The organism is Occallatibacter sp. (assembly GCF_036502485.1).
Taxonomy (GTDB): Bacteria; Acidobacteriota; Terriglobia; order Terriglobales; family Acidobacteriaceae; genus Telmatobacter.
The window spans coordinates 1-42,107 of sequence record NZ_DASXYM010000024.1 but is presented as its reverse complement, the minus strand read 5'-3'; the positions used below and the strand labels follow the sequence as shown (position 1 = coordinate 42,107).

Here is a 42,107-nt window from a genome sequence, read left to right as displayed (position 1 = left end):
CCCCTCGGCTCACCTCTGTGCCGCAGGAAGTGATGCCGCGTCGTCCGCAGGCTTCCCCTTCTCCTGGGCTGACTTGAGCTTGCTGAAGATGGTGGCGTTCTCGGCCTTGTGCAGGTTGTTGGTCTTGTCGAACTCGGCCTTGGCCTCCTGCCTTCTGCCCATCGACTGATAGAGTCGCGCCAGCCGCCAGTGCACGTTCGGATCCTCCGGGGCGAGCCTCTCCGCAATCTCGAACTCCTTCAGCGCTTCGTCACGTCGGCCGCCGTCGGAGTAGAGAATCCCCAGATCAAGGTGGGCGCGTTCCAGCCGGGGATCGATGCGAATAGACTTCTCGATCAACGCAAGCGCCTGATCGGATTTGCCGATCTGCATGTCCGCATCGGCCAGGAATGCGAGCGCCTGGGGATGTTCTGGCACGTTGTCGAGCTCGGCCTGGAATTCCTTCGCGGCCTCGTCAAATTGGTTCTGCGTCCAAAGCAGATACCCTAGTCCGAAGTGCACATCCGGAAACTTGGGATCGGCTTTGACGGCAGCTCGAAACTGCTCAATGGCGCCGCTATGATCGCGCATCTCATCCAGAGCCTCGCCGGCCAGCATGTCGGCTTCAGCCGATTCTGCATTGAGACTGAGGATCTCGTGATACACATCGAGCACGCAGGTAAACTGGCGCGCGGAGAGGCAGCTATGCGCGAGCGCCAGGCGGAAAGGTAGATTCTGCTGATCCGCGGCGGTGGCTTGCTTGAGATAGGGAATGGCCGCGGAATATTCGCCCAGCCCATAGTGCGCAAGGCCCAGCAGAGTGGTGTAACGGAGGGCCTCGGAAGAGTTCTTCGGCGCAGCCTTTAATAACTCCTCGAAGCTCTGAATCGCCCCCTTCAGGTCTCCGCCCTTGAACTCCGCCAGCCCGAGGTTCAGCCGAAGCCCAGGCATATGAGGATTCCGCGCCACGGCCTTGCGATAGAAGATGATCGCCTCTTTGTAGTGCTCCTGGCGCGCTTCCAGAAGTCCCAGATGAGCGAATGCTTCCGGGTCCGCCGGATGGGTTTCCAGCACCGCGTGCCACGCGGTCTCAGCGTCGGCCACGCGGCCCTGCTGCTCCAGCAAGACTGCCGCCTGCCGCGGGTCAGACTGCGCGTCTACCCAAAGACCACAGCACGCCGCCAGTACCGCAAAAAGGATGGCCCTGAGACAATGCCCTGCTGACACCAGCTTCACTCCCACTCCTGACCTGAATTCTCGCTTGGCGCAGACACGCCAAGCAAGCTCAGACAATCCTGCGGAAGCAAGGGCGCGGCAGCATGGCTGCCGCGCCGGTATGCAGACCGTGCGCTCCTAGAAGGTGAATTTGCCACCGAGTTCAAGGATGCGCGGACCGTAGTCAGCCGTAACCTGGCCAAAGTTGCCGTCATGATTATTGACGTCGACGCTCGTCCAGTTGACGTGGTTGAAGGTGTTGAACGAGTCAAAGCGAAGCTGAATTGCCGTGCGTTCGTTCGCGCTCAGCGGGATATTCTTGAGCAGAGAAAGGTTGAAGTTGAGGAGCCCGGGGCCGAGAACCGAATCCTTGCGCGCGTTGCCAAAACCCTGGTTGGGGCCGCCGTCCCACGGAGCCGCCGGATCCGCAAACGAATTGGTGCTGAACCACGCAGTCTGCTTTTTGGGATAAGTGATTTTAGCCATGATGTCAGGCCGGTTGGCGCCCGCCGTGAGGCCAAGGTGATCTGCGCCGGTGTAGCGCACGTTCAGAGGAATGCCGGTCTCCGCCACGGTGATGCCGGAGATAGACCAGCCTCCCAGCACCACATGCGCAAACCCATTGGAGCCGCGCTTGAACCACGGCAGGGCGTAGATGTAACTGACGTTCAGGTCGTGACGCCGGTCGAAGCTGGTGTCCGAACCGTAGTCGTATTTGGCGTCGAACGGATTGGAAAGGCCGCCCAGGTCATTGGAAATCTCGTCCAGCAGATGCGACCAGGTATAGGCCACCTGCGTGGTGAGCCCGTGGCGACTCTCGACACGGATCCCCGCCTGCAAGGAGTTGTAGTTGAAGTTGGTTTCGTTTTCTTCCTGGTTGATGGAGCCGTAGCCGGGGAAGATACGATACGGGTTCGGGTTCAGTGCGCCGCTGGCCACTCCCTTGCGCTTATCGTAAGGCCCAGGTGAATTCGGATCTCCCGCAATGTAACCCGGATCGATCAGCGGCAGGGTGTTGATCTGCCGATCGTTGTCCTGGTCCCAGCCCCTGGAGCCAACGTACTGCACCACGGCGATCACTGAAGGCGCAAGCTGATGCTGCACGCCGAGACTAAAGTTAGCCGTGCCAGGAGCCGGGAAGTCGTACTTGATCGTGGTCAGGCTCGACGGGAAGTGATTCAGCGTCGTTGCTCCCGTGAGCGCGCTGGTATTCGGGTTCGAGAAGTAAACGTTGTTAGCCGATGGAATGTAAGCGTAGGGCGGATTGAGAGCGGCGTTGTACACGTCGTTGCCCTGAACACGCTCAAAGAACATGCCGTAACCGCCGCGCAACACCGTCTTGCCGTTGCCGAAAACATCCAGGGCAAAACCAACGCGAGGCTGGAAGGTGTTGTAGTGATCATGAACGGCGCCCCGCGGAAATCCGTTCACGCCGGCTTCGCGAATGCCGTTGAGATAGAACTGCTCGGTGCCGGTCTGACTGAAGGTGGACAGCGCCGAAGGGATCAACGTGCCGTCCGACTGAACCGGATTGCCCAGCGAGTAGTCGTAGTAGGCGGGCACGAAATTCGAGAACTTGTTATAGCGCTCGAACGCGTGCGGCAGACCGTCGTAGCGCAGGCCGAGATTCAGCACCAGTCGCGGTGAGACGTGCCAGTTATCGTTGGCGTAGAAGCTGTAATTGTTGTTTACCCAGTGCTTGCCGGCCAGGTACTCGAGCTGCGAGTAACTTGAAGCCATGCCCAGCATGAAGTTGACATAGGAGTCGCCGGAGAAGTTGCTGGAGTTGAACGCCACCACGCCGTTGGTGTTGTACTGCAGTTCCTGGTTCTTGTAGTCATGCAGCATGGCCGCGCCAAACTTCATCTGGTGGTTGCCCTTGGTCCACGAGATGTCGTCGCGATAATCAAAGCCCTCGTAGCCGTTCTTCCAGGGGAAGTAGCTGGGGCTCCAGGTTACATTGAGCGGCGAGCCCTGCAGTTGCACCTCGGGCATGCGATGCATGCGGTTATTGTCTACCGGGAAAAAGCTGTTTGCATTCCAGCCATCGGGCATCGCAAACTGCCCCCCGTCCGGCCCGGGCAGCGGAGTAAGCGTGATCTTGTTGCCGCTGTAGTAAAAGCCGGTCTCGTTGAGAAGATTCGGCGAGTAGGTCTGGGTGAGCTTGATAACTGCCGAGTAAGACGGATTGTTCATCGCCGTACCCACAGTGGGATAGGTGCTGTCGCCCCACAGCGGCGGAAAGTAATTCTGCGCCAGCGTGTCATGCAGGTAATGGCCCATCAGCTGATATTTGCTGCTGATAGAGTGATCGATGCGGACAATGTCCTCACGCACGTTGGTGGGCTGCGGAATGGACGCAATGTACTGCGTGCCATTGTTGTAGTTGGGCTTTGGAAACGTGCCGGCATTCACCTCCAGCACAGAGTTCTGATCGATCAGGTTGGCGGGGATCAGGTAGGTCCCATCGCCGTTCTGATGGAAAGGCTGCCCCGCCGTCAGCCCGTTCGACCCGTACAGCGCCAGTTTTGCCGGATCCTGCGTGGTGGGCACAATCGGAGCAACGCCCTTGGGTGCGGTGTAATTCAAATCCTGGCCGGCGCTGGGGAAGTTGCTCGCCAGAATGGCGTTCGAAATAGACGGCGAGCTGCCCTGAATGAGGCGGCGCCATTCTTCATTGACAAAGAAGAAGGTGCGGTTCCGGGCGTTGTTGTAGACGTGCGGGATGAATAGCGGTCCCCCAATGTTGCCGCCCGGAATGTTGAGCTGGAACTTGGGCCGGGCTTTGCCCGCCGCGTTCAGAAAGTAGTCGTTGGCGTTGTAGTCGGTGTTGCGATTCGCCTCGTACACGCTGCCGTGAAAATCGTGCGTGCCGGACTTGAGAACCATGAGAATGGTTCCGCCCGAGCCGCGGCCGTAGTCGGGGCTGTAGTTGCTGTCGAGATGCTGGAATTCGGCAATCGAGTCCTGCGATGGCAGATTCATGAAGCATCCGCCACAGCCACGATCGTTCTGCTCGCCGCCGTCGATCATGTAAATGTTGTGGCTGGTGCGGGTGCCGTTGAAGCTGATGCCGTTTGCCGAGGTGAGAGCATTCACGCCGCTGAACGCCGGCAAATTGTTGGATACTCCCATCCCCAGCGCTGCAAGCGATGTGACGTTGCGGCCATTGGTGGCAAGCTCCTCCACCTGCTGCCCGCTGATCAGCGTGCTCACCTCACTGGTTTGCGACTGCACCTGCAGTGCATCGGCCGCAACCGTTACAGTTTCAGCCTCGCTGCCAACCGTAAGGTTTACGTCGGCCTCAATGGTCTGCGCTACGTTTACAACAATGCCCGTCTTGCTGAACTTCTGAAAGCCCTTGGCAACCGCCGTCAGCGAGTACCGGCCGACACCGAGGTTGGCGAACCGGTATGCGCCCGTGGTGTTGGAAACGGTCTCGCGCTTTTGGCCGGTGGCCTCATTGGCAATCGTGATCGTGGCGTTGGGGACCACGGCTCCGCTGGTGTCCGCGACAGTGCCGTTGATCGTCGCGTTGTCCTGCGCTCTCAGACCTGGTGCTGCGAAAAGCAGTATCGCGAGTACTCCCAGGACCAGAAACCATGCGCGGCTCTGCCTGCATGCGCCTTTTCTCCGGAATATAGCTGTGTGCGTCATGAGTTTGCCTCCAAGCAAACGATTACTTGGTTCAGACAAGTTCTTTGTCATGGGTCGGGACATAGATTCTTGCCCGACCTGTCGAACCCGGAACGCGAACGTGGGAGTGTTCGAAGTCCCGGCGGGTTTGCGCTGAGCAAGGGGAAGTCATGCAAACTCCGGTCGGCCCGAAGTAAAGAGGGTCCAGGCGCCTCAAGGCGCCGCGGACTGAAATAAGGATCGCTGAGGATCTTTTCAATGGGGGAAGCGTTTTCTCAGCGCAACAAAAATTAGAAGATCGCGGTAACGGTTGTCAACCCCTGCCCGGATCCAAAACGCAACTCGTAATAATGACAGTAAATCGCTCCATGAAGGCGAAGCCGAGGGAGGGCCCCCACCCTTTCGACAGCGTGGTAATCGCTTTCCTCCGCCCTGTTCGGAATCAGCCAGCCGGGAGCACGCCGCAGCCGGGAGCACGCCCGCAGCCAGGCACACCCCGGCAGAGCGGCTTCGCCCGCAACCCCCGCGTTCAATGCAATGTGCTCCGCCGCCTGCGACCTCTCAGCGCGGGAGTTCCTGCGTGCCTTCGATCGTGAACTCCTGCGTGATGACTCCGGCAGACGTATCTCCGCTCGGCTGACTACCACCAATCGAGATGCGGTACTTCCCTGCCCTGACAGCGCGCGCGCCCCCTTCGTCCACCTGAGACAGCCCGCGCGGATCAACGGTGAACGACACGTGTTGCGTTTCGCCGGGACCGGCGTGAACACGCTCGAAACCAGCCAGGGCCAGCCGGGGAGACACCGCGCTGTGTGGAGGCGTGAGATAAACCTCCACCACCTCATCGCCGGCTACACCGCCCGCATTCGTCACATCCGCCTCAACCTTCAGCGTATCGCCGGCGTGAACCTCGTGAGAGGACAACTCAAATGCGCATAGGTGAATCGCGAGTAGCTGAGGCCGTCCCCAAAGGCGAACAGCGGCGTGCCGTTGAAGTACCGATAAGTGCGATTCGCCATCGAGTAGTCGTCAAATGCGGGCAGATCGTTCACGCCCGCATACAACGTAATCGGAAGGCGGCCCGCTGGATTGTTCTTGCCGCTGAGCGTTTCAGCGATCGCCTGCCCACCAGACTGCCCCGGATACCATGCCTCAACCAGCGCGCGCGCATTCTCTTTTGCCCAGTTCACCGCAAGAGCGCTGCCATTGAGCAACACGGCCACAACCGGCTTGCCGGCAGTAGCCACAGTTCGAAGCATCTCCTCCTGCACGTCCGGCAGGTCTATGCTGGTGCGGTCGCCGCCGGAGAAACCCTTGGCATTCACGCGCATTTCTTCGCCTTCAAGGCGCGGCGTGAGTCCAACAAAAGCAATCACAACATCCGCCTTCTTTGCCGCGGCCAGGGCTTCGTCACGCAGCATCTGCTCGGAGGGCGTCCATTCAAAAGCCACGGTGCTCGATGGGATGCGGCCCGATTGAATGTACTCGATGCGCACCTCGTGCGGTTTCGTGTCGAGCGGAATGCTGAAGTGCTGAATCGCTCCGTAGTTACGGCCGGAAGGGGGCAGTTTGTCCGTCGTGGGCGCGGGCGGCACAGCAGGCTCCAACTTTTTTCCATCCACATATAACGTGAATTGCACCTTGCCCCCGCACGGCGTGCACATGGGCAGGCGGAACTGCACGTTGTAAGTGTCAGGTGCGGGCGCAACCAGCGCACCGCTCCAGCGCACCGCAAACGCCTCATTGGTACTATCCGCGGATAAGCTCGGCACCGGATTGGCAAAGGCCCAGTCGAACTGAATCTCCTTATCCACTCGCGTGATCTCAGCCTTGCCGTCCAAGGCCGGCTTAACAAAGTACTCGGCCTTCAATCCCTGCTCAGACGAGCCAACCGCCGTGCGCAACATCGTGCGCGGTACCGGCACTTCGCCTCCCGCTACATAGGGCGAACCCTGCGCATACACCACATGCTCCGCTCCAAACTCGCTGACGATGCCATCAACCGGAAGAATCGCATGCAGCGGGATCGCGTTGTAATTGCCTTCCAGCGCGACCAGCGACGCAGCCAGTGGGCCAACCACCGCGATGGTCTTCGTGCCCGCTTTGAGCGGCAGAACCCCGCCATCATTTTTGAGCAGCACCATCGACTCGCGCGCCGCGCGCAACGCAAGCTCGCCGTGCTCGGGTGAATTCACCTCACTAAACGGAATCGAATGGAACGGCACCTTCTCTGGCGGGTCGAACATCCCCAGCCGCATGCGCGCGGTAAACAGGCGCTTCACAGCCGTGTCGAGCTCAGCTTCCGTCACCAGGTTCTCGTGCACCGCATCCACAAGGCCCTTGTATGCGGTGCCGCAATCCAAGTCCGTGCCTGCCTTGATACCGGCCGCGGAACCGGCCGCGTGATCGGGCGAGAAGTGGTGCCCGTGCGGCTGCGAAAAATCGTCGATCGCATCGCAGTCGGAGACCACAAAGCCATGGAACTGCCACGCGCCGCGAAGGATGTCCCCAAGGAGCATCTTGCTTGCGCAAGCCGGGTCCTTCTCAACCGCGTTGTAGGCACACATGATCGAGTCGGCATGGCCTTCGGTGATGGCCGCGCGGAACGCGGGAAGATAGGTATCCCACAGATCGTGCGGCGTGGGATCGACGTTGGCTTCATGCCGCGTGCTCTCCGGCCCGCTGTGCACCGCATAGTGTTTGGGAGTTGCTACGGCGCGCAAGTACTGCGGATCGTCGCCCTGAATGCCTTTCACAAACGCCGTCCCCAGTCGGGCAGTGAGAAACGGGTCTTCGCCGTAGGTCTCCTGCCCCCGTCCCCAGCGCGGATCGCGAAAGATGTTGATGTTAGGCGACCAGATGGTCAGGCCGTAGTAGCGATCATGATTATCGTGACGGAGAGCATCGTTGTACTTGGCGCGCGCCTCCACTGAAACAACCTCGCCGATCCGGTTCACCAGCGGCGCATCCCACGTAGCCGCATTGCCGATGGCCTGCGGAAACATGGTCGCAAATCCCGAGCGCGCAATTCCGTGAAGCCCCTCATTCCACCAGTTGTATGCAGGAATGTCCAGGCGCGGAATGGCCGCAGCACGATCGAGCGTCTGCGCCACCTTCTCTTCCAGCGTCAGCCGCGATACCAGATCGTCCACGCGCTGCTCGATGCGAAGCGCCGGGTTGCGGAACGGCATGGCCGCGGCGGCCTTCACCTCTTCCGCGGTAGGAAAGGCTTGCGGGGCGGTTTGGAGTTGGTTCTGGGCTTGGGCGAACGCTGATGCCGACACGAACGCGAGAAGAAGAAGCGAAGGGTATGCAATTTTCATGGCGGGGCTCGGGGTGGATTTCAAGGCATGGAAAAGTTACCCCATCGCCCATGCGGCAGTAAAAAAAGCGGACGCCCAAAGGCGCCCGCCGTGTAGTGATCCGATTCCCGTGCTTAATTGATGGTGAGCGTAAAGCTGCTCTGCGCGGTGATCGAGCTGTCTGCAGAGTCCTGCCCTGTGACCGTGATGGTGTAGGTGCCTTTCGGCGGATCCGATGAGCTTGAACCGCCACTGCTGCTGCTGCATGCGCTCAAGCCGTAGGTTACCGCCACCAGCGCAATTACACATGCCAGGCCGCGCAGCTTCCGCGAAGAACGACCCAGCAGACCGGCCAGAAGGAGACCCGCAAACGCCAGTCCTCCCGGAAGCGAGCTGCTGCCTTTCTGGTTGCTGGCATGTGCCGATTTACCGCGTACGAGGAGCGGCTTGCCGTGTGCCCCCGCCCGAATCGCAGCCGAACTCGCGCAGTCCGCCGCGCTCGTGTCGATCTGCACTGTTCCGGTCACGGCCGAACTGCCGCTGACTGCGAGATTGCCATTGCTGTCGAAGCCCGAGCCCGCGAATATGCACAGGTTCGTCAGCGCCGTATCGTTCGACGAGCTCACACTGAAGCCCACAGTCCCCGTGTAGCCATGAGCGGGCGTCAGGGTGAGTGTTTCGTTTGCGGTTGAGCCGCGCTTCACGGAAAGAGTGCTCGGGCTCAGCGCCACGGTGAACGTGCCTTTCACCGGAGCAGCCACAGTTACCGTCACGGCGCTCGAGGTCGAAGCAGAGTAGGTCGAGTTGCCTCCATACTCCGCCGTAACGCTGTGCGTCCCCACTGTCAGTGCGCTGGTGCTGTACGTAGCGGAGCCTGAACCCAGGCTCTGCGTGCCCAGCGTAGTTGTGCCGTCCTTGAACGTCACGCTTCCCGTGGCCGCAGCGGGCGCCACGGCAGCCGTGAAGGTGATGCTGGTTCCTGACGTCGGCGTGTTGTTGTCCACCGCAAGGCTGGTGGTGGTTGGCGTCAGTGCGGCGGCGTCCACTGTCACCGTCGCTTTTCCCGTCGCAGAAGAGTACGTGCCGTCGCCGCTGTAGGTAGCGGTGAGGGTATCGGTGCCGACCTTGAGTTTGTTGGCGGGAATCGTGAGGGTCACCGTTCCGCTGTTCAGATCCGCGGACCCCGAAGTGTAGGTCCCGCTGTCTTTCAGTGTCACTGATCCGGTCGTCGTTCCTGACCCCCCGCTCACCGCAACCGTAACATCCAGCGAGTTCGCCACGTTCACTGTGGAGCTGGCTGGAGTTACCGTCACCGTTGCCGCTGCCGAGCCCAGGCTGCTGCTCCAGTTCGAAATCAGCGCGCTCACGTTTACGCTGCCCAGACCGGTAGCCAGATCGTAGCCGCCCGTCGTGTCATAGCCCGTCAGAAAGTAGTTCCCGGCGGAGTTCTTCGAGCAGTTCGGCGTTCCCGATGTGCACGGCACCGAAACATTGCCTACCGTCACATCGTGGAAAATGGTGCTGGCGCTGGAGCTGTTCTTGTAAAGGTTGTAGAGGTTTTCCGCCGCTTGTCCCAGGCGGCCACCGCCCTGGCTCTGCTGCACCAGGGCCAGCATGCCTGCAAACGCCGGAGCCGATGCGGAGGTACCGCCAAATCCATCCACGTTTTGCGTACCGGTCACGTCGGTGCAGTTGAACGTCACTCCACCCGTAACGTACGTATCGCAAACTGCCCACAGCGCGCCTTCCAGACCGTTGCCGGCCAGAAGCGAGACATCGGGAACATCGCGTACACCGTCGGGCGGAACACCCGTGCCACGCTGCCACGAGGGCTTGCTGTACCCTGACGTGCAGGTCCCTATGGTGTAGGTGGTCGAGCTGTCCACGGTGGTGTTGGTCGAGCAGGTGCTCTTGCCTCCGCTGCCCGCCACAATCTCCTGCAGTCCGGAGGAAACCGACCAGGGCACATTCGCGCTCACGGTCGTGTTGTTGGAGGTCGAATCGTTCCAGGTGGATTCCGGAATGTACTGCTTCGCTGATCGATAAAACGTCCCGGAACTCCCCCCTGTCCCGGTCGAATCGGGAACCGTGGCGTATGTGCTGAAGTTGCTCTCCAGGCTGTAATAGTCCGTGCCGCCCACCGCGATGTTGTACGCGGTCGATCCCAGACCGTTGATCGCAAGGCCACCTGCGGCCGCGGTGATATTGCCCCCGCTGCCGTTGCTCGTCGGGTCGCACGCCGCGGAGCCGTTGTCGCCGGTCGATACCGTCACCGCGATGCCCTGCATCGCCGCCTGCTTCCACAACCCGGCAACGAATTGGTTATCGGACGTCGAGTAGGCAAGCTCGCAGGCGCCAAAGCTCAGGCTGAAGATATCCACCTTGTTGTCGTTCAGCGCCTGTTCAATGGCGCTGTACAAGTCCGACGAGGCGTAGTAATGGACTGTCGCGCCCGGAGCCAGCCCGCCCGAGATCTCCATGTCCAGATAAGCCTCATCCGCATCGTTGGTGCTGGTCACGGAGTCGGTAAACGTGATCGTCGGAGCCGTGATGTCTCCCAAAAACGCGGTGCGGTAGTTCACCACCGGCGTTGCGCTCACGTTGGCGTCGCCACCGATCCCGATCGTCACTCCCGCGCCCGTATAGCTGCTGGAGCCGGAGAAGTTGGCGTTGTAGCTGTTCGGGGTGTTGTAAATGGTGGCTGCGTCCCCCGGCACAACATACAGATACTTGGCCGAGCCCGTTCCCGCATAGCTCAGATCGGGACGAGCCCGCACCCCGGCAGGCGCCACGCCGTCCACTTCATTGATAGGCGTGAACCGGCCGGTATTCAGATCCAGCGTTGCCGGAGTGCCCCGGTGCGACAACGGTCGCGGCGACAGAGTGTTCAACCGCATCACCCCGGATACCACTTCCGCCAGCGCCGCCGGAATCGTGGGCGCGGCCGTGTTGGCATAAAACTGCCGGCCGTTCAGCGAGTACGAATGGATCGGGGTCCGGAACGCCTTCTGGATCTGTCCCGCTGTTCCCGAAAACGCAATGTCGGTCTTGGCCTTGGAAACCGATTCCACCGTCAGCCCCTGCGACTCCAGCCACGCCACCACTGCTGCAATATCGGAATCCGCTGGCCCATAGAGCGCCCCAAACTGCTCCGGAGTGAGCCACTTGTGATAGTTCGGCGACGCCTTCTGCTGCAGCTCGGCCAAATACTGCGTCAGCGCCGCTTCCTGAGCTTCGCTGCGCTTCAGTCCGAGCCGCACATGCGTCATCTGCGTCGAAGCAGCTGCCGCGCCTTGATCCATAGCCGCCCGGATGCTCGCGCTTAAACTGCCCTTCAGCGCGATGCGGGATGCGTCATTTACGGGTTCCGAGATGCGCGGCGCAACGTTCTGCGCGCTCAGGATGGTGCTCGCCATCAAAAGGGTCCCAGCGATTACGCCGCCCATCCGATGCCCAGGCTTCCGGGAGAGTGCAAAATTGGTCTTCATGACTTTTCCTTGTGGCGTCTTGAAATGGGAATGTCTCAGCAGGGCTGAAAAGGTAAAGCAGCTGTACGTCCATCACGGTCCTGCAACAGACACATCGGGAGATTGCAGCCGAACTTCGTCGGTTTCCGAATTATGCACGAGGAACTACAAACAGGATAGCCGGATCCCAGATCGGGTACTTACCAGCTTAGACCGGGCTCGCCTCGCAAAGTTATGAAGACTAAGAAGTTTTTACGAAATGTCTCCGCCGAACCCCGCCGCCAAAGTAGCCCAACTAAATCCACAATCCGGCACTCACTCCCACTCCCCGCAGACTCGCGCCGCCAAAAGCAAAGGGCGCCCGCGAGGGAGCGCCCTTCTGTCTTGTGTCCGTTGCGCCCGCATCCCGTGCCGGGCCTCTGGACCGGCTCTACGACTTCTTGCCGGCCTTGTACGACGAATTAATCTTCTGCCCCGCCTGATCCAGAATCCCCTTGGCGTCCGCCGCATAGGGGCCGCTCGGCGCCAGATCCAGATACTTCTGATAGGCCTCGGCGCAGCCCGGAGGCAGAATAATCTTCTGCGTCTTGGGATCGATCGTGGCGTTCCCCACCAGCCCCTGACCCTTCAGGTAGTACAGGATCGCCAGGTTGGGATCGTTGGGGTTGGTGGAGGCGGCAATGGCCTTATCGGCCGCGGCCACCTGCGCGGCAGCATTGCCCTGCTGGAAGAAGATCACGGCCTGGTTCTTCAGGTAGAAGCTGGCCTGCGACGGATTGGCCTTGGCTGCGGCGTCATATGCGGCGTTGGCATCCTCAACCTTGCCCGTGCGGGCGTAGGCCTCGCCAATGCCGCTCTGCGCCAGACCCTGTACCTCCGGATTCGGCTTCTTCGACGTGGTTTCGAGATCGATCGCCTTCTTGAAGGACGTGATGGCGTCATCGTACTTCTTCAATCCCACCTGCGCCTGCCCCAGCCGGGCCCAAAGGATCGACGCATCCGTCTTCGCCGCCGTATCCCTGGTCATCATCTGCTCGACCTCGTTGTACTTGGCGGCCTTGATCTCCTGCTCCTTCGCGTCGAGGGCCTGCTTGGTGGCGCCCGCGCCCAGTTCCTGAGTGGCCTGCGCACGCGCCCCGTCAGCGGCGTGGATGTCGTCTGCCACCGTCTTCAGGTCCCCATTGAGCTGCTTTACCACCTGGTTGTTCTTCATCGCCTCGGAGTTGTGCTTGCGCATCTCTGCAAGCTGCTTCTGCTGCTCTTCCGGCAAGGTCTTGATGTACGCATCGCGGGACATATCAATGTCCTGCTCCGTCGTCTGGCCGGCCACCACCTTCACGTTCTCGATGTGGTCAACCTGCTTGTCCTGCGGAGTTTCCGGCTGGCGATACACCAGCGTGTACGTGCCTGCCGGGACATCGCCGGTGAACTCGCCCTGCGGGTTCACCTCGAACACCGTCCCCTTATCCTTGCCCTGCGGCACGGCCGTCACATTGCCATTGCTCTGGGGAGCGCCCGTGGGGTTAATCACATGTCCGTGGATTTTGCCCGTGGCCGCCGTGGGGGCCGCTGCCGGCGCCTGCGCCATCACTGGGACAGCAACATAGGCTGCCAGTCCGAGGCAAAGTGAGAGGATCCTTTTCATCGTTGTTTCTCCTTGGAGCTCCGCGAGCCGGAAGGCCGCGGGCTCAGAAATCAAAATCTCAATCCACCCTGCGCACGGCATCCGCGCCAGGAAGAGGAGCGAAGCATGCGGGAAATCGTGTTCGCACCAGCCCGGCCCGACGACATGCCCCGCATACACCTCGTCCAGCACAGCCCAAGTTAAACCCTCGCGCAACCTCAAGACAAGGGCGCAAGGCCCTGCCTCCATGTGAACACGGTTGCATGGCAATGGGTTGCGTGCAGCCCTGCAGATCCGCCCCGCAGCCCCTATGGTAGTGCCTCCCCGACCCCTGAAAATGTGGCGAGGATCACACCCTACAATATAAAGATGGCGACAACGATCCGGCCCGCTACGGCCGCCGATACAGCACTCATCCTCCGCTTGATCCGCGCCCTGGCCGCCTATGAGCGCGAGCCCGACGCCGTGGAAGCCACGGAAGACGACCTCCTGCGCCACGGTTTTGGCGAAAATCCCTACTTTCAGTGCCTCATCGCCGAGCTCGACGACCAGCCTGTTGGCTTCGCCCTCTATTTCTATGACTACTCCACCTGGCTCGGCCGGCCGGGACTCTACCTCGAGGACCTCTTCGTCGACCCGCCCTTCCGCGGCCACGGCGTCGGCAAGGCCCTCCTCCTGCGCCTCGCCGCCATCGCTCTCGAAAAGGGCTGCGCGCGCCTCAAATGGGAGGTCCTCGACTGGAACCAGCCCGCCATCGACTTTTACCAGTCGCTGGGCGCCGAATTCCTCGACACTTGGCGCAACGTCCGCGTCAGCGGCAACGCCCTGCGCCGCCTCGCCGGAGATTCCTCGAGATCAGCGGAACCGGCCCAGCCCCCTCGGCCCGGCCAGCAGGTCACCCAGTGAAAGTGCGCGTCATCGGCGGCGGCCTCGCCGGCCCTGAAGCCGCCCTCACCGCCGCGCGCCTCGGGTGCCCAGTCGAGCTCTACGAGATGCGCCGCATCGTCGACGGCAAGCCCCTGCTCACCCCTGCCCATCAGACCACCGACTTCGGCGAACTGGTCTGCTCCAACTCCCTCAAAAGCGAATCCGAGAACACCGCCCCCTGGCTCCTCAAGCAAGAGATGCGCCGCGCCGGCTCCGCTCTCCTCCGTCTCGCCGACCAGTCAGCAGTACCCGCCGGCCACGCCCTCGCCGTCGATCGCGTCCAGTTCTCCCGCCTTATCCAGCAGGCCATCGACGCCCACCCCGCCATCCGCGTGATCCGCGAAGAAGTGACGAGCCTCGAGAACTATGACGGCATCACCATTGTCGCGACCGGCCCCCTCACCTCTGACGCCCTCAGCCGCGACATCCAGCGCATCACCGGCTCACAGCACCTGGCCTTCTACGACTCCATCTCCCCCATCGTCGATGCCGAAACCATCGACATGGACCGCGTCTACTTCGCCGCCCGCTGGGACAAAGGCACCGCCGACTACATCAACTGCCCCATGAATCGCGAGGAGTACGACCGCTTCTATGACGCCCTCCTCGCCGCCGAGCCCGCCGCGGCAAAAGAATGGGAGAAGCTCGACTACTTCGAAAGCTGCCTCCCCATCGAAATCCTCGCCCGCCGCGGTCGCGACACCCTCCGCTTCGGCCCCATGAAGCCCGTCGGCCTTCGCGATCCCCGCACCGGCAAAAACCCCTGGGCCGTCGTCCAGCTCCGCAAAGAGAACCTCCGCGCCGACAGCTACAACCTCGTCGGCTTCCAGAATCACCTCAAATATGGTGAGCAAGCCAAAGTCCTGCGCCTCATCCCCGGCCTCGAAAACGCCCGCTTCCTCCGCTACGGCCAGATCCACCGCAACACCTACATCTGCGCCCCCGCCCTCCTCGACGAGACCCTGGGGCTAAAGGAAAAAGAGCGGAAGCTCCTCTTCGCCGGGCAGATCTCCGGCGTCGAGGGCTACACCGAATCCATCGCCACTGGCCTGCTGGCCGGCATCTACGCCGCCGCCCTCACCCGCGGCGAACAGCCCATCCCCATCCCCCGCCCCACCGCCCTCGGCTCCCTGGTCCACTACATCACCCACGCCGACGCCAAAAACTTCCAGCCCGCCAACATCACCTTTGATCTGCTCGTTCCCCTCGAAGAAGAACTCCGCAAAAAGGTCCGCGACAAGAAAGAACGACACCGCATCCAGTGCGAGCGCGCCCTCGCCGAGTTTGATGGCTGGCTTGCATCCATCCATCCCCACAGCACCCCCGCCGTACCCTGAATTTAAAGGTGAACAATCCCCATTTGGATCAGCGCCAGCGACCCCGCGGCCACCACGATCCACAGCACAATCCCTTGCAGCAGCGGCCGCGCGCCCACCAGCCTGATCGTCTTCATGCTCAGCCCTGAGCCAATCAGATACAGCGTGACCGTCAGCCCCATGACCCCCACCTGCTTCATCACCGGATAAGCCGGCTGCAGCACGCCCACATACGTGTCCGCCACAGCCGCCAGACAGAAGAACAAAATGAACCACGGCCACTGGATGCGCGCCTTGCTCTTCTTCACCGCCGCGGTCCCCAGGGACAGCGGCACAATCCACAGCGCCCGCGCCAGCTTCACCGTCGTCCCCACCGCCAGCGCCAGCGTGCCAAACTTCGCCGCCGCGCCCACCACGGAACTCGTATCGTGAATGGCCAGCGCCGACCACAGACCGAACTGCGTCTGTGACATGTGAAGCTGCGTGCCAATCAACGGAAAGGCCACCAGCGCGATTGAGTTGAGAAGGAACACCGTCCCCAGCGATACCGCAATCTCCTCTTCGCTGGCCTCGGCAATCGGCGCGATCGCCGCAATGGCGCTCCCCCCGCAAATCGCCGTCCCCGCTGAGATCAGAAAGGACGTCGTCTCCTTCACCCGCAACAGCTTCCCCAGCGCCCACCCCAGAACCAGCGCCACCGAAATGCTGCAGGCCGTATAGAAAAATCCCGACCGCCCCGCCTCCAGCACCTGGTGCAGGTTCATTCCGAAACCCAGCCCCACCACCGACACCTGCAGCAGCAGCTTCGCTCCGCGCCGAGCATGCCCCTGAAACGCGTGCTCAAAACTGAATCCGTAAGCAATCCCAAGCGCCAGTGCCACAGGCGGCGAAATCCTCCCGCTCGCCGCCATCACCAAACCAGCTAGAAATACGATCTTCGACACACATCCAGTCTTCGCCGGCGTGCGTCCCCACGTCCAAGCAGAAACACTGATGCCCCATCACTGCCGCTTATACCCGCCCTTCAAACCGGCTCGTCACGCAGCTTACACCCCCAAACTTCTCTTTCAGAACCTCGGGGCTAACTCGCTAACTCGCCAACTCGCTCTTGCTAATCCGCTGCTTTGCGTCGCGTCCTCGCCAGCACGAAATTCCGGAACTCCGCCGCCGCTCCCGCCAGTTCCGGCCCCTTCCGCGCAATCAGCACAAACTGCCGCCGAAACCGCATCCCCGCAATCTCCACAATCCGGAAAGCGCTCCCGAACCGCGCGTCCTTCGCAATCGCCCAGCGCGACACAAACCCCACCCCCAGTCCCGCCTCCACCGCCGACTTGATCGCCTCCGTCGAATCCAGTTCCATCACCACGTTCAATGCACCGCGGCGAATGTGGTGCTTCTCCAGCGCCATCTCCACAATGTGCCGCGTGCCTGATCCCCGTTCCCGCATCAGCAATGGCGCGCGCGCCAGGTCCTCCGGCGCAATCCCCCTGCCCTCCGCCCACTCATGCGCCGCCGGAACCAGCAATACCAGTTCGTCCTCCAGAAACGGCGTCAACGCCAGGTCGCGGTTCCGCGGCGGACCCTCAATCAAGCCCAGCACGATCTTGTCTTCCTCCACCGCCGTCACAATCTCTTCCGTATTGCCGCTGGTCAGCGTGGGGCTCACCCGCGGATGTGCCTTGCAAAACTCGCTCAGCAGCCGTGGCAGCACATATTGCGCAATGGTGGTCGATGCCCCCAGCGTCAGCCGTCCGGCCTGGCTTCCGCTGAACGCCGCCACTCCCTGCAGCGCCTCCTCCAGCAGACGGCATGACCGCTCGGAATACTCCAGCAGCGCCGTCCCCGCGGGGGTCAGGCTCACCCGCGATCCGCTGCGATCAAACAGCCCCACTCCCAGTTCCTCTTCCAGCGCCTTGATCTGCTGGCTCACCGCCGGCTGCGTTAAATACAGCTCTTCAGCCGCCTTGCGAAAGCTCAACTGCTCAGCTACCTTGCGAAACACCGTGAGCCTGAAGTTCTCCAGCGATGCCATGGCAGTGATTATCGCAATTCAAGCAGTAGCTCTCCTCCTGGCAAAGCCGACACTGAAGACTCGGGCCGCCCCGGCAACCCGCCGATGTCCTCTCCTGATCAGCGCAGTTCGACAAAGCAAACTCCTAAACGACGGCCTGAAACAGCACGCACCGCCGGGCCATCCGGTACGAGGCGCCGCGATTCTCAAAAAAAAAGCTTGCATTCTGTTTCGGTGTTATGGTTATGTATAACACTAGATCGCGCGGGATTTTCAAGCCGCGATGAGTCCGCCAGATTGAGGAGGAGTTCCACATGAGATGTTCTCGTCTAGTTCTCTCCGTTGTTCTATCCACGTTCGCCACGGCCGCCTTCGCCCAGTCCGATGCAATACAGAAAGCTCCCCCCACTGACGCGAAAAAATCCGTCGAAATGCTGAAGACGCTTGCCGGCTCGTGGGAGGGCACGCTCACCACCACGCCCGTAGCCTCCGAAGTTCAGAACAAACATGCTCATGTCACGTTGCGCGTCACATCCATGGGAAATGCCTTCCTGCATGAGATGAAAATTGAGGGCAGACAAGACGACCCAATCACCCTCTTCTATCTCGATAACAATCTGCTCACGCTGACCCACTACTGTGACGCCGGAAATCGTCCCCGAATGATCGGCAAGTCGCTGCCGGATGGCAAGACACTCGACTTTGAGTTCCTCGACATCGCCGGCGATCCCCACTACCACATGCATCACTCAAAGTTCACCATCATCGACTCCGGCCATCACATCGAAGAATGGACGTTCATGGCGGGTGACAAGCCCGTGCTGGCGCGCCTTGACCTGCAACGTACAAACTAACCAGATAACAGGTTGCAGGAGTTTCAAACATCAGGATGGATCTTCAGTGGAACGACAGCCAGCCGATTTACCGCCAGCTTCGCGATCGCGTGGTCGCCATGATCCTCGACGGCATCCTCAAAGAAGGCGACCCCCTGCCTTCAGTGCGTATGGTCGCTGCCGAATATCGGGTGAATCCGCTCACTGTCCTTAAGAGTTACCAGGACTTGGTAGAAGAAAAACTGGTCGAGAAGCGGCGAGGACTGGGTATGTTCGTGACCGTCGGCGCTCACCAATTGCTGCTCGCAGCGGAGCGCCAGAAATTCCTCACAGAGGAGTGGCCCCGCATCAGCGCAAAGATCCAGCTCCTCGGCTTCGCTGCGAAAGATTTGTTGCAGGCTGCACCACCCAGATCCAATCCCAAACAGGAGGACCGCTGACATGGCGCTGATAGAGGGCCGCGGCCTTCGCAAAGTGTTCAAAACCACTGTTGCCCTCGAGGGCATCGATCTACGCGTCGAACAGGGACGCATCCTGGGACTCATCGGCCCCAACGGCGCCGGCAAAACGACGGTCCTCAACGCCATACTTGGCCTCACACCTTACGAAGGTCAACTGACTGTGCTCGGCCTCGACCCGTGGGCCTGCCGTGACCGGCTCATGCGCGACGTCTGCTTTATCTCCGACGTCGCAATCCTTCCGCGCTGGCTTCGCGTCTCTCAGGCCCTCGACTTTGTCGCCGGGGTGCATCCCCGATTTGACCGTGCCAGGGCCGATAGCTTCCTGGCGAAAACCGACATCAGGCGAACCAGCAAAGTCCGCCATCTCTCCAAGGGAATGGTCACCCAACTGCAGCTTGCGATTGTCATGGCAATCGATGCCCGCCTGCTGGTCCTCGACGAGCCGACCCTTGGCCTTGACCTCCTCTTTCGCCGTCAGTTCTACGATTCGCTGCTCAACGATTACTTCGATCGCAGCCGCACCATCATCGTGACCACGCATCAGGTCGAAGAGGTGCAGCACGTCCTCACCGACCTCATGTTCATCGACCGCGGACGCATCGTGCTCGACACCAGCATGGAGCAGTTCGAATCGCGATACACCGAACTGCAGGTACGCTCCCAGCAACTCGCCACCGCCCGCGCACTCAAGCCGATATGCGAGCGCCAAACCCTCGACCGCACCCTGCTCATCTTCGATGGCGTCGACCGAACGCAACTTGCTTCGTTAGGCGACACTCGGACCCCGAGCATCGCCGACTTATTCGTCGCGGTAATGTCCAACCAGCCCCAGAGACACGGAGCGGCACAATGAGTTCGCCTTCCACCCCCATGTCCGGCTTCGAATCACAACCCCTTGCTCCTGCGGTTATCTCCCCGCACCGCATACTCTATTGGTCCATCCGCCGCGAACTATGGGAACATCGCTCCATCTACGTTGCGCCTTTAATCGTTGCCGGCCTCATACTTCTTGGATTTCTGATCGGCTCCTCGCACATGGTCGCCAACGTACGCTCCGCCCAGTCACTCGGGACGATGCAACTCCAGGAAGCCATCGAGCGGCCATTTAGCCTGGCTGCAATGTTCCTGATGGGCATCGGGTTTGTCGTCTCCATCTTCTATTGTGTCGAAGCTCTGCATGGCGAGCGGCGCGATCGCAGCATCCTTTTCTGGAAGTCCCTCCCCCTCTCCGACCTCACCGTAGTGCTCTCGAAAATGATGATCCCGCTCCTCGTCGTTCCGCTCATCACCGTCGCACTTACCGTCGTTACGCAAATGCTGATGTTGCTGCTTGACCTCGTGATACTGCAGGTAAGTGGCTTGAGTCTGACCCTCCTGTGGACGAACCTCTCCCTGTCCACTATGTGGATGATGATGCTCTACCACATGCTGGCTCTCCACGGATTGTGGTTTGCGCCCGCTTACGCCTGGATGCTCCTGGCTTCCGCATGGGCGCGACGCGCAGCATTTCTCTGGGCCGTCTTACCACCTGTCGCCATTGGCGTTCTCGAGAAGATCGCATTCAACACCGCCTATTTCCCGCACTGGATGCAGTACCGCTTCGGCGGAGCCCCGGGCTCTGAAGCCTATCCCGGGAATGACCATGCCATGCATGCCTGGGCGCATCTGAACATCGTCCGGTTTCTGCTCAGCGCCGATCTGTGGAGCGGCCTCGCCGTCGCAGCGCTCTTCCTTTTCGTCGCGGCACGGGTCCGCCGCAATCGCGGCCCCCTCTGATTCGCTCCGCTGCACTGAGTTGATCGCATCAGGTTCACGCCGCTCGCCGCGTGCGGCAAACATGCAAACCGTCAGCGTGCATCTGGTGCGGTCTCGCCACTTCACCTCTCCTACATCGCGCAGCACGCGAAACTGCAAAAAGTTATAGTCGCCGCTGTTCTTTCGCGCACTGCTGATGGAGTCTGGCCATCCGTGAACCACTCCGGCGAGTGGCCGCACAATCGGAAATCGCATTCGAGAGACCCCGGCAGGCAGCACCTGCGGTCCCGGGGAGAAATCCGGTTCGGATCATGCGCCAATTTCGCAGATTGCGGGAGGGACACCGCGCAATCGCCTCTTCCTCGGAATTCATTTCTGCTTCCCATAGTCATCCGAGTGGTGTATAACTGCTTCCCATAGTCGTTCGAGTGGAGACGGCGCTCATGGCCATGAAGAGACCCCCGGAAGCCGGAGACGTTTTGCACGGCACGCTCGACATGCTGATCCTGCGCACCCTCGTTCGCGGACCGGCACACGGTCATACCATCTCCCACATGATCGAGCAGACCTCGGAGAACGCGCTTGAAGTTGAGCAGGGTTCGCTTTATCCAGCGCTGCATCGGCTTGAGGACCGCGGTTGGGTCTCCTCCGAGTGGGGCGTGAGCCAGAACAATCGCAGGGCTAAGTTCTACCGGCTCACGAGCACAGGCCGCAAAGAACTCAACGCCGCTACGGGCCGATGGCGGAGGATGACGCGCGCCATCGGCTTGATTCTTGGAGAGTCGTTCGAATAAGCGGGAGGGAAACGAGCATGAATTTTCGTCGCTTTCAAGATCGGAACAACAAAGACCAGGATTTCGCCGACGAGATCGAATCTCACATCGCCCATGAAGAAGATGGCAACCAGTCCCTCGGCCTCTCCCCGGAGGAAGCCCGCCGCCAGGCAAACCTTCGTTTCGGCAACCCGCGGAGCTTGCGTGAGCGCGAGTGGCGCCATCGCTCGCTCCCCTGGATCGAAGACCTCAAACGCGACTTCTCCTTCGCTCTGCGTGCACTCAGGAAAACCCCTGGCGTCACGCTCATCGCGGTTCTGGTCATCGCCGTAGGCATCGCCGTAAACACCGCGGTCTTTTCCGTGATTGACGCGGTCCTGCTGAAGCCCCTGACCTATCCGCACCCAGAGGAACTGGTCTCGTTGACCAATACAGGCCCGCAAGGCTCATTCGCGGGCGCCAGCATACCCCGGTTCAGCCTCTGGCGGCAGCAGACCAGCATCTTCCAGCAGGTCGCCGCAATGGACTTCGGCGGAGCGGGCCTGAACCTCACCGGCGGCGACCACCCTCAGCAGGTCCAGGGCATCCACGTCTCCGCGGACTACTTCGCGATGTTCGGCGCGCCCGTGATCGCTGGCCGCACCTTCACCGCCGAGGAAGACAGCCCCAACGGCGGTCACGTCACCGTGCTGAGTTATGGCCTCTGGAAGAGCCGCTACGGTGCGAATCCCAACATCGTCGGATCCACCATCCAGGTCGACGGCCAGCCCTTCGTTGTCGTCGGAGTCATCGGTCCCGGATTCGTAACCGACACCCCGGCCGATCTCTGGGTCCCCTTTCAGTTCGATCTCAACTCCAAAGATATGGTGTTCTTCTTCACCGCGGCGGCGCGCCTCAAACCCGGCGTGACCATCCCCCAGGCCAACGCCCAGATGCGCCTGGCTGCAGACCAGTTTCGAAGGCTCTATGGCGACGATTCGCTGCCCCCCAAAGGAAGCTTCGGCGTCGCTTCTCTCCAGCAGGAGATGATCGGCGATACCGGCTCGCGACTCCTCGTTCTATGGGGAGCCGTTGCCTGCGTCCTCCTCATCGCCTGCGCCAACGTCGCAAACCTCCTGCTCGCCAGAGCCGCCGCGCGCAAACGCGAGTTTGCCACCCGCGCCGCTCTCGGCGCCGGACGCGGTCAAATCGTCCGCCAACTTCTGGTCGAGAGCCTCACCCTTTCCCTCTCCGGTGGACTACTCGGACTTGTGCTGGGTTTCGTCGGCGTCCGCCTCCTGCTCAGCATGAATCCCGGCGACATCCCCCGCATCGGCGAACACGGCGCCGCCATCACCCTCGACGCCAACATTCTGCTCTTTACGCTCGGCGCTTCCCTTCTCACTGGTATCACCTTCGGTCTGATCCCTGCCATCACCGCGTCCCGCGTCAACCTCGCCTCCGCGCTGAATGAAAACGGCGCCCACGCCAGCACCGGCGTGCGCGGCGGACTGCTCCGTTCCGTCCTCGTTGTCGCCGAGATGGCCCTCACCGTAGTGCTGGTGGTCGGCGCCGCCTTGCTGATTCGCACCTTCATGAACCTCGAAGCCGTCGATCCCGGCTTCGCCATGCACAACGTAATGAGCATGTCCATGTCGGTCAGCGGCGACCGCTTTCAGACCACGGCCCCCGTGTCCCAGGTCATCCTCGCAGGAACCGATCGCCTCCACGCCCTCCCCGGCGTTCTCGACACCGGAGTCAGCAACTGCCTGCCCATGGCCGGCGGCTTCGGAATGAGCTTTGACGTCGTCGGCCGGCCCAAAGGAGGACCAGACTCATCCGGCGGAGCCGGCTTTTGCTCCCTCTCCTACGGCTACTTCAGTACGCTCCAGATTCCCTTGTCGCTCGGCCGCACCTTCACCCGCCAGGACAACGCCGCCGCCCCCGGCGTCGCCGTCATCAATGAGGCCATGGCCCGCCGTTTCTGGGCCGGCCGCGACCCGCTCAAAGATCAGATCCTGATCGGCGCCGGCGCCGGCCCGGCCTTCGCGGAAGGTCCGCGCCAGGTCATCGGCGTCGTGGGAAATACTCATGACAACGGCCCCAACACCGACCCCACCCCCATGATGTATATCCCGCTCGCGCAAATGCCGGACCTCGAGACAGCCCTCAATTCAAAGGTCGCTCCGCTCTGGTGGTTCGTGCGCAGCCAGGCCGATCCCCGCACCTTGACCACACCCATCGCAACCGCTCTGCGCGAGGCAAGCGGCGGCCTTCCCGTCGCGCACATCCGCACCATGGAAGAGCTGGAAGCGGCAAACATCGCGCGACAGCGCCTCAACATGCTGCTTCTCACCGTCTTCGGGATTGCCGGATTGCTGATGGCAGCCATCGGCGTTTACGGCGTCATGTCCTACTCGGTTCAGCAGCGCACCCAGGAACTCGGCGTGCGCATGGCCCTCGGCGCCCGCGCTGCCAACCTCCGCAACATGGTCATCCGTCAGGGAATGACGCTCACCATCATCGGAGTGCTCATCGGATCCGCCGGCGCCTTCTGGCTCACCCGCTTCCTTGCCGGCTTCCTCTTCGGAGTCAAACCGCTCGACGTGATGTCCTTCATCGCAACGCCGCTCCTGCTGTGCCTTGTCGCTCTGGTTTCGGTGTGGGCTCCGGCGCTCAGAGCCACGCGCGTGGACCCGATGGTCGCACTCCGCGTCGAATGAGCCAGGGCTGGATCAACCCCATCCGGCACAAACCTCGTCAGCCAGAGCAGCGAACGATCGCTTCTCAGCACACCAACCTCCGGGTGCCTCACCCTCGCCGCGTCTTTGTTCTTGCGGCCATCGGGGTCCCCCCATTCATTCGGGAATCCACAAAAAACAGGCGCGCCAAACTTGTGTCCGACCCACCGCAAAGCATAAGTCTCGACATAGCTTCGATATTTCCAGTGGGCAATCGCTGTGTCCGTCGATGAATTGAACCCTCGCCAGCGATCTCACTCTCCGGTCGGCATCACTTCCTCAATCCCTGCCCACGGCCCACCTTGAAGCACAAGGTACTTCAGATACAGTTCGGCGCCTGCACGATCTGCGGATGTGAGCAAGCTACGGGCCGACTCCTGAACGCGTTCCTTTGTCAGGGTGGCCAAGTCAAAGTCCTGCTCGATCATGCCCGCTGAATGGGGAATTTCCAGCGAATTAAGGAAGCTTACAATCACGGCACGATGCTCGTGGAGGAGGTACAGCTTCAGAAGGTCATCCACAATCTGGTCAGGGAGCGACAGGGTTGCCGCCGTCCAGTTAGCCAGGCGCTCAATCGGGCTTTTGCGGACAAAAACCTCGCGCAGGTTTTTCGCTTTTGCGAGAGTGGCAAAGAGGACCTGTTTCTCTGTGCCCTTTGACTCAGCCCAAAATACTCTGCTGGCTCCGACCCGGATCTCATCGGGCAATTGTCGCCAGACACGGTTTGCAGAAACAGGCATTAGCGGTCCTCTCACACTTCGAACTGATGCACCAGCATTGATGATAACGGTTGCGAGAGCAGTTCAAAACGGGCAGGGTGAAGCACCATCCAATGCTGGTTCTCATCTTCGACCCGAGGCAGTGGTGAACTCCAGCGCATTCTCGATTCAACGCCCAACGGGTGATCGGACATCCTCGTTCTCGCCTGAACAGGAGACCCGCAGTGCCGCAAGGATTTCCTGAAGGAGCGCTCGCACCTTCTTCATTGGCGACAGGAAAACCTGATTGCACACCCGCTTTAAACCTGCCGATCCAATGAGAAGCCGGACGGCAAAGCTGCCTCAAGATGGATTTGTTCTCCGGTGATCGGGTGGTGGAATTTTAGAAATTGGGCGTGCAGGAAATATCCTCCATCGCCGGGTAAGCCGGGGTGATCCTTAAGAGGCTGACCGGTTGCGTCGTACAAAGGATCGCCAACCAGGGGATGTCCGATGGATGCCAAATGGATTCTGATTTGATGAGGGCGGCCCGAACACAGGCTTACCTCAAATGTTGTGGTGCTTGTGGTGCGTGAGATCACCTTTGCCAATGACCTCGACGGTTTGCCGCTTGGGTTGGCAGCCCACACTGACCCGATGAGCGGATGCGGTACGAGGCCGATGGGTGTGAAAATTTCATAGACGTCGTGCTGTGCAACGTTTTGAGCCAGCGCCCGGTAAGTCTTTTGAACTTTCGGCGTATTCCAACTTGCAACGAGAGCGGAGGCCGCTTGCGCAGTTTTGGCAAACAGGACGATGCCGGTGGTGGCTCGGCCTAAGCGGTGAACAGGGTTTGCGTTGGGGGTATGGTCTTGCACCAGGCGCAGGAGCGTGTTTTCCATGAAGCCGCCGCCTGGCAGGGTGGGCAGCCCGCTGGGTTTGTTGACAGCCAGCAGATGAGGGTCCTCAAACACGACTTCGAAGTGACGAGGCGCGTCTGGTTCGATCCAGGGGGGACGGTTCCAGACCAGGGTTTGGCCCGAGGTGAGCGATTCGCTTCCGGTGGCGGTCACGCCGTTGAGGGTGACTTCACCGCTGTTCAGTTTTTGTTGCCAGGCTTCCGGCGTGGAGTGCGAGTACCGGCTTGCCAAATGGGAGAGCAAGGTCTTTCCATGGTATCTGCTGCTAATGATTGTGGTGTAGGCATAGCCTCGGTTGAGCATGCATTTCGAGTGTAAACAATGCATCTGCTGTAGCAGTCCTTAAATTCAAGGAGTCGTCTGTACTGCCCCTCTCTGGTTCCGGCCGCAACAGGGGTGATTTAGATGCGAGTGAATTCTTCGCTCGGAGCCCGTTGACTAAGTGCAGATCGTCTGAGTGCCCGCTTCTTGAGCATGACGAAGAAGACCGGCACCAGGATCAGGACATGAACGGTCGACGTAATCATGCCGCCGACGATCGGCGCCGCAATGGGCTTCATCACGTCGGAGCCAATACCCGATTCCCAAAGGATGGGCGCGAGGCTGAGGATGACCGTTGTCACGGTCATGAGCTTCGGTCGAAGGCGCTGGACCGCGCCCTCGATGACTACCTCTTCCAGGCGGGATTCCGTCATCGGTTCGCCCTGACCCGCATGACGCTGGAAAGCTTCATGCAGGTAAACCACCATCACCACGCCGGTTTCTACGGCGATCCCGAACAGGGCGATGTAGCCGACCCACACAGCCACGCTGAAGTTGAAGCCAAGCGCCCACTGCAGCAGAAGCCCGCCAGACATGGCATACAACGTCGGGAAGATGAGCACAGCTGCCTCGGCTGCGGATTTGAAGACGAGATACAGCAACAAGAAAATTACGAAGAAAACGATGGGCAGGATGATCTCCAGGCGTTGTTTGGCTCGCATCTCAAACTCATATTCTCCGGCCCAGTGCCATGTGTATCCGGGCGGCAGCGTGAGCTTTTGCGCGAACAGTCGATTGGCGCGCCCCACGTATCCCCCGTAATCGTGCGCTTTCAAATTGAGATAGACATAGCCGGTAAGCGAACCGTCTTCATCGCGGATCATGGACGGACCCCGGGAGAAGGAAACGCGTGCCACCTGACTTAATGGAATCTGCTCGCCGCCGGGCGTCGCGACCAGCGCCTGCGAGAGCGATTCGGGATGGTCGCGGAAGTCACGCGCATAGCGAACAGAGATTGGGAAACGCTCGCGGCCCTGCACATTTTGCGCGATGGTCGCCCCGCCGATCTCGGACGTAATCACTCTTTGCACGTCGGCCACAGTCAAACCATAGCGCGCGGCCTCGGGCCGATTGACGTCCACATTGAGATAGAAGCCTTGCGATACGCGTTCCGCGAAAGCCGAATTTGTGCCTGGCGCTGCAGATAGGATCTGCTGCATCTGGGCGCCGATCTCCTCAATACGCGCAAGATCGCGGCCTTGAATCTTGATACCGATGGCAGTCTTGATGCCGGTCAGTTCCATGTCCAGGCGATTCTCGACGGGCATGGTCCAGGTGTTGGTGAGGCCCGGAAACTGCAGCTTCTCATCCATCTCCTGGATGAGCTTTTCGTAGGTCATTCCCAGACGCCAACGCTCGCGCGGCTTGAGCATGATAGTGGTGTCGTACATATCGAGCGGCGCATTATCGGTGGCACTGTCGGATCGGCCCACGGTGCCGAAGACCGTCGAAACTTCAGGGAAGGAACGAATGATTCGATCCTGCTCCTGCATGAGAGCCGACGCTTGTGTGATGGAGATGCCCGGGAGCGCACTCGGCATGTAGAGAGCGGACCCCTCATAAAGCGCCGGCATGAACTGGCTGCCGAGACGAAAGTAAAGGGGAATCGTGGCGGCTAGGAAAATCAGGTTCAATACAATCACCAGCCTCCGGTGGCCCAGGCACCAGCGCAACACAGGCAGGTAGATGGCCTGAGTAACGCGGGCCGCCGGATTTTGCGATTCGGGGCGCAGCTTGCCGCGCAGGCAGAGCGGCATCAGCGCCGGCACCAGCGTGATGGAGAGCAGGGATGCGCAAACGAGCGCCAGGGTCTTGGTCCAGGCAAGAGGGCGAAACATGCGCCCCTCTTGCGCTTCGAGAAGGAACACCGGCAGGAACGACACAACGATAATGATCAGTGAGTAAAACAGCGCGGGACCGACCTGCTGCGCTGCGAATACAAGGATTCCGCGGCGTGTCGGCGCGTCCGGCTGATCCGTGCGTTCGGCAAGGTGTCGGTAGCCATTCTCGACCATGACGATGGCAGCATCGATGAGAACACCGATGGCAAGCGCGAGCCCGCCCAGCGACATGACGTTCGACGTGACGCCGAGGAAGTACATGGGAATGAACGCAGCAAGCACCGCGATCGGAACGGTGAGAATGGGCACCAACGCCGAACGGAAGTGGAACAGAAACGCAATGCTGACGAAGCTGACAATGATGGCTTCAAAAATCAGGTCGCGCTTGAGAGTGTGGATGGACTGGTTGATGAGCCAGGAGCGGTCATACCCGGTGACGATTTCGACGCCGGCCGGCAGCGAAGGCGCGATCTCACGGAACCGGGCCTTTACTCCATCGATCACGTTGAGCGCGTTCATCCCGTAGCGCATCACGACGATTCCGCCCACAGTCTCGCCCTGTCCCTGCCAGTCGGCCGCTCCGCGCCGCACGTCGGGACCAAAAGAGACAGTACCGAGATCGCGCACCAGCACGGGAGTGCCGTTCTTCGAGGCGACGGGAACATTCTCGAGATCAGAGAGAGATTTCAAATAACCGAGCCCTCGAATCATGTACTCGGCTCCGCTCATCTCCAGAACGTCTCCGCCAACTTCATTCGTGCTCTGCCGGACGCGGTCGATAACCATCGATGCCGAGATGCCATAGGAGAAGAGCTTCTTCGGATCGAGATTGACCTGGTACTGGCGCACGAACCCGCCGATACTGGCGACCTCTGCCACACCGGGCACTGTTTCAAGCTGATAGCGCAGGTACCAGTCCTGCAACGCGCGGAGATCGGCAAGGCTGTGTGTATGGCTGCGATCTATGAGGGCATACTCATACACCCATCCGGCGCCGGTGGCGTCGGGACCGATGGCGGGATGCACGTCAGCGGGCAGCTTGCCTGCGATCTGCTGAAGGTATTCCGTCACCCGCGAACGCGCCCAGTAAAGGTCAGTACCGTCCTGGAAGACGACGAAGACGTAGGAGTCACCGAACATCGTCTGGGCACGCACGTTCTTGACGCGAGGTGCGGAGAGCAGCGCCGAGACGATGGGATAGCTGACCTGATCCTCGATGACGTTGGGCGGTTCGCCGGCCCACTCGGTGTGGATGATGACCTGTACGTCGCTGATGTCAGGAAGCGCATCGAGAGGAACGCGCTGCAGGCACCACACGCCGGCCACCACCAACAGAATGGCGCCGGTGAAAACGAGAAACGGGTTGCGGGCGCACCATGCAATCGTTCGGGAGATCACTACATGCCTCCCGTTGCACTAGCCGTCAGCTGCTTCGTTGCGATGATCTGTCCGCCGCGTTGCACTGTGACGGTGACTTGCCATGTGCCTCCGGATGGCAATTCGAGCGGCGCTTCGTATGTCCCATTTCCCTTGTCAGACAAAGTGGCTTGAGCGTGCTCCGCCGCCATTCCCATTGCCGGCATGGCAGGCATGAAGAAGGCTACGGTCACCTGTGCCCCGGGGACCGGCTTCCCATCCCCGCCTTTGACGAAGACGCGCAGTGCGTTTGTCCCCTTGCGCGGAGGTGATGGCACGGTGATGAAATCGAGCTGAAGTTGCGGCGCAGATGCGGCTCCCTGCCCCGGGCTCGCCGGTGGAGTTGGGGGCCTTGCTGCACCCATCGAAGCCTGAACCTGCACTTCAGAATCCAGCAGAAAATTCGCAGAGCTTACCACTCGATCACCCGCTTTCAGTCCTTTGAGGATCACGATGGAATCATCGAGAGTGGGGCCAGTCTCAACAGTGCGCGGTTCGAGGTTCCCTCCTCCATGGTCGACAAACGCAATGGTGCGCGCACCGGCTTGCAATACCGCAGACGCCGGCACCACCAGCTGGCGTCCGAGCGGAGCGGCGAGATCCACGTTGACGTACATTCCGGGTTTGAGCGCGATTCCCGGATTTGGAAAAATGAGCCGCACGCGCACTGTGCGCGTCGCAGGATCAACCTGCGGAAGCACCTGATCGACCCGCCCGTTGAACTTCCGTCCCGGATACGAATCGACCGTGACCTGACCGGCATTGCCCGGCCTGAGACGGCCGACATCGCTCTGCGCTACATTTGCGTACACCCAGACGGTCGAGAGATCCGCAATGGTGTAGAGCTTGGTTTCGGGTTGCACATAGGCATTGGATAACGCGTTTCGCTCCGTGATGTATCCCGAAACCGGCGAATTGATGGCGATGTCGTGCTGCACCTTCCCGCTCTGCTGCAGATTCGTGATCTCCTGATCGGGGATTCCGAACTGGTGCAGACGGTCTTCGGAAGCATGCAGCAGCCAATCGCTCTCCTGCCTGGCTGTCCCGTGCTGGTCCGCGCCGTGCCCATCTGCCCCATGCCCATCCTGCGAAAAAGCATTCTGATTCTGTCTGGCAAGCAGATACTCCTGCTCGCTGCTGACGATATCGGGACTGTAGATGGTAAAGAGACGTTCCCCCTTGCGGACGTATTGATACGTGGCGTTCGCGAAGACATTTTGAATCCATCCTGCAAAGCGCGTCTGCACATACGAGATGCGGCGTTCATCGATGTCGACCGTGCCGGGAACGCTTACCCTGTCGTTCAGTTGCCGAATCGCGGCGACCGCTGTGGTGACGCCGATCTCCTGCATGCGCTGGGGAGAAAGCTGAATCGGAGACAGGTCAGGCTCCGCGCTGGCGTCGGCCGTCTTTGCAGCGGAGAGTGGCTGTTCAGGTCCGCTCAGACCGCGGGCAACGACCGGATCCTCTAACGGAGTGTCAGACGAAAGTGGATGACCGCGTAAGAGGACGAAGACCAGAGCGGCGCCGAGAAGGAGGCAGACAACGCTGGCCAGAAAAAACGCGGATCGATAAGAGCGGGAGCTCATGGCTTCACCTCTGCGGGGGACTTCTGAAACTCTTCGAATGAACCACCGGTGGCGAGTTCCAGGTCGGCCAGGTGGGCATCGAAACTCGCGGTGGCCTGGAGCATAGCCAGATCAATGTCGATGACGCTCATCTGGCTGTCGAGAAGATCCAGAAAATCGGCCTTGCCGTTTTCATACGCGATGACGCTGGACTGGAGCGTCGCTTCTGCCTGGGGCCGTAGTTGGTCGCGGTACATGCTTGCGAGCTTTTGCGCGGATTCAGTTTCTACCAGTGCTTCCTGGATTTCCCCGAACACGGCGTTGCGCATCGCCGCCAACTCGGCATCCTGCTGAGTGACGCGCCCCGTGGCTTCAGCAATTTCCGAATCGTGCCTGCGGTGGTTAAGCCAGGGCAGATTCATGGAGCCTTCGATCATGTAGTTGTTGCGATAACTGGAACCTGACGGCATGAGCATGTAACCGGCCGAGAAGTTAAAGTCCGGAACGTAGGCGGTCTTTGCGAGCGCCTGCTCTTTGTGGCTCCGTTCCAAAGCGGCGCGGGCCGCCGCGAGGTCCGGACGGGTTTGCAGCGCCAGATCCTGAAGCGCCTGAAGAGACGGCAGCTTCGAGAGCACCGCGTGCTCACCACGGACACGAAGCGCAGCCGAGGGGTCGCGCCCGAGCAGCGTGCTGAGCCGGGCGCGGGCCAGATCGACATCCTGATCTACGCGAATCATATCTTCGGCAACCCGCGTGAGCGCGACCTCGGCCTTCAGAATGTCCTGCTGCGGCACCTTGCCAACGGCGTACTTGATGCGGGCCGCCTCGATCGCTTGGCGGGCGATGCCGACGTGCTCATCGTGAATGCGGATCTCGTCCTGGGCGCGCAAGAGATCGTCGAAGGCTTTGCGAGCACGAACGCGGACATCGAGTCGAACGCGATCCAACTCGGCGCGCGCCTCGGTCACGCTCGATTCGGCCACGCTTGACCGCAGCGCGAGCTTGCCGCGCCCCGGCAACGCCTGGCTGATGCTGAACATGTTCTGGGACTGGTTATAGTTCCAGGGCTGGCTCAACGGCACGCCCCACGCGCGAAACATGACCATGGGATCGTCGAGCGTACCGGCGGCGGGCACGTGTGCCTGCGCGATGGCGACCCGACGCGCGGCTACTTCGATCTCGGGATTCGCCGCCAGCGCTATCCGCTCGATCTCGTCGATCGTGAGAGCGTCAGCAGCCGTTTCTGATCGATGGTGCTGCTCAAAAACAGCGTTCAAACTCGCGAAGCGATCGTCGTTGACTGACGTCTGCGCACGCGAGACACTTACCGGCACCGCGGCCGGCAACAAGAGACATGCAATTACGAGAGCTCTCATGGCTCCTCCAGGGAATGCAAGGGGAGGCCTCAGTCATGCCATCGAGCTGCCCGATAGGGACGCACGAAGACGCTTGAGACCAGGATTCAGCCTGCGGAGGAGAGAGTTCTAGATTCGGAGCGTTGAGGCGCTGCCTGAAGAAGATCGGGGAGGCGCGGCCTCTCGATGACCATAGTGTCCAACAACCCAGACGGCGAATGGCTGCACATCCGCCTGACGAACAACCGCTGCGAGCCGCGCCGAATGCTCATTGGAACACTGCGAGTCTTGCGGCAGTATGGGGTTCTGTTGATCGATCCGGCAACAAGAACCACTTGCTCCCATCACCGGCGAAGGGCACTCACCGGCCATCTCATTACAGCAGGAGCGATGCGCCGTCGGGTGCATGGTCGGCAAGCAAAGAAGCGCGGGGGCCGCAGTCCAAAACACCAGGACAACAACCACAAGCAGCCCGAACTTTCTGCCCAATCGCATGCCGAAGGCTCCGAAATCTCATTATAAGCATCGCCTTAAAGTTCTTTAGCAGCGGTGATCGAGATCACACCATCGCGACGGACCTTACCGCCCATCCACTACCACGCGTACACAGCCGCTATCTGCGGCGGTTCAGGCGTCGAATCGGTAACCGTGGTCTTGAGAACCAGTTCCAGGTTCTTCTTTTGCCAGTCCGGGGGAAGTGCCCGCAGCGCTTTCTCCAGCAACTCCCGGCTCGATACGAATTCGCCCGCCGCCTGCGTGCCACTGCTCGCCAGGCCCGCGGCAATTACCGTGAACTGGCCGGTCTTCGAATCAAGCAGGCGCGCCACAATTGCGTAGTCTTCTCCAAACCGTTCCGAGTCGCGATACGTGGCGCGCCACGCCCGCCCGTTTGGCACCTGTTCACGAATCTCGTTCGACTCGGCTCCCTCCACGAACGTAAAGTGCAGCGAGGGCATTATCTGCATGGTCCACTTGTTATTGAATGCTCCGAGGATGACGTCGGGCGAGTTGCGCAGGTCCTCGAACGAGTAGTTTCCTCCAATGCGCACCTGGCTGGGTTTGCCCATCTCGCCAAGCAGGCCGGAGATGCTCACGGCCGAGTAGGCGTCGCCCACCGCAACCCCGTAATCCGGATACGGCAGCATCTGGCTCCACTGCAGTTTCTCGTGGCCGGCCAAAGAAAGCACCTGGTTGGAGCGATCGACCTCCGTCTGAAACATACCGGGATGTGTGCGCGCGTACCGCCGGTACAGTTCCAGCGACGGCCGATAGACCACAGGCTTCGCCACGCAGATCAGGACCGGCTGCCTGGTGGCGAACACCGGCGCCCAGAATTGATCCGTAAGCGTAGTCTCGTGAGAAGAGGACGGCGCACTCTGAAACCGAGTGCCCACCACGATCCCCAGAATCAGGCATGCCGCCATGGCGGCCCATCGCAAAGCCGCGGGGCGCAACAGGCCCGACAGGCTCCCTTGCGTCTTCTTTTCTGGAATATCGGCGTTTTCAGGTCCTGGCTTGCGCTCTGCCGGCAGCCACCGGACATCGGGAACATAGGAGCCCACCGGCAACTCAATCCGAAGCGGCGATTCACTCTGCGCCTGCTGGTAGTACTGTTGCAGCCGTCGCCTTACCTCGCCCGCCTGCACCCGGACAACAGGGTCGTCGCCGGTGGCATACCCTGGGTTCCGGTGGAATACCTCTGTTCCAATCGTGCGTTCCTTCAGTTGTTCGGAGTGGCCCAGGACGGCATAACGCACCACGAACTCCAGGAACTGGCGGCTGCGTATGGCATTGCGAAAGAAGCGGCTGGCCAGAATGCGGTCGAGCTCCGCGAATATCAGTTCTGCGCGCCCCGGCTCCATTTCAGCCCCTGCGGGCCAGGGTTCGTGATCGCTGCGATGCGAATGTCCAAGAGCTACGGTCATAGCTTTCCCGGTGCCGACGGTTAAACGATCGATGCGATGCGCCGCAAGAATAGGGAAAATGGATCGCTCTCTCGCGTCCACTGGTCAGAGAGATCAGCCAGACCAGTATGCCGTGCGCCTCTTCGTTAGCCGGGGCGCTGGGGGGTGGTGCTCCGTACCGCCAACCAAGTAGACACTCGCCGGAAAGCGCTGTCAATAGACATGTAACCTCCGGCAGCGTGAACACCGGCACCACCGGCAGGTTCTCCCGCAAGGGCCGGCAACCGCTTAACAATCAGTTATATAGCTGGGTCTCTTACGGTAAGAGAACTGTATATTACTTGGCGGCCCGGCTCTCAGAGACGGATGCTTCGGCCTTGATCGATCCAGAACTTGCCGGTCGAGTTGCTCATCCGAAAGTAAACGTTATCCAGGGATGCAGCCGGCTACGCAAACCAAAACAACACGATTCCGATCAGGAGACAGATCATGGCCAGTGCAAGAAAGCTGAACCGGCTCCTCCCCCTACTCTTCTTCCTGTTCACCATCACGGGAGTGCCCGCCCTGGGGCAGTTCTCGAGCGGCATTGAGGGAACCGCACGTGACGTCTCCGGAGCCGCCGTGCCAGGGGCCACCGTGGTCATCACCGACACTCGCTTAGGCGTGTCAAAGGAGACCACCACCAACGACGCGGGATACTTCCGGATCGACAGCGTGGCCGCATCTACTTATACGCTGGAGGTACGCGCCTCCGGCTTCGAGACCTGGCGCCAGCCCGATCTCACCCTCCAGGTCGGCGAGGTCCGTACCATCGCACCTGCTCTCAAGGTGGGAGCCACCTCCGAAAGCGTGCAGGTCTCCGCTGCTACCACCGCCGTTGATCTCGTCACTCCCACGACGGGGTCGGTCATCGCCGACACCACCGTCCAACAGACGCCGCTGCCCGACCAGAACATCTACGGCCTCACCGCTCTTACCCCCGGCATGACCGGGAGCGCGGTGACCTCCGGCGACAACTACACCAACGAATACGCGATCAACATCAACGCGGCAGGATTGCGCCAGGAACAGAACGGCTACATGATCGATGGCGCCTACACCAACACTCCCTCGCGCGGGGGCGGCACCTCCATTTCACCCAACCCCGAGATCGTCCAGTCGATGAGCGTCAAGACCAACAACTTCGACTCCCAGAAGGGCAGAAACGCAGGCGCAACGGTCGAGGTCTTCACCAACTCCGGATCAAACAATCTGCACGGCACATTCGACTACTACTTCCGGAACAATACCCTCGCCTGGCCCACGGTCTTCCAGAACGGCTCCGTCCCGACCTTCAGCCGCAATGAGATTGGCGCAACCTTCGGCGGCCCTGCTATCAAGAACAAGCTCTTCTATTACGGCTCCATCGATGTGCTGCGCTCCAGCTCGGCGCAAGCCTATACCGTCACCGCGGAAACCCAGGACTTCGACAGCTGGGTGGAGGCCAACCTCCCGAACACGATCGCGGCATCGATCCTGAAAGCCGCGCCCCCCCAATCCTTCCCCACCAGCAACCTTCAGACAGTAGCCCAGGTCCAAGCGAATACCCCCGGCTTCTACGCTCCTCCCGCCGGGATTCCCGCCAATCTCAATGCGGTTGGCACCGCCAACGTCAGCGTCACCACTCCCAACAACGGCTATCAATGGAGCGCGCGCGCCGACTACTATGTCGGCAATAACGACCGCATCTACGCCGACGCCATCCGGACTTCGCGTACCTCGGAAGGAATTCAGGCGCGCCCCGCCACCAACATTCCCTACTACGACATCTCTGAATTTGGCAACGTGAACTGGACACACACTTTCTCGCCGCGTTTCCTGAACGAGATGAGCGTGAACATGATCCGGCCTCAAGGCGCGAACGGCTCCACTCCCTCCGAGGCCATCCCCTACATCAATGTCACCGGCCTGCAGGGATTTGGCACATGGGGCGCCGGAAACTTCATCCAGACCACCGTCGGCTGGCGAGACGTGCTGAGTGCGACCATCAAATCGCATTCCCTCAAGTTTGGTTACGACGGCTATAACATCCGCGAGAACGACGTGCAGGACAGCGCCTTCACGCGCCCGACCTACAACTTCGACAACATCCTCGACTTCGTGCAGGACAAGGCCACGTCGGAAAGCGGAACGCACGTCGACCTCACCACGCATGGCCAGGCGCCCTACGTACGCCGTTATCGGGAGCTGTACACAGGCTTGTTCATCCAGGATGACTGGAAGGTGATGCCCAGGTTCACGCTCAACGCCGGCATTCGCTACGACTCGATGGGCCACATGTTTGGAATCATCAGCCCCAAACTCACCCTGCTCGAGCTTGCGCAGGGCAACCGCCAGCAGCAGATTGCAGGCGCTGCGGCCGTAGCTGCTCCCAATGGCCGCTGGAATGTCCTCGACCACATCATCTATGGCCTTACCCCTCGCGTCGGCTTTGCGTGGGACGTGTTCGGGACCGGCAAGACAGCTTTGCGCGGCGGCGCAGGTATGTTCGCGGACCAACCCCCCTATCTGCACATCACCGATGCCATCTCCGGCAACCTGCCCTATTTCTACTCGCCCTCAATCAACGTAAGACAGGGCAACCCCACGCCCGAGTTCCACCTCTGCGACCCGCCCACGGGATACTTCCAGGTCTGCCCTGTAGTGGATACCTCCAACGTGACATTCGACTCGCGCGGCGGGATCCTGCTTGACGGTGTTCCCCAACGCTCCGGGCTGGGCGGCTTCGACCCTAACTACAAAATGACGCAGGTGGAAGCCTGGACCCTGAGCGTCCAACAACAACTGCGAAGCGACCTCATCTTTGAGCTCAACTATTCAGGGACCGCCGCGCACCATCTCCCGATCTACCAGAATGCCAATCGCTTCGCGGGAGATCTGATCGTCAACAAGGGAAGTCCGCAGTTCCTGAACCCCAGTTTCGGCGCGCTCGAATACGGGACGTCGAACGGCAACTCGGCCGGCCATGTCGGTTCGGTTGTTCTCACCCGCCGCATGACCCGTGGATTCGCGGTGCGTGGCATCTACTCTTTTGCCAAGGCGTTGGATGTGTACAGCACGGCTCAATCCATCTCCGGCGGAGGCGTCACCGCCAACACCAACATCATCCAGCCGGACAACATCCGTGCCCAGCGCGGACGAGCCGACTACGATATACGTCAGCAGTTCTCTTCGGACGGGATATGGGTCGTACCCACGCACTTCGATTCATCGATCCTGCAAAACGTCCTCGGAGGCTGGCAGGTCGGCGGTGTGTGGATCATGCAGACCGGGCTTCCGTTCACGGTGTTTACCAGCGCCCCGTTCCGTCCGGTCTTCGACGCAGGCGGAAACGTAGTAGGCAACACGGGTGGCGATTACAACGCCGACGGAACCAACTATGACGTGCCCAATGTGCCCGGATTTGGCAGACACCTGTCAGGCCGAACCAAGGACCAGTTCCTGGCCGGCATCTTCGGCGCGCAACCTCAGGCGTCCTCGTCCTTCCCCGCTCCACCGCTTGGCCAGGAGGGCGATCTGGGCCGCAACACCTACGATCAGCCCGGCTATAACAACGTGAACCTGAATGTGGTCAAGTTCATCACCACCCCATGGTTCTTCGGAGAGAGCATGAAAATCGAGTTGCGAGGAGAGATGCTCAACCTGTTCAATCGAGCCAATCTCACCTTCGTCAGTTCGGATATGACCAGCGGAACTTTCGGCCAGGCCACCAACACCATGCCCGCTCGTACAATTACGTTCCATGTGCGTGCGAGCTTCTAAGCGGGACTGACGATAGCCCGCGCAAAAATGGCGAGCTGGGGATTATCTCCCCGGCTCGCTGAATCCGCCGGCGGCTTCAGCTCCCGCCCCTGTACCGCTGTTGAAACAAAGGACACGCGTCTGTAATCTGACCAGCTGGAGAGGCCGTGCTTTCTCGCCCCGTCACATACGCCGCAATTGCAGTTCTCCTGCTGTTCTTGCCCACGTGCGGGGCGCAAACTCTCCCCGCGTCAAAGCAGGGGTCCGTCATCTCTGACGCTCAGGCGCTCATCCACGCAAAGCAGTATGACGAGGCAATAACCCTTGTCAACTCCGGGCTCCACAACGCACCCGCCGACTACCGCCTCTGGACCATCCAGGCAATCGCGCTCTCACTCAAAGGTGAAAAGGACCAGGCAATCGCCTCCTTCGACAAAGCCCTGCGTCTGTCACCTTCTTACATCCCTGCGCTCCGCGGTGAGGTGCAGGTGCTCTTCCCATCCTCCGACAAGCGCGCAATTCCTCTCCTGGAGAGCATCCTTCAGGCAGATACCAAAGATGCCACTGCTCATGAAATGCTGGCCGTGCTGCAGCGCAAGCAGGGCGACTGCGTGGCCGCGAATCGGCACTTCGCGCTCGCTGGCGAGACGATCGACAATCATCCCGGGTCCCTCGAAGCCTATGGTTCCTGCCTGCTGGAGACGAAACAAGCCGAGCAGGCCGTGCCAGTGTTCGAGCGGCTGGTCGCCCTGCTCCCCGATCGCAACTATGCCCGCTACGATCTGGCCGTGGTCGAGATTGCGAGCAGGCAATTTGAAGCCGCCATTCGAACCCTTGAGCCTCTGCTCACCGACGATCAAAAAGATCCGGAGATTCTGAGCCTGGCCTCGCAAGCATATGAAAAGACAAAAAACACGCCCCGCGCCGTCGCCCTGTTGCGCCAGGCTATCGTGCTGAGTCCCACTACTCCTGACTACTACGCGTCTTTCGCCGCCTTATGCCTGGAACACGATTCGTTCCAGGTGGGCATTGACATGATGAACGTAGGCCTCAAGTACATCCCCGATGACCCAGCCCTCTACGTCGCTCGCGGCCTCCTCTTCGTGGAACTCGCGGACTTCCCCCACGCGGAACAAGACTTCAGCCGGGTTGAAAAACTCTCGTCCCTGCAGGTTCTGGGGGCCTATGCCCTCGACCTCACTGAGGTGCAGAAGAATAATCCTGAAGAGGCACTAGCCAGGGTGCGGGCACAGTTGAAGGATCATCCCGACGACCCTTTCCTGAATTACTTCTTCGCTCAGTCCCTGACAAACGCGTCCCCTGACGTGAACAGCCGCGAGTACAACGAAGCTCTGATGGCTGCGCGCAAAGCCGCTGCGGCCAAGCCCGACTACGTGCCTGTGCATGACCTTCTGGCCTCGATCTACATCCATGCCGGGCAGTATCCGGAGGCTATCGCTGAATGTCGCACCGCGTTGCGCTACGACCCCTCCGATGAAGGCGGCACCTATCACCTCCTCATCGCTCTCAAACACTTGGGTCAAACCCAGGAACTCCCTGCGCTGGCGAAACGCCTCGCTCAATTGCATCGAGATTCCCTGAACCGGGAGACTGAACGCAAGAGTTTCAGGCTCATTGAAGCAGGCAAGGATGCCGCTCCGAATGCACCGCAGGGTACCGGCTCTTGAATCTCGTCTGAACTTTGTCCTCGCATCTGCATCCGTCTTGACGCCAACCCGACACAACACACTCTTCGAGGCTAGAATGCGCCGTCGACTTGTACGCTTGCCCGTTTCATCCGATTCCTGCCGCAATGCACGTCTCCCTCTCCGCCTGGCGAGCTTCTGCCTCGTCACGCTCGCCCTCCTGGCATTCACCCCGTCAAGCGCAGCCCAGTCTGCCGATCCGGGGCCCGGATTTGTGCTGGATCGGCAAGACCGGACCATCGTCCTCGAGCCCTATGGGCCAAACATCCTTCGCGTGACCATGAGCACGCAAAAATCCGCGGCACTCGCGCACCCCGGCTATGGCTTGCTCGGTACGCCCTCCTCCGCCGGATGGGCTCGTACCCAGGACTCGGGAGGTTACGACGTGATTCAGTCCGCGCGCATGATCGTGCATGTGGCGCCCCAGAACCAGCCCGCTCCTCACGCCATGCCGCTCGACCCCCTCAATCAGTCGTTGCGCCACCATTACTTCGGCGGCTTCGAGCCTCGGCACCCTCCACTCAACGACACCCTCTCCATCGCCACGGCCTCCGGCAAGCCGCTGCTGACCATGTGGACCTGGGCCATGGCTCCCAATCACTCCGACCCAAATGCCGCCGGAGGGCAGCATCCCAGCCCGGCCGGCTCCCGCGTCTCCGCCACCTTCGACTCGCCTGCCGACGAACACTACTACGGTCTTGGCCAGCAGCAACAAGGCGCCCTCGATCTGCGCGACCACCGCATCCATTGCTGGCACGACTACTCCTCCATCGGCGGAGAGAATGTCTGTGTTCCCTTCATGGTTTCCAGTCGCGGCTACGGCCTCATCTGGGACAATCCATCCAAAACCACTGTTGATCTCGGCTTCAACGAGCGGAACGTGTGGTCATCGGAGATCGGCGACAACGTCTCGTTCTTCGTCATCGCCGGAGATAACGTCGATGAGATCTATCAGGGATATCGCCAGCTCACCGGTGTGACCCACATGCTGCCGCGCGGCGTCTATGGCTACATTCAGAGCAAGGCCATCTATCCCACTCAGGAACAGGCTCTCGACATCGCAAAAGGATATCGCGACCGGAATCTGCCGCTCGATGTTCTGGTTGTCGACTTTCTCAACATGACCCGCCAGGGCGAGCTGGACCTCGATCCCAAGCGCTGGCCCGACCCCGCCGCCATGAATCGGCAACTGCATTCCATGGGAATCAAAACCCTGCTGAGCGTCTGGCCGCACTTCGCTCCCGGCACCCGGTTCTACGACATGCTGCAGCAAAAGGGATGGCTGATCCGCAGCTCCAACGGCACGCCGGATTCCGGATCCTTCAGCAAGGAAATCGGCCCTAACATCGATACCACTAACCCTGACGCCGCTAAGTGGTGGTGGAACTCCATACGTGATCGCTACATCAAACCCTACGGGTTTGACTATCTCTGGCTCGACGAGACCGAGCCGGACGTGGATCCCTACAAAGACTCCTTCTTCATCGGCTCGGGCGCTCGCTTCTACAACGTCTACCCCCTGTTCCATACCGCGTCTGTTTACGACGGTATGAGGCGCGACTTTGGCGACAGCCGCCGCGTGATGATCCTCGCCCGCGCCGCTTACCTCGGAGCACAGCGCAACGGCACCGTCTTCTGGTCAAGCGATATCACTTCCACTTGGGACATGTTGAAGCGGTCCATCCCGGCGGGGCTCAACTTTACCGCCACCGGCATGCCTTACTGGGACACCGATATAGCCGGCTTCTTCTCGCCCCAGATCCACGCTGGCTATAACCCCGCGCATAAACCGCTGGTTGATCCATCGGACGCACTCGGCAACGTGGATGGCTACGTGGACTATCCCGAGCTGTTCGTGCGCTGGTTCCAGTGGGGAACCTTCCAGCCCGTCATGCGCGCACACGGCGAACGCATGCACAACGAGGTCTGGTCCTATGGCAAGCAGGCTGAAGCGATCCTGTCGAAGTATCTCCGCCTGCGCTACCAGCTCATCCCGTACACTTACTCGCTCGCCTATCACAGTTACCAGACCGGTGCGCCTTACACGCGCGCCCTGTTCATGGACTTCCCTGCTGATCCGAATGTGGCGGATATTCCCGATGAGTACATGTTCGGCCCCGCTCTGCTTGTAGCGCCCGTCTCGGAGCAGGGCGCGACCAGCCGCAAAGTCTACCTGCCCGCTGGCTGCGACTGGTACAACTATTGGACCAACGAGCGGATCAAGGGCGGCCAGACCATCACCGCCGCCGCTCCCATTGACACCATCCCGCTGTTCGTTCGCGCCGGCTCCATCCTGCCTCTCGGATCTGAAGTTCTCAACGCCGATCAGCCGCCCGCGATCGCCTCCTTACGCGTCTACCCGGGGTCCGATGCGGACTTCAATCTGTTCTCTGACGACGGCACAACGTACGCATACGAAAACGGGAAGGGATCCATCACCCGGTTGCATTGGAACGATCAGAAGCAACAGTTGACCCACGAAGGCGCCGCCGCCTGGACGGAACCAGACGCGGCGGTGATCCAGGTTATTCATCCCTGACTTTGAAATCGGGAGCAGCTTCGCTGTCCTCGATGAGCGA

The 42,107-nt window shown here is 60.7% G+C and carries 25 protein-coding genes; 11 read left to right on the top strand and 14 right to left on the bottom strand.

Annotated features, from left to right (window positions below; genetic code table 11):
* Positions 1-9: 9 nt before the first annotated feature.
* From VGL22_RS04225 to VGL22_RS04200, 6 genes are all read right to left on the bottom strand, one after another.
* On the bottom strand, positions 10-1,215 hold the full coding sequence (locus tag VGL22_RS04225; protein ID WP_465265639.1) for a tetratricopeptide repeat protein: 1,206 nt from the start codon (positions 1,213-1,215) through the stop codon (positions 10-12).
* A gap of 117 nt (positions 1,216-1,332) precedes the next feature.
* Positions 1,333-4,851 carry a carboxypeptidase-like regulatory domain-containing protein gene (locus tag VGL22_RS04220; RefSeq protein ID WP_465265638.1) on the bottom strand — a complete coding sequence of 1,173 codons (3,519 nt, stop codon included), beginning with the start codon at positions 4,849-4,851 and terminating at the stop codon, positions 1,333-1,335.
* 540 nt (positions 4,852-5,391) lie between these two features.
* A complete protein-coding gene (locus VGL22_RS04215; protein WP_465265637.1) occupies positions 5,392-5,754 on the bottom strand; it encodes a fibronectin type III-like domain-contianing protein in 363 nt (120 codons plus the stop codon).
* Positions 5,718-8,153, bottom strand: coding sequence for a glycoside hydrolase family 3 C-terminal domain-containing protein (locus VGL22_RS04210; protein WP_465265636.1), 2,436 nt, complete (start codon positions 8,151-8,153; stop codon positions 5,718-5,720). Before VGL22_RS04210 ends, VGL22_RS04215 begins: the two co-directional genes overlap by 37 nt.
* A 113-nt stretch (positions 8,154-8,266) precedes the next feature.
* Complete coding sequence (locus tag VGL22_RS04205) at positions 8,267-11,620, bottom strand: protease pro-enzyme activation domain-containing protein (RefSeq protein WP_465265635.1); 3,354 nt, start codon at positions 11,618-11,620, stop codon at positions 8,267-8,269.
* A 409-nt stretch (positions 11,621-12,029) separates the two neighbouring features.
* Positions 12,030-13,244: a carboxypeptidase regulatory-like domain-containing protein gene (locus tag VGL22_RS04200; protein WP_465265634.1), complete on the bottom strand. Its 1,215-nt coding sequence runs from the start codon at positions 13,242-13,244 to the stop codon at positions 12,030-12,032.
* Between the two features lie 348 nt (positions 13,245-13,592).
* On the opposite strand from VGL22_RS04200, the gene VGL22_RS04195 reads away from it, so the two are divergent.
* Together VGL22_RS04195 and trmFO are read left to right on the top strand one after the other, a co-directional pair.
* Entirely contained in the window at positions 13,593-14,129 is a 537-nt protein-coding gene (locus VGL22_RS04195) for a GNAT family N-acetyltransferase (protein WP_465265633.1), read from the top strand.
* On the top strand, positions 14,126-15,487 hold the full coding sequence (trmFO, locus tag VGL22_RS04190) for a methylenetetrahydrofolate--tRNA-(uracil(54)-C(5))-methyltransferase (FADH(2)-oxidizing) TrmFO (protein WP_465265632.1): 1,362 nt from the start codon (positions 14,126-14,128) through the stop codon (positions 15,485-15,487). Before VGL22_RS04195 ends, trmFO begins: the two co-directional genes overlap by 4 nt.
* A gap of 2 nt (positions 15,488-15,489) precedes the next feature.
* Here the strand turns inward: trmFO and VGL22_RS04185 are convergent, their stop codons facing one another.
* Complete coding sequence (locus tag VGL22_RS04185; RefSeq protein ID WP_465265631.1) at positions 15,490-16,410, bottom strand: YeiH family protein; 921 nt, start codon at positions 16,408-16,410, stop codon at positions 15,490-15,492.
* A 167-nt stretch (positions 16,411-16,577) separates the two neighbouring features.
* On the bottom strand, positions 16,578-17,498 hold the full coding sequence (locus VGL22_RS04180; protein WP_465265630.1) for a selenium metabolism-associated LysR family transcriptional regulator: 921 nt from the start codon (positions 17,496-17,498) through the stop codon (positions 16,578-16,580).
* Positions 17,499-17,791: 293 nt separating this feature from the next.
* On the opposite strand from VGL22_RS04180, the gene VGL22_RS04175 reads away from it, so the two are divergent.
* The 6 genes from VGL22_RS04175 (at position 17,792) to VGL22_RS04150 (ending at position 24,001) form a co-directional block, all read left to right on the top strand.
* Positions 17,792-18,331: a hypothetical protein gene (locus VGL22_RS04175; protein WP_465265629.1), complete on the top strand. Its 540-nt coding sequence runs from the start codon at positions 17,792-17,794 to the stop codon at positions 18,329-18,331.
* Positions 18,332-18,366: 35 nt separating this feature from the next.
* A complete protein-coding gene (locus VGL22_RS04170) occupies positions 18,367-18,750 on the top strand; it encodes a GntR family transcriptional regulator (RefSeq protein WP_465265628.1) in 384 nt (127 codons plus the stop codon).
* Between the two features lies 1 nt (position 18,751).
* On the top strand, positions 18,752-19,624 hold the full coding sequence (locus VGL22_RS04165; protein ID WP_465265627.1) for an ABC transporter ATP-binding protein: 873 nt from the start codon (positions 18,752-18,754) through the stop codon (positions 19,622-19,624).
* Positions 19,621-20,547, top strand: coding sequence for an ABC transporter permease (locus VGL22_RS04160; RefSeq protein ID WP_465265626.1), 927 nt, complete (start codon positions 19,621-19,623; stop codon positions 20,545-20,547). Before VGL22_RS04165 ends, VGL22_RS04160 begins: the two co-directional genes overlap by 4 nt.
* A gap of 422 nt (positions 20,548-20,969) precedes the next feature.
* Positions 20,970-21,320, top strand: a complete 351-nt coding sequence (locus VGL22_RS04155) for a PadR family transcriptional regulator (protein WP_465265625.1) — start codon at positions 20,970-20,972, stop codon at positions 21,318-21,320.
* Between the two features lie 17 nt (positions 21,321-21,337).
* Positions 21,338-24,001, top strand: a complete 2,664-nt coding sequence (locus VGL22_RS04150; protein ID WP_465265624.1) for an ADOP family duplicated permease — start codon at positions 21,338-21,340, stop codon at positions 23,999-24,001.
* Positions 24,002-24,273: 272 nt separating this feature from the next.
* On the opposite strand, the gene VGL22_RS04145 is transcribed toward VGL22_RS04150, so the two are convergent.
* The 6 genes from VGL22_RS04145 to VGL22_RS04120 form a co-directional block, all read right to left on the bottom strand.
* Positions 24,274-24,759 (bottom strand): hypothetical protein, encoded by a 486-nt coding sequence (locus tag VGL22_RS04145; RefSeq protein ID WP_465265623.1) that lies wholly within the window; start codon positions 24,757-24,759, stop codon positions 24,274-24,276.
* Positions 24,760-25,037: 278 nt separating this feature from the next.
* Positions 25,038-25,940, bottom strand: coding sequence for an RluA family pseudouridine synthase (locus tag VGL22_RS04140; protein ID WP_465265622.1), 903 nt, complete (start codon positions 25,938-25,940; stop codon positions 25,038-25,040).
* A gap of 98 nt (positions 25,941-26,038) precedes the next feature.
* Positions 26,039-29,197, bottom strand: coding sequence for an efflux RND transporter permease subunit (locus VGL22_RS04135; protein ID WP_465265621.1), 3,159 nt, complete (start codon positions 29,195-29,197; stop codon positions 26,039-26,041).
* Entirely contained in the window at positions 29,197-30,804 is a 1,608-nt protein-coding gene (locus VGL22_RS04130) for a FixH family protein (RefSeq protein WP_465265620.1), read from the bottom strand. The genes VGL22_RS04135 and VGL22_RS04130 overlap by 1 nt, the downstream gene beginning before the upstream one ends.
* A complete protein-coding gene (locus VGL22_RS04125) occupies positions 30,801-32,129 on the bottom strand; it encodes a TolC family protein (protein WP_465265619.1) in 1,329 nt (442 codons plus the stop codon). The genes VGL22_RS04130 and VGL22_RS04125 overlap by 4 nt, the downstream gene beginning before the upstream one ends.
* Before the next feature lie 602 nt (positions 32,130-32,731).
* Positions 32,732-34,063, bottom strand: coding sequence for a hypothetical protein (locus VGL22_RS04120; protein ID WP_465265618.1), 1,332 nt, complete (start codon positions 34,061-34,063; stop codon positions 32,732-32,734).
* A gap of 468 nt (positions 34,064-34,531) precedes the next feature.
* Here VGL22_RS04120 and VGL22_RS04115 point away from each other — a divergent pair, with 468 nt between their 5' ends.
* The 3 genes from VGL22_RS04115 (at position 34,532) to VGL22_RS04105 (ending at position 42,067) form a co-directional block, all read left to right on the top strand.
* Positions 34,532-37,843 (top strand): TonB-dependent receptor, encoded by a 3,312-nt coding sequence (locus VGL22_RS04115; protein ID WP_465265617.1) that lies wholly within the window; start codon positions 34,532-34,534, stop codon positions 37,841-37,843.
* Between the two features lie 146 nt (positions 37,844-37,989).
* Complete coding sequence (locus VGL22_RS04110) at positions 37,990-39,510, top strand: tetratricopeptide repeat protein (RefSeq protein ID WP_465265616.1); 1,521 nt, start codon at positions 37,990-37,992, stop codon at positions 39,508-39,510.
* A gap of 76 nt (positions 39,511-39,586) precedes the next feature.
* Complete coding sequence (locus tag VGL22_RS04105) at positions 39,587-42,067, top strand: glycoside hydrolase family 31 protein (RefSeq protein ID WP_465265615.1); 2,481 nt, start codon at positions 39,587-39,589, stop codon at positions 42,065-42,067.
* Positions 42,068-42,107 lie beyond the last annotated feature (40 nt).

What these genes read in the sequence shown, in the direction of transcription:
- VGL22_RS04150 (WP_465265624.1), top strand. Translation starts at nt 21,338, where the DNA reads ATGAATTTTCGTCGCTTTCAAGATCGGAACAACAAAGACCAGGATTTC.
- VGL22_RS04220 (WP_465265638.1), bottom strand. Translation starts at nt 4,851, where the DNA reads ATGACGCACACAGCTATATTCCGGAGAAAAGGCGCATGCAGGCAGAGC.
- VGL22_RS04130 (WP_465265620.1), bottom strand. Translation starts at nt 30,804, where the DNA reads ATGAGCTCCCGCTCTTATCGATCCGCGTTTTTTCTGGCCAGCGTTGTC.
- VGL22_RS04205 (WP_465265635.1), bottom strand. Translation starts at nt 11,620, where the DNA reads ATGAAGACCAATTTTGCACTCTCCCGGAAGCCTGGGCATCGGATGGGC.
- VGL22_RS04155 (WP_465265625.1), top strand. Translation starts at nt 20,970, where the DNA reads ATGGCCATGAAGAGACCCCCGGAAGCCGGAGACGTTTTGCACGGCACG.
- VGL22_RS04200 (WP_465265634.1), bottom strand. Translation starts at nt 13,244, where the DNA reads ATGAAAAGGATCCTCTCACTTTGCCTCGGACTGGCAGCCTATGTTGCT.
- VGL22_RS04180 (WP_465265630.1), bottom strand. Translation starts at nt 17,498, where the DNA reads ATGGCATCGCTGGAGAACTTCAGGCTCACGGTGTTTCGCAAGGTAGCT.
- VGL22_RS04145 (WP_465265623.1), bottom strand. Translation starts at nt 24,759, where the DNA reads ATGCCTGTTTCTGCAAACCGTGTCTGGCGACAATTGCCCGATGAGATC.
- VGL22_RS04115 (WP_465265617.1), top strand. Translation starts at nt 34,532, where the DNA reads ATGGCCAGTGCAAGAAAGCTGAACCGGCTCCTCCCCCTACTCTTCTTC.
- VGL22_RS04165 (WP_465265627.1), top strand. Translation starts at nt 18,752, where the DNA reads ATGGCGCTGATAGAGGGCCGCGGCCTTCGCAAAGTGTTCAAAACCACT.
- VGL22_RS04105 (WP_465265615.1), top strand. Translation starts at nt 39,587, where the DNA reads ATGCGCCGTCGACTTGTACGCTTGCCCGTTTCATCCGATTCCTGCCGC.
- VGL22_RS04195 (WP_465265633.1), top strand. Translation starts at nt 13,593, where the DNA reads ATGGCGACAACGATCCGGCCCGCTACGGCCGCCGATACAGCACTCATC.
- VGL22_RS04140 (WP_465265622.1), bottom strand. Translation starts at nt 25,940, where the DNA reads ATGCTCAACCGAGGCTATGCCTACACCACAATCATTAGCAGCAGATAC.
- VGL22_RS04210 (WP_465265636.1), bottom strand. Translation starts at nt 8,153, where the DNA reads ATGAAAATTGCATACCCTTCGCTTCTTCTTCTCGCGTTCGTGTCGGCA.
- VGL22_RS04170 (WP_465265628.1), top strand. Translation starts at nt 18,367, where the DNA reads ATGGATCTTCAGTGGAACGACAGCCAGCCGATTTACCGCCAGCTTCGC.
- VGL22_RS04175 (WP_465265629.1), top strand. Translation starts at nt 17,792, where the DNA reads ATGAGATGTTCTCGTCTAGTTCTCTCCGTTGTTCTATCCACGTTCGCC.
- VGL22_RS04120 (WP_465265618.1), bottom strand. Translation starts at nt 34,063, where the DNA reads ATGACCGTAGCTCTTGGACATTCGCATCGCAGCGATCACGAACCCTGG.
- VGL22_RS04160 (WP_465265626.1), top strand. Translation starts at nt 19,621, where the DNA reads ATGAGTTCGCCTTCCACCCCCATGTCCGGCTTCGAATCACAACCCCTT.